Annotated in this window: 61 protein-coding genes and 1 tRNA gene (2 of these 62 cut by a window edge); 32 read left to right on the forward strand and 30 right to left on the reverse strand. The window is 63.8% G+C overall.

Going from position 1 to position 54,189, the window contains the following annotated elements; all coding sequences use genetic code 11:
* The 15 genes from trbE to K426_RS12760 form a co-directional block, all read right to left on the reverse strand.
* Positions 1-1,487: the 5' portion of a conjugal transfer protein TrbE gene (trbE, locus tag K426_RS12695; protein ID WP_066561377.1), read on the reverse strand. 1,006 nt of this gene lie to the left of the window's left edge; 1,487 of the gene's 2,493 nt are visible here — the first part of the coding sequence; it begins with the start codon at positions 1,485-1,487; the stop codon falls past the left edge of the window.
* Positions 1,484-1,765 carry a VirB3 family type IV secretion system protein gene (locus K426_RS12700; RefSeq protein WP_066557564.1) on the reverse strand — a complete coding sequence of 94 codons (282 nt, stop codon included), beginning with the start codon at positions 1,763-1,765 and terminating at the stop codon, positions 1,484-1,486. The genes trbE and K426_RS12700 overlap by 4 nt, the downstream gene beginning before the upstream one ends.
* A complete protein-coding gene (locus tag K426_RS12705; RefSeq protein WP_066557567.1) occupies positions 1,762-2,097 on the reverse strand; it encodes a TrbC/VirB2 family protein in 336 nt (111 codons plus the stop codon). Before K426_RS12705 ends, K426_RS12700 begins: the two co-directional genes overlap by 4 nt.
* Entirely contained in the window at positions 2,094-3,080 is a 987-nt protein-coding gene (trbB, locus tag K426_RS12710) for a P-type conjugative transfer ATPase TrbB (RefSeq protein ID WP_066554473.1), read from the reverse strand. The genes K426_RS12705 and trbB overlap by 4 nt, the downstream gene beginning before the upstream one ends.
* Positions 3,081-3,252: 172 nt before the next feature.
* Entirely contained in the window at positions 3,253-3,681 is a 429-nt protein-coding gene (locus K426_RS12715; RefSeq protein WP_066554474.1) for a CopG family transcriptional regulator, read from the reverse strand.
* 9 nt (positions 3,682-3,690) lie between these two features.
* Positions 3,691-5,664 carry a conjugal transfer protein TraG gene (locus K426_RS12720; RefSeq protein WP_066557573.1) on the reverse strand — a complete coding sequence of 658 codons (1,974 nt, stop codon included), beginning with the start codon at positions 5,662-5,664 and terminating at the stop codon, positions 3,691-3,693.
* A 15-nt stretch (positions 5,665-5,679) separates the two neighbouring features.
* Positions 5,680-7,440 carry a relaxase/mobilization nuclease domain-containing protein gene (locus tag K426_RS12725; protein ID WP_066554481.1) on the reverse strand — a complete coding sequence of 587 codons (1,761 nt, stop codon included), beginning with the start codon at positions 7,438-7,440 and terminating at the stop codon, positions 5,680-5,682.
* A 238-nt stretch (positions 7,441-7,678) separates the two neighbouring features.
* Positions 7,679-8,590 (reverse strand): lytic transglycosylase domain-containing protein, encoded by a 912-nt coding sequence (locus tag K426_RS30325; protein ID WP_082748592.1) that lies wholly within the window; start codon positions 8,588-8,590, stop codon positions 7,679-7,681.
* Between the two features lie 4 nt (positions 8,591-8,594).
* A complete protein-coding gene (locus tag K426_RS12735; RefSeq protein ID WP_066557584.1) occupies positions 8,595-8,930 on the reverse strand; it encodes a DUF736 domain-containing protein in 336 nt (111 codons plus the stop codon).
* A gap of 36 nt (positions 8,931-8,966) precedes the next feature.
* Positions 8,967-9,512, reverse strand: a complete 546-nt coding sequence (locus K426_RS12740; protein WP_066557586.1) for a S26 family signal peptidase — start codon at positions 9,510-9,512, stop codon at positions 8,967-8,969.
* Positions 9,509-10,015, reverse strand: coding sequence for a DUF2840 domain-containing protein (locus K426_RS12745; RefSeq protein ID WP_066557588.1), 507 nt, complete (start codon positions 10,013-10,015; stop codon positions 9,509-9,511). The genes K426_RS12740 and K426_RS12745 overlap by 4 nt, the downstream gene beginning before the upstream one ends.
* On the reverse strand, positions 10,012-10,278 hold the full coding sequence (locus tag K426_RS12750; RefSeq protein ID WP_015459426.1) for a helix-turn-helix transcriptional regulator: 267 nt from the start codon (positions 10,276-10,278) through the stop codon (positions 10,012-10,014). Before K426_RS12750 ends, K426_RS12745 begins: the two co-directional genes overlap by 4 nt.
* A gap of 127 nt (positions 10,279-10,405) precedes the next feature.
* Positions 10,406-11,074, reverse strand: coding sequence for a DUF2285 domain-containing protein (locus K426_RS32540; protein ID WP_237229787.1), 669 nt, complete (start codon positions 11,072-11,074; stop codon positions 10,406-10,408).
* Positions 10,968-11,189 (reverse strand): transcriptional regulator domain-containing protein, encoded by a 222-nt coding sequence (locus K426_RS32545; RefSeq protein WP_082748593.1) that lies wholly within the window; start codon positions 11,187-11,189, stop codon positions 10,968-10,970. Before K426_RS32545 ends, K426_RS32540 begins: the two co-directional genes overlap by 107 nt.
* A 146-nt stretch (positions 11,190-11,335) precedes the next feature.
* The gene (locus K426_RS12760; protein WP_066557591.1) at positions 11,336-11,608 is read right to left on the reverse strand and encodes a DNA -binding domain-containing protein; all 273 of its coding nucleotides are present in this window, start codon (positions 11,606-11,608) and stop codon (positions 11,336-11,338) included.
* Between the two features lie 174 nt (positions 11,609-11,782).
* On the opposite strand from K426_RS12760, the gene K426_RS12765 reads away from it, so the two are divergent.
* Positions 11,783-12,007: a helix-turn-helix domain-containing protein gene (locus K426_RS12765; RefSeq protein WP_335339733.1), complete on the forward strand. Its 225-nt coding sequence runs from the start codon at positions 11,783-11,785 to the stop codon at positions 12,005-12,007.
* A gap of 146 nt (positions 12,008-12,153) precedes the next feature.
* Here K426_RS12765 and K426_RS12770 read toward each other — a convergent pair whose 3' ends face one another.
* Positions 12,154-12,996, reverse strand: a complete 843-nt coding sequence (locus K426_RS12770) for a DUF932 domain-containing protein (RefSeq protein ID WP_066557599.1) — start codon at positions 12,994-12,996, stop codon at positions 12,154-12,156.
* Between the two features lie 264 nt (positions 12,997-13,260).
* Here K426_RS12770 and K426_RS12775 point away from each other — a divergent pair, with 264 nt between their 5' ends.
* Positions 13,261-13,590: a hypothetical protein gene (locus tag K426_RS12775; protein ID WP_066557600.1), complete on the forward strand. Its 330-nt coding sequence runs from the start codon at positions 13,261-13,263 to the stop codon at positions 13,588-13,590.
* Between the two features lie 58 nt (positions 13,591-13,648).
* Here K426_RS12775 and K426_RS12780 read toward each other — a convergent pair whose 3' ends face one another.
* Positions 13,649-13,948, reverse strand: coding sequence for a DUF736 domain-containing protein (locus tag K426_RS12780; RefSeq protein ID WP_066557602.1), 300 nt, complete (start codon positions 13,946-13,948; stop codon positions 13,649-13,651).
* 382 nt (positions 13,949-14,330) lie between these two features.
* Between K426_RS12780 and K426_RS12785 the strand changes: the two genes are divergently transcribed.
* Positions 14,331-15,131 carry a TIGR02391 family protein gene (locus K426_RS12785; RefSeq protein WP_237229788.1) on the forward strand — a complete coding sequence of 267 codons (801 nt, stop codon included), beginning with the start codon at positions 14,331-14,333 and terminating at the stop codon, positions 15,129-15,131.
* A gap of 5 nt (positions 15,132-15,136) precedes the next feature.
* On the opposite strand, the gene K426_RS12790 is transcribed toward K426_RS12785, so the two are convergent.
* The 3 genes from K426_RS12790 to K426_RS33090 all read right to left on the reverse strand — a co-directional run bounded on the left by K426_RS12790 (position 15,137) and on the right by K426_RS33090 (position 20,128).
* Entirely contained in the window at positions 15,137-16,873 is a 1,737-nt protein-coding gene (locus tag K426_RS12790) for a retron Ec67 family RNA-directed DNA polymerase/endonuclease (RefSeq protein ID WP_066557606.1), read from the reverse strand.
* 332 nt (positions 16,874-17,205) lie between these two features.
* Entirely contained in the window at positions 17,206-19,275 is a 2,070-nt protein-coding gene (locus tag K426_RS12795; RefSeq protein WP_066557609.1) for a ParB/RepB/Spo0J family partition protein, read from the reverse strand.
* A 385-nt stretch (positions 19,276-19,660) separates the two neighbouring features.
* Entirely contained in the window at positions 19,661-20,128 is a 468-nt protein-coding gene (locus tag K426_RS33090) for a hypothetical protein (RefSeq protein WP_443018190.1), read from the reverse strand.
* A 55-nt stretch (positions 20,129-20,183) separates the two neighbouring features.
* Here K426_RS33090 and K426_RS12800 point away from each other — a divergent pair, with 55 nt between their 5' ends.
* The 14 genes from K426_RS12800 (at position 20,184) to K426_RS33095 (ending at position 28,246) form a co-directional block, all read left to right on the forward strand.
* Positions 20,184-20,432: a FitA-like ribbon-helix-helix domain-containing protein gene (locus K426_RS12800; protein WP_145907324.1), complete on the forward strand. Its 249-nt coding sequence runs from the start codon at positions 20,184-20,186 to the stop codon at positions 20,430-20,432.
* Positions 20,429-20,851: a type II toxin-antitoxin system VapC family toxin gene (locus tag K426_RS12805; RefSeq protein WP_066557614.1), complete on the forward strand. Its 423-nt coding sequence runs from the start codon at positions 20,429-20,431 to the stop codon at positions 20,849-20,851. Before K426_RS12800 ends, K426_RS12805 begins: the two co-directional genes overlap by 4 nt.
* Before the next feature lie 145 nt (positions 20,852-20,996).
* On the forward strand, positions 20,997-21,188 hold the full coding sequence (locus K426_RS31320) for a hypothetical protein (protein ID WP_145907326.1): 192 nt from the start codon (positions 20,997-20,999) through the stop codon (positions 21,186-21,188).
* A gap of 15 nt (positions 21,189-21,203) precedes the next feature.
* On the forward strand, positions 21,204-22,829 hold the full coding sequence (locus K426_RS12810; protein ID WP_066557617.1) for a recombinase family protein: 1,626 nt from the start codon (positions 21,204-21,206) through the stop codon (positions 22,827-22,829).
* Positions 22,830-22,981: 152 nt separating this feature from the next.
* Positions 22,982-24,226: a tyrosine-type recombinase/integrase gene (locus K426_RS12815; protein ID WP_066557622.1), complete on the forward strand. Its 1,245-nt coding sequence runs from the start codon at positions 22,982-22,984 to the stop codon at positions 24,224-24,226.
* Positions 24,223-24,564, forward strand: a complete 342-nt coding sequence (locus K426_RS12820; RefSeq protein WP_066557625.1) for a hypothetical protein — start codon at positions 24,223-24,225, stop codon at positions 24,562-24,564. The genes K426_RS12815 and K426_RS12820 overlap by 4 nt, the downstream gene beginning before the upstream one ends.
* Complete coding sequence (locus tag K426_RS12825) at positions 24,554-24,880, forward strand: hypothetical protein (protein WP_066557627.1); 327 nt, start codon at positions 24,554-24,556, stop codon at positions 24,878-24,880. The genes K426_RS12820 and K426_RS12825 overlap by 11 nt, the downstream gene beginning before the upstream one ends.
* Positions 24,877-25,638 (forward strand): hypothetical protein, encoded by a 762-nt coding sequence (locus tag K426_RS12830; RefSeq protein WP_066557629.1) that lies wholly within the window; start codon positions 24,877-24,879, stop codon positions 25,636-25,638. The genes K426_RS12825 and K426_RS12830 overlap by 4 nt, the downstream gene beginning before the upstream one ends.
* Before the next feature lie 119 nt (positions 25,639-25,757).
* Positions 25,758-25,943, forward strand: a complete 186-nt coding sequence (locus K426_RS12835) for a helix-turn-helix domain-containing protein (protein ID WP_066557631.1) — start codon at positions 25,758-25,760, stop codon at positions 25,941-25,943.
* Positions 25,944-26,130: 187 nt separating this feature from the next.
* Positions 26,131-26,334 carry a hypothetical protein gene (locus K426_RS12845; protein ID WP_066557636.1) on the forward strand — a complete coding sequence of 68 codons (204 nt, stop codon included), beginning with the start codon at positions 26,131-26,133 and terminating at the stop codon, positions 26,332-26,334.
* Positions 26,331-26,621 (forward strand): hypothetical protein, encoded by a 291-nt coding sequence (locus K426_RS12850; protein WP_066557639.1) that lies wholly within the window; start codon positions 26,331-26,333, stop codon positions 26,619-26,621. Before K426_RS12845 ends, K426_RS12850 begins: the two co-directional genes overlap by 4 nt.
* Positions 26,622-26,944: 323 nt before the next feature.
* A complete protein-coding gene (locus K426_RS12855; RefSeq protein ID WP_066557641.1) occupies positions 26,945-27,445 on the forward strand; it encodes a hypothetical protein in 501 nt (166 codons plus the stop codon).
* 2 nt (positions 27,446-27,447) lie between these two features.
* On the forward strand, positions 27,448-28,143 hold the full coding sequence (locus tag K426_RS31825) for a hypothetical protein (RefSeq protein WP_158511746.1): 696 nt from the start codon (positions 27,448-27,450) through the stop codon (positions 28,141-28,143).
* Entirely contained in the window at positions 28,088-28,246 is a 159-nt protein-coding gene (locus tag K426_RS33095; protein WP_443018191.1) for a hypothetical protein, read from the forward strand. The genes K426_RS31825 and K426_RS33095 overlap by 56 nt, the downstream gene beginning before the upstream one ends.
* 316 nt (positions 28,247-28,562) lie before the next feature.
* Here K426_RS33095 and K426_RS12865 read toward each other — a convergent pair.
* A tRNA-Ser gene (locus tag K426_RS12865) sits at positions 28,563-28,652 on the reverse strand.
* A 148-nt stretch (positions 28,653-28,800) separates the two neighbouring features.
* Here K426_RS12865 and K426_RS12870 point away from each other — a divergent pair.
* From K426_RS12870 to mazG, 11 genes are all read left to right on the forward strand, one after another.
* Positions 28,801-29,838: a lytic murein transglycosylase gene (locus K426_RS12870; RefSeq protein WP_066557642.1), complete on the forward strand. Its 1,038-nt coding sequence runs from the start codon at positions 28,801-28,803 to the stop codon at positions 29,836-29,838.
* Positions 29,839-29,918: 80 nt separating this feature from the next.
* Positions 29,919-31,082 carry a D-alanyl-D-alanine carboxypeptidase family protein gene (locus K426_RS12875; RefSeq protein ID WP_066557644.1) on the forward strand — a complete coding sequence of 388 codons (1,164 nt, stop codon included), beginning with the start codon at positions 29,919-29,921 and terminating at the stop codon, positions 31,080-31,082.
* A complete protein-coding gene (tmk, locus tag K426_RS12880) occupies positions 31,079-31,720 on the forward strand; it encodes a dTMP kinase (protein WP_066557650.1) in 642 nt (213 codons plus the stop codon). Before K426_RS12875 ends, tmk begins: the two co-directional genes overlap by 4 nt.
* Complete coding sequence (locus K426_RS12885; protein ID WP_066557652.1) at positions 31,717-32,679, forward strand: AAA family ATPase; 963 nt, start codon at positions 31,717-31,719, stop codon at positions 32,677-32,679. The genes tmk and K426_RS12885 overlap by 4 nt, the downstream gene beginning before the upstream one ends.
* A 43-nt stretch (positions 32,680-32,722) precedes the next feature.
* The gene (gene metG / locus K426_RS12890) at positions 32,723-34,285 is read left to right on the forward strand and encodes a methionine--tRNA ligase (RefSeq protein ID WP_066557658.1); all 1,563 of its coding nucleotides are present in this window, start codon (positions 32,723-32,725) and stop codon (positions 34,283-34,285) included.
* Between the two features lie 4 nt (positions 34,286-34,289).
* Positions 34,290-35,078 carry a TatD family hydrolase gene (locus K426_RS12895; RefSeq protein WP_066557659.1) on the forward strand — a complete coding sequence of 263 codons (789 nt, stop codon included), beginning with the start codon at positions 34,290-34,292 and terminating at the stop codon, positions 35,076-35,078.
* On the forward strand, positions 35,075-35,854 hold the full coding sequence (locus tag K426_RS12900) for an MBL fold metallo-hydrolase (RefSeq protein ID WP_066557661.1): 780 nt from the start codon (positions 35,075-35,077) through the stop codon (positions 35,852-35,854). The genes K426_RS12895 and K426_RS12900 overlap by 4 nt, the downstream gene beginning before the upstream one ends.
* A 16-nt stretch (positions 35,855-35,870) precedes the next feature.
* Positions 35,871-36,506 carry a retropepsin-like aspartic protease family protein gene (locus tag K426_RS12905; RefSeq protein WP_066557663.1) on the forward strand — a complete coding sequence of 212 codons (636 nt, stop codon included), beginning with the start codon at positions 35,871-35,873 and terminating at the stop codon, positions 36,504-36,506.
* Positions 36,503-37,798 (forward strand): MFS transporter, encoded by a 1,296-nt coding sequence (locus K426_RS12910; RefSeq protein WP_066557664.1) that lies wholly within the window; start codon positions 36,503-36,505, stop codon positions 37,796-37,798. Before K426_RS12905 ends, K426_RS12910 begins: the two co-directional genes overlap by 4 nt.
* Positions 37,799-37,964: 166 nt before the next feature.
* Positions 37,965-39,380 carry an ISNCY family transposase gene (locus K426_RS12915; RefSeq protein WP_066561740.1) on the forward strand — a complete coding sequence of 472 codons (1,416 nt, stop codon included), beginning with the start codon at positions 37,965-37,967 and terminating at the stop codon, positions 39,378-39,380.
* Between the two features lie 263 nt (positions 39,381-39,643).
* Entirely contained in the window at positions 39,644-40,432 is a 789-nt protein-coding gene (gene mazG / locus K426_RS12920; RefSeq protein WP_066557669.1) for a nucleoside triphosphate pyrophosphohydrolase, read from the forward strand.
* 12 nt (positions 40,433-40,444) lie between these two features.
* Here mazG and hflX read toward each other — a convergent pair whose 3' ends face one another.
* The 7 genes from hflX to dusB all read right to left on the reverse strand — a co-directional run bounded on the left by hflX (position 40,445) and on the right by dusB (position 49,747).
* Complete coding sequence (hflX, locus tag K426_RS12925; protein ID WP_066557671.1) at positions 40,445-41,776, reverse strand: GTPase HflX; 1,332 nt, start codon at positions 41,774-41,776, stop codon at positions 40,445-40,447.
* 65 nt (positions 41,777-41,841) lie between these two features.
* Positions 41,842-42,336: an RNA chaperone Hfq gene (gene hfq, locus K426_RS12930; protein WP_254911549.1), complete on the reverse strand. Its 495-nt coding sequence runs from the start codon at positions 42,334-42,336 to the stop codon at positions 41,842-41,844.
* Between the two features lie 132 nt (positions 42,337-42,468).
* Positions 42,469-43,842, reverse strand: coding sequence for a nitrogen assimilation response regulator NtrX (gene ntrX / locus K426_RS12935; RefSeq protein ID WP_066557676.1), 1,374 nt, complete (start codon positions 43,840-43,842; stop codon positions 42,469-42,471).
* Positions 43,832-46,084: a sensor histidine kinase gene (locus tag K426_RS12940; protein WP_066557678.1), complete on the reverse strand. Its 2,253-nt coding sequence runs from the start codon at positions 46,082-46,084 to the stop codon at positions 43,832-43,834. The genes ntrX and K426_RS12940 overlap by 11 nt, the downstream gene beginning before the upstream one ends.
* Before the next feature lie 99 nt (positions 46,085-46,183).
* Positions 46,184-47,629, reverse strand: coding sequence for a nitrogen regulation protein NR(I) (ntrC, locus tag K426_RS12945; protein WP_066561743.1), 1,446 nt, complete (start codon positions 47,627-47,629; stop codon positions 46,184-46,186).
* Entirely contained in the window at positions 47,629-48,669 is a 1,041-nt protein-coding gene (locus K426_RS12950) for a two-component system sensor histidine kinase NtrB (RefSeq protein WP_237230060.1), read from the reverse strand. The genes ntrC and K426_RS12950 overlap by 1 nt, the downstream gene beginning before the upstream one ends.
* 58 nt (positions 48,670-48,727) lie before the next feature.
* Complete coding sequence (gene dusB, locus K426_RS12955) at positions 48,728-49,747, reverse strand: tRNA dihydrouridine synthase DusB (RefSeq protein WP_066557682.1); 1,020 nt, start codon at positions 49,745-49,747, stop codon at positions 48,728-48,730.
* Positions 49,748-49,853: 106 nt separating this feature from the next.
* Between dusB and K426_RS12960 the strand changes: the two genes are divergently transcribed.
* Positions 49,854-51,020 carry a bifunctional 2-C-methyl-D-erythritol 4-phosphate cytidylyltransferase/2-C-methyl-D-erythritol 2,4-cyclodiphosphate synthase gene (locus K426_RS12960; protein ID WP_066557685.1) on the forward strand — a complete coding sequence of 389 codons (1,167 nt, stop codon included), beginning with the start codon at positions 49,854-49,856 and terminating at the stop codon, positions 51,018-51,020.
* Positions 51,021-51,025: 5 nt separating this feature from the next.
* Positions 51,026-51,544, forward strand: a complete 519-nt coding sequence (locus tag K426_RS12965) for a CinA family protein (protein WP_066557688.1) — start codon at positions 51,026-51,028, stop codon at positions 51,542-51,544.
* Here the strand turns inward: K426_RS12965 and K426_RS12970 are convergent.
* Both K426_RS12970 and lipA read right to left on the reverse strand, forming a co-directional pair.
* Positions 51,490-51,966 (reverse strand): type II toxin-antitoxin system RatA family toxin, encoded by a 477-nt coding sequence (locus K426_RS12970; protein WP_066557692.1) that lies wholly within the window; start codon positions 51,964-51,966, stop codon positions 51,490-51,492. The genes K426_RS12965 and K426_RS12970 overlap by 55 nt on opposite strands.
* A 4-nt stretch (positions 51,967-51,970) precedes the next feature.
* On the reverse strand, positions 51,971-52,963 hold the full coding sequence (gene lipA / locus K426_RS12975; RefSeq protein WP_066557695.1) for a lipoyl synthase: 993 nt from the start codon (positions 52,961-52,963) through the stop codon (positions 51,971-51,973).
* A 20-nt stretch (positions 52,964-52,983) separates the two neighbouring features.
* Between lipA and K426_RS12980 the strand changes: the two genes are divergently transcribed.
* A complete protein-coding gene (locus K426_RS12980) occupies positions 52,984-53,634 on the forward strand; it encodes a carbonic anhydrase (protein WP_066557697.1) in 651 nt (216 codons plus the stop codon).
* Positions 53,634-54,189, forward strand: partial view of an NYN domain-containing protein gene (locus K426_RS12985; RefSeq protein ID WP_066557699.1) — the 5' portion only. The gene runs 179 nt beyond the window's last position; only the first 556 of its 735 coding nucleotides appear in the window; it begins with the start codon at positions 53,634-53,636; the stop codon falls past the right edge of the window. The genes K426_RS12980 and K426_RS12985 overlap by 1 nt, the downstream gene beginning before the upstream one ends.

Below are 54,189 nucleotides of genomic sequence, written 5' to 3' on the forward strand. Positions count from 1 at the left end.
AGATCCTGCCAGTCGCCGCCCATCCCGATCGCGGTGGCGCGGATGCTGCCGCCGAAGTCGAAGGCGAAGACTTGGGCCCATTCGTAGCGGCGGAACTGCATTGCCATGAGGGCGAGCAGCACCGACTTGCCGGCGCCGGTCGGGCCGACGATCAGCGTGTGGCCGACATCGCCGACGTGAAGGGAAAACCGGAACGGGGTCGATCCTTCGGTCTTGCCGTAGAGCAAGGGGGGAGCACCGAAATGATCGTCCCGTTCCGGCCCCGCCCATACTGCTGACAGGGGGATCAGGTGGGCGAGATTGATGGTGGAAATCGGGGGTTGGCGGACATTGGCGTAGGTGTGGCCGGGGAGACTCCCCAACCATGCCTCGATCGCGTTCATTCCCTCGGGGATGACGGTGAAGTCGCGACCCTGGATGACCTTCTCGACCAGCCGCAGCTTCTCGGTGGCGATGGCGGGATCGCGGTCCCACACCGTCACCGTCGCGGTGACATAGGCCATGCCGGCATAGTCGGCGCCCAGCTCTTGCAGGGCGGTGTCGGCGTCGGCCGCCTTGTTCGATGCGTCGCTGTCCATCAGGACCGACACCTCGTTGGTCATCACCTCTTTCAAGATCGCCATGACGCTCTTGCGCTTGGCGAACCACTGGCGGCGGATGCGGCTCAGCAGCTTGGTCGCGTCGGTCTTGTCGAGCATGATCGCGCGGGTGGACCAGCGATACTCGAAGGCGAGCCGATTCAGCTCGTCCAGCAAGCCGGGGAACGTGACGTTGGGAAAGCCGACGATGGTGAGCGTGCGGAGATGATGATCGCCGAGCTTAGGTTCGAGCCCGCCGGTCAGCGGCTCGTCGGCGAGCAGCGCGTCGAGGTGCATCGGCGTTTCCGGCACGCGCACGCGCTGGCGGCGGGTCGAAACCGTGCTGTGCAAGTAGGTCAGCGTCTCGGCGTCATCGAGCCAGCGGACCTCGGGCACGAAGCCTTCGACCAGGTTGAGCACCCGGTCGCTGCGGTCGGTGAAACCCTTGAGCAGCTCCCAAGGATCGACGCCGGATGTGGAGCGGCCCTCGTAGAGCCAGCCTTCGGCGCGCGCGGCTACCTCGGCCGGCGGCATCCACAGCAGGGTAAGGAAATAGCGGCTCTCGAAGTGCGTGCCTTCCTCACGGAATTGCTCGCGGCGCTCGAACTCGACCAGCTCCGACACGGGATCTGGAAACGCAGCTTCGGGATAGTCCAGCGCGGGCGAGCGCTGCGCCTCGACGAAGATCGCCCAGCCGGAGCCGAGCCGACGCAGCGAGTTGTTCAATCGCGATGTCGTGGCGACCAGTTCGGCGGGCGTGGCGCTGTCGAGATCGGGGCCGCGGAACCGAGCGGTGCGTTGGAACGAGCCGTCCTTGTTCAGCACCACGCCTTCGCCGACCAGTGCGGCCCAGGGCAGGAAGTCGGGAAGGTTTGCAGCTTTGCTGCGATATTCACGCAAGCTCATCATGGCCGCATCCATGTCGGGTAGCGGAGGTGGCGCCGGGCCACGTCCACGAATTGCGGGTCACGGCGGGCGGCCCAGACGGACAGCCCGTGGCCGATCGCCCAGATCACAAGGCCGGCGATCCACAGGCGCAGGCCGAGGCCGATCGCGCCCGCCAGCGTCCCGTTGACGATGGCGAGCGAGCGCGGGGCGCCGCCGAGCAAAATCTGCTCGGTCAGCGCCCGATGGACCGGCGCGAAATAGCCCGCGATCGGTTCGCCATGATCGGCCGCGCTGGTCATGCGATCAGCGCTCCGCCGCCGAAGCTGAAGAAGCTCAGGAAGAAGGAGCTGGCGGCGAACGCGATCGACAGGCCGAACACGATCTGGATCAGCCTGCGCGAGCCGCCCGACGTGTCGCCGAACGCCAGCGTCAGGCCGGTCACGATAATGATGATGACGGCGACGATCTTCGCCACCGGACCCTCGATGCTTTCGAGGATGGATTGCAGCGGGGCTTCCCACGGCATCGACGAACCGCCCGCGCGGGCCGGGACGGCGAAGGTCAGCGCGATCACGCTGGCGGTGGCGGTGAGCATGGCGCGGCGTGCGCCATGCCGAAGGGCATGGATCATGGCAGGTCTCCGGGCTTGGGGGTGGTGAAAGGTGCGAGGCGGTAGTCGCCGGTCGCGGGGTCGAGCCCATCGACGCGGGCCAGTTCGGTCAGCCGGCGTCCGTGCGCATCGCGGACCAGCACGGCGATCAGGTCGATCGTCTCAGCAATCAGCGCGCGCGGAACCGTCACGACGGCTTCTTGGATGAGCTGCTCCATGCGGCGCAGCGCGCCGAGCGCTGTCCCCGCGTGGATCGTGCCGACCCCGCCGGGATGGCCGGTGCCCCAGGCTTTGATGAGGTCGAGTGCTTCGGCGCCGCGCACCTCGCCGATCGGGATGCGGTCGGGCCGAAGGCGCAGCGACGAGCGGACCAGCTCGGACAGCGACACCACGCCGTCCTTGGTGCGCATGGCGACGAGGTTCGGCGCGGCGCATTGCAGCTCGCGCGTGTCTTCGATCAGGACGATGCGGTCGTTGGTCTTGGCGACCTCGGCCAGCAGCGCGTTGACCAGCGTGGTCTTGCCCGCGCCGGTGCCGCCCGCGACAAGGATATTGGCGCGGGTCTCGACGCCGTGGCGCAGCGCCTCGGCCTCCTCCGCCGACATGATGCCGGCACGCGCATAGTCGTCGAGCGTGAACACCGCGACTGCGGGCTTGCGGATCGCGAAGGCCGGCGCGGCGACGACGGGTGGCAATAGACCCTCGAATCGCTCGCCGCCCTCGGGCAGCTCGGCCGAAACGCGCGGGGACTTAGCGTGAACCTCAACGCCGACGTGATGCGCGACCAAGCGGACGATGCGCTCGCCGTCCGCCGCGCTGAGCAGCTCGCCGGTGTCGCTGATGCCTTCGCCGAGCCGATCGAGCCACAACCGGCCGTCCGGGTTCAGCATCACTTCGATGACGGCGGGGTCGTCGAGCCATCCCGCGATCGACGGCCCGAGCGCGGTGCGCAGCATCCGCGCGCCGCGTGATTTCGCCTCGGATCGGATCGGGTGGACGGTCAACTACTGGCCCCTGCAAAGGACCGGGCGAACCGCCGCCCGGCTGTCGGGGCACATCAAGAGACGCAGGAATACTCGGGCCGCAACAGCCACTTGTCGGCGTAGTAGAGGGGGCGGCAGATACGGTGCCGAGGGCGGAAGCGGCTTTCCGCTACATCATGATCGGCCGTGCAATTCAGTCCGACTCGGACGATATCGAGCGCGGCCAGACATCTTCGGGAATCTCGTCCATTAAGGTCTTGCCGCTGGCGAAGCGCCGGCCGAGCGTTTCGATGAAGCCCTCGTAGCGCTTGCGGCCTTTGACCTGCGCCGCCGCCTGATCTTCGTCGGGCAGCGGCGGCGTCACCGCCAGCCAGAACCGGACGAACAGGGACAGCGCCTCGGTGGAAAGGCCGGTGTTGCGCTCCAGCCGCTGCACCTGTCGCGACAGCCGATCGAGCCGGCGCGCGAAAGCCGCCTCCATCCGGTCGGCGCCGTCCGGGGACAGGTAAGACGCAACCGCCGCCTCCACGATCGCGGATCGCGAGATGCGTCGGCGGATCGCCAGCTCATCGACCTGCTTGGCGAGTGCGGGCGGAAAATAGACGTTGAGCCGGGTTCGCATGTCGGCCTCCTACAAGTCGATCCCGTCGCCAGGATCGAGCGACGCCTGCCGCGCCATCCCCTGCATCCGGCGGCGCACAGCCGCCTGCCGCGCCGCGTCGTCCTGCTCGTCCTCCACGATCGCAAACTCTTGGCTCGGTGTGGCCGGCGTCTCCGGCGCAATCGCGACGTGCTCGGGCAGCTCGGGCTCGCGGCGCAGACCGCCATTGGCGGCGTCTTCCGCATCGCGGACGATGCGCGCGACCTGCTTCGGGTCAGCGGCCGCCTGCCGCCCGGTCCAGTCGTCCGCTCGCGCCTTGACCGCCTCCGGGTTCGGCGCCTGGGTGATGCGTTCGGACAGCCGGCGGTCCTGAAAGTAGCGCGCCTTCTTCGCGCGGATCGGGTGGACGCCCGCCACCATGACGATCTCGTCGTCGGGCGGTAGCTGCATCACCTCGCCGGGCGTGAGGAGCTGGCGGGCGGTCTCCGACCGCGACACCATCAAATGCCCGAGCCACGGCGACAGGCGATGCCCGGCGTAGTTCTTCATCGCCCGCATCTCGGTTGCCGTGCCGAGCGCGTCCGACACGCGCTTGGCAGTCCGCTCGTCGTTGGTGGCGAAGCTCACGCGGACATGGCAATTGTCGAGGATCGCGTTATTCGGGCCGTAAGCCTTCTCGATCTGATTGAGGGACTGCGCGATCAGGAACGCCTTGAGCCCGTAGCCCGCCATGAACGCCAGGGCGGACTCGAAGAAGTCCAGCCGGCCGAGCGCGGGAAACTCGTCGAGCATCAACAGCACGCGATGACGGTTGCCTTTGGGCGTCAGCTCCTCGGTCAGCCGGCGTCCGATCTGGTTGAGGATCAGGCGGATCAGCGGCTTGGTGCGCGCTATGTCGCTGGGCGGCACGACTAGGTAGAGCGTGGCCGGTCGCTCGCCCTCGACCAGATCCGATATGCGCCACTGGCACGCCCGCGTGACCTGCGCGACGACGGGATCGCGATAGAGCCCGAGGAACGACATGGCGGTGCTGAGCACGCCCGATCGTTCGTTGTCCGACTTGTTCAGCAACTCGCGCGCCGCGCTGGCGACGACCGGATGGACGCCGGCTTCGCCGAGGTGTGGCGTCGCCATCATCGCCGCCAGCGTCTGTTCGATTGTGCGGGAGGGGTCCGACAGGAAGCCCGCGACGCCGGCCAAGGTCTTGTCGGGCTCGGCATAGAGAACATGAAGGATCGCGCCGACCAGCAGCGAGTGCGAGGTTTTCTCCCAGTGGTTTCGGCGCTCCAGGCTGCCTTCGGGATCGACCAGCACGTCGGCGACGTTCTGCACGTCGCGCACCTCCCACTGGCCGCGCCGCACCTCTAGTAGCGGATTGTAGGCCGCCGATTCCGCATTGGTCGGGTCGAAGAGAAGCACGCGGCCGTGCCGTGCGCGGAAGCCGGCGGTCAGCGTCCAGTTCTCGCCCTTTATGTCGTGAACGATCGCCGAGGCCGGCCAGGTCAGCAGCGAGGGCACGACCAAGCCGACGCCTTTGCCCGAACGGGTCGGCGCAAAGCACAGCACATGCTCGGGGCCGTCGTGGCGCAGATAGTCGCGCGCGAGCCTGCCGAGCACGACGCCGTTCGGCCCCAGCAACCCGGCAGCATGAACCTCGCGATCGGTCGCCCAGCGCGCCGAGCCGTAGGTCTCGGCGTTTCTCAGTTCACGCGCGCGCCACACCGACATCCCGATCGCCACGGCGATCGACGCGAACCCGCCCGATGCGGCGATGAACGCGCCGGTCTTGAAGATGTCCGGGGCATAGGCGTCGAAGCTGAACCACCACCAGAAGAAAGCCGGCGGCGGATAGACGCGCAACCCGAACGCCTCGAACCAAGGCGGCCCAAGCTCGGGCTGGTAGGCGAGCGCGGCGGCGGTCCACTGCGTCGCGCCCCACACCCCGGCGAGCACGATCAGAAACACGATGATGATCTGGCCCCAGAGGATTTTGGTCGCGGACATGAAAGGTCTCCTGAGTCAGATGCCGAGGCCGCGCTTGCGGCCGAGCGTCCAGTCGATGCCGCCGCCGGCGCGGACGACGCCGGACACCTGACGGCCGAGTTGCTGTTCGAGGGTGCTGGCCCACGGCACGAGCCTGAAGCCGAGGCCGTCGTCGATCATGGCGAAGCGGCCGGAGGCGAGCGCGAGACGCTGGCGCACGATGCCGGCGATCTTCTCGCCGGACGCGGCGGGGCGATAAGCAAGGCCGGTCTCGCCCGCGATCTTCGCGCCAACCGCGTCCAACTCGCGCTTTCGCAGCGTGTCGAGCATCCCGCGCTCGAACACCGTCCGCTCGCCGAACCGGCGCGCGAGCCCTTCCTTGACGAGATGGTCGGTTCGCGCGTCCATCGCGCGTCGCACCTCCGCGCCAAACCCGCCATCCGCGACACTCGCGCCGCGCTCGATCAGCCGGTGGTCGAGCCAGGTCGCGCCGGGCGCCTTTACCTGCGCGGCGAGGTCGAGGTCCGACCGCGTGGCGAGCATCAGCGTCAGCTTCTCCTCGCCCGGCCGCCCGATCGCACGCAGCTCGACGATGCCGCCGAGCTTCGGTGTGTGCTCCAGCGCCTCGACGCCGGGCAGCCGGACATGGTGGGTGCGGCCATCGGTGCCGTCGATCACGGCATAGGCCGTGCCGATCAGTTCGTCGTGCAAGCCCTTGTCGATCAGCCTGCCCGCGATCGGCTTCTCGGGCGCGCTGGTGACGACGGCATAGCTATCGAGCGGCCGGTCCTGACCATGCTCGCGGAGCGCCGCGCCGATCGTGCGGATAATGTCGCCGCGCGTGCCCAGCTCGCGCAGCTTGGCCGCCGCGCCTTCGGCAACCGCCCACTCGCCCGGCTCGCCCTGCGCGGCGAGCCCCATCGACTCCAGATGCTGCAACCGCCCGACCATCAAGCGGCGGAGGCGCGGATCGTCCGGGCCGGGGCGCTCGGGCCGCAGGTCGATCACGCCCAGCTCGTCGGCCGAGCGTTTGATCTCGGTATCGAGCCGGGTCCAGCGCTCGGCCGCCACGTCGCGTTCGAGCGTGCGCTGAACCTCATGCTCGGGCTTCGGGCCAAGTTCGGCCTGCGCTAGTTCCTCGGCGTTGGAGCGCAGGTTGTGGCTGATGTAGTCGCGCGCCATGACGAGATCGGCGCCGGTGTCGGTCACGCCGCGCACGAGCAGATGGACATGCGGGTTGTCGGTGTTCCAGTGATCGACCGCGACCCAATCGAGCCGCGTCCCCAGGTCCGCCTCCATCTGGCGCACGAGGTCGCGGGTATATTCGCGCAGGTCCGTCAGCTCGGCCGCATCCTCGGGCGAGACGATGATGCGAAAATGATGCCGGTCGTCATTGCAGCGATCGGCGAAGCCGCGATCGTCGGCGTCGTCGCCGGCCGCATCGAACATGCGCGTCGGCGAGCCGTCGCGGGTGACGCCCTCTCGCTTCAAGTAGGCGACATGCGCGGACAGCGGCGCCATGCGGTATCCGCCCCGGCCGCGGTGATTAACGGGCAGCGCCTTCACCAGCACCCGCCGGCCCGATCCGAACAGTCGGCTGCGCGCGAATGCGGTGCGGCCCCGGCCGAAGTTGGACTGGCCGCGGCGGGACGGCCCGCTCCAGGCGCGGCGAGGGTTGCCGCCGCTCATGGCGGCGGCGCGCAGCACCTCGGCGACTAGGCCGCGGGCGTTGCGGCCCTGCGCCTTGCTGCGCTTGGCCTTACCCGGCCGGACGCGGAAGTCGCTGTCCTCGCTCATGGCCGGGCCGCTTTCGGCCGAAAATGGCCTGTGGTGCCATTCGAGGCGTTGTTTTTGCTGGCTTTTCTCTTCCGCGCGGCACGCGCGCCGACCGATGCCCCCGCGTGAAGCCTCGGAAAAGCCTCGGCTTTTCGGCGAAACGGGGCGGGCCTTGTATCTTGCCCTCGTCTGTCCCTACCGTTTTCCTCCTCCCCAGCCACTTTGCTGCTTCGGATGGATGAAGGGAGCGACAGGCCGATCATTGCGGTCGGCCCGCGCGGGCGCGGGACACGAACAGCGTCTCGCGAGCCACATTCGGCGACGGATCTGTCGTGCGACCGCCGTCAGATTCTACGCTGCCCGAGGGCGTTTCCGGCGCGGTTTCGCCGTTGCCGGACTGCACGCCAACTGCATCTGATGCGGCGCTTCCCGTGCGGACAAACAACGCGGCGCGACGCCAGGCGAACGGATCAGGCGGCACGCTTACCGCCACATCCACAGCGCCCGATCCTCCAGTGATCGGCGCGAGCTGGGCGAGATAGCCGACCGTCTCAGCGGGCAGCGGACGGCCGCGCGACAGGAAGTCGTCGTAGCGGCCTGGTCCCGCATTATAAGCCGCCAACATCGCGCTGGCGTTGCCGTAGCGGTCGTGCATCTCGCGCAGGTAGGCCGCGCCCGCCATGATGTTGTCGCGCACATCGAACGGATCGGGGCCGAGGCCATAGCGGGTGCGCAGCGCGCCCCAAGTCGCGGGCATGATCTGCATCAAGCCGATCGCCCCGGCGCGCGAGACTGCGCGTGAATTGCCGCCGCTCTCGACGCGCATCACCGCCCATATCCACGCCTCGGGGATGCCGAACCGCCGCGCGGCCTCGGCGACATGGACGGCGTAAGGATGGACGACCGCCGACCGCGCGGCCGGCATATCCTGCGCCATCGCCGGGGCAGACGCGACGCCGCCGGACAGCAGGACGACGGCAAGGGCTACCGCCGATCCGACTCCGCTCCGCCGCCAGCCTGCCAGTGTGCTCGCTGCGGTAAAGGGTGCGCGCGGAGCGCCGGCCTTCGGCCGCCCTTGACCGTCGCTGCGCGCCCCGGCTGGCCTGCGCCCGAGCGGGACGAAGGGATGAGACGGCTCTCCCGCGAACAAAGGGATGATGATCGGCCGCACGGGATCAGTCCTGCTCGCGCGACTTTGGCTGGCGGTTCCAGCGCAGCGACCAAGCCGACTTGTCGGCGGTGTTCTGGAACAGCGCGGCGCGGATTGGCTGCGCGAAGGCGGGATCGTCGATGCGCAGCGAGACGTAGTCCCCGGCGCGTTCGCCGGACTCGTTCCAGCCGGCGCCGATCTCCGGGCCTTCGCCGCCGTCGCCCCGGTGGACGCGCCAGTCGGGTGCCTTGTCGGCGTCGATCTGCTCGGCCGGAACGATCGAGATACGGATGTCGAGCGTCGCCGTCTCGATGATGCCTTCGTAGCCGTTGGCGGTGCGGAAGAAGCTGCCGATCTGCATGGGAATCTCCTTTGGGTTGGCAGGCGAGGAAGCGGATCAGCGCCAGACAAGCGGCGCGTCGGGCGTGTCGCGGGTGAGGATCGGGATGGCATGGCCGAGCACGGTCGAGGCCAGCAGCGGACCGAAATAGCGACCGTCCATGCTGTCGGCGTGGTCGGGGTTGAGCATCAGCAGCTCGCCGGCGCGCAGCGTGCGGCAGCCTTGCCAGACCGGCAGTGGGCGGCCCCGGCCGTCACGCTGCCGGGCGACGACGACGGGCCGCCCATCCACGCTCACCACCGCGTTGATGCGGCACACGATCTGCCCCGGCCGCGCCGCGACATGCTTCAACAGCGGCACGCGCTCGCCGAGATAGCCGCGCTCCGCCAGCCACCGCGCCAGCGCCGGTGGCGGCGTCACGGCGACCAGTGTGTCAAGCGGCGGATCGCGCACCGGCTCGATACGATAAAGCCCGATCGGCGCGCTCGCGCTGGCGTTCCAGACGACGCGCGGCAGCGGATCGAACACCGCGACGCCGGCGAACGATGTGGCGAACAGCGAGGCGGCGGCGGCCGTCGCAACGGCCCATCCACGGCGCGTCATCCCTCAATCTCCCGGCGCTTGAGCCAGGCGCGATGACGCTCCAGCGTGTAGGGGCGCGGGGCCTGTCCGGCGGCGATGCGGTTGTGGACATGCCGCCAATGGTCGGGTGCGGCATCGCAGGGATCGACGCCGGCCGCCTCGGTCGCGTCGATCGCGGCGAGAACTTGCTGGACCTTGGGCCAGCCTTCGATCTTGAGCAGGATGTCGCCGCCCGGCCGCACGAACGGCAGCGTCGTGAACGGTTCGCCTGCGCCGACCGCGCGCAGGATGTCGATGCGCGAGCTGACCGTGCCGTAGTCGTTCGCCGCCCAGCGGACGAACGCGAAGATCGCACCGGGACGGAAGCGGACGATGCGGCGGCGGCGATCCACGATCTCGTCCACCGCGACCCGGCCGAACCTGATCCAGTGCTCGATCCGCTTCTCGATCCATGTCAGTTCGACGCGCGTCATGCCGTCGTCGGAGGGCTGGCGGTGGCGCATGGGTGACGGCGGGACGCTCATCGCCGGCTCCGGGCGATGGCCGAATCCGCGCGCGGCATGAGATCGTCCTGTCCCGGATCGGAGGTCGAATGCTTGATGCCGATGTCAGCCCAGGCACGCAGGTCATCGACCGAATAGACGACGCGGCCGCCGATCCGGCGGTAAGCCGGGCCGGTGCCAAAATAGCGGTGCTTCTCAAGGGTGCGTCCCGAGAGGCCGAGGAAGCGTGCTGCTTCCGGCGTGCGCAGGAAGCGGGGCGGCAGGTTGGTGGGCGTATCGGACAAGTGACGGCTCCTGCGGGCGGTGGCGGCAGGAGGCGAAAATGGCAAAGCAAGGCGGGCCGGGTGGAGTACGAAGATCTGCGGTTGCACGGATGCGACCACCCAAGCGGGTATTGAAGCCGAAGCTTGGTCAGCGGATGCGGAGCAGCTTTCGGTAGTCGCCCTTCATGAGCGCCGTAGCGTCGCGAACCAGGCGCACTACGAAGGAGCGCGCGGCCGAGATTTTCCACTCGGTCGCGGGAAGTCGAGCCGCATCCTCGCGCCCCAGCTCGGCCGCGATCTGGCGATAGGTCGCGCCTGCATGGCGCAGGTCCAGCGCGCGGAGCATCAGGTCAAGGCGCGCCAACCGATAGGCGGTAAGTGGCCAGCCACGAGGCAGCGGCCCCGCCGCCCGGCCGAGAAGGCGGCGGTGGAAGCGCAGTAGGCTGGCGATGCGGGTGATGAAATCCTTGTCCAGCGGAATGACTGCGGCAAGTGGCCGACCGGGCGTCGCCTCGCGTAGCCACAGTCGATGTTCGCCTGCCGCATCGGCGACGATGACGTGGCGTCCGTCGATGCCAGCCAGGTCGGCGAGCAGCGCGCCGAGCGCGCGCGGATCGACCGGAGCGGCGCTCTCATACTCACCCGGCGCTGCGTCCAGAATGACCGTGACGGCGGTCAGCTCTGGGCGCCAGACGACCGGCTCTGAAAGGTCATCCGGCGCTGTGGCGAAAGGATAACCCCCAGCGCCGCGCGAACGCCGCCTCTGCGGTGTTCTTCGCGACGGCGCCGTCCGCGATGCGTAGCTGCATCTGCTCATGTTCGGCGCGGTATGTGCGGTTCCGTCGAAGAAACTCGGCGGCTAAATCGGCGCGCCCGAGCACGTCGGACAGATTGCCGGCGCGCCGTTGGCGCCGGTTCGGCGGCGTCGGCATAGCATCCTCCCAACCGCGCCACGCGCGGATTTCGGAGGGGCGAAGGTCGTTGGTGCAACCAACAGGCGAAAGCGCGAAGAATGCACTTAGACATGCCGCTGACGCGGCTGCGCTGACAAAGAATTACCGCCAAATTGGATGAAGTATTAAGTCTGCCGCGGTCGCTCGCAGCCGAGTAGATGCGCATAGCCGATCTCTGTCATCCATCGTGCGCGCGCAAGATGACTTTCGTGCATTGTCTTCGCTCGACCGGGTTCGATGGTGACGTCGATGCCGAAAATTGTGGCGGCGACCTCGCGCCAGTCGGCACCCTCGGCATCGGCATCAAGCAAACGAATATAGTCCTGAAAATGACTTTCGTCGTAGGCTGTGAGTTGCGCCGACTCTGGTACGCGGTCCTCAAATTGGCACATGGTCATGACGCCCCCGCCGTGTCCCAGTTAACCAACCTAGACCAAATACACCGCTCGGCTACGAGCGAATCCTGCATCGTTCATTGCACCTTTCGCAGCGAGGCTGAGCGCCGATCAGGCGATACACCTTATATGGGATAAACCGCATAGGGTGTATCGTCCAGTTTGCCGCGCATGGACATGCGGCGTCTCGTGGGATTGAACTTTGCGAAGCTGAGAAAGGAAAGGGGCTTTACCCAAGAGCGCTTTGCCGAGACGTCAGGCTTTACTCAACAATATGTCAGCGATCTGGAACGTGGGCGACGCAATCCAACCGTCGTCACCTTGTTCCACTTGGCCTCCGCGCTTGGTGTCACGCCCAGCGATCTTGTCGCCGAACTCGATCCGTCCGAGACTGAAAGTTGAACCCGAGCCGGGCGTGAGCCCGACGAGCGCGATTGCGACCGCGCGGACCTTGGGACGCGCGGTCGCTGCCGATCCGGTGCAGCGGATCGGCGCGAAAACGGCAAAGCCGCAGGGCCGGAAACTCCGGCCCTGCGGTAGTTATGGGGTCAGGCCGCTTTGAGGCGCTGCATCCCTTCGGCCAGCGTCCATAGCGCGCGGTTGAGCGTGACATTCTGGTCGATGCCATTGATCGCGCGCATCTGGGCACGGCGAATGCGGCCCTCTGCATTGCGCTTGCGGCCCTGCAATCCGCCCCGAACGACATTCTCCTGAATGACGTTGAACGTGGTCCACAGGCTGCGGTCCACATCCTCACGGCGGCGCGGCTCGATGATCTGCTCGGGCCGAACCGGGCTTTCGTCGTCGCCATAGCGCGCAACAAGGCTAACCTCGCCAAGCAAGCGCTGCTCATCCGGCGAAAGCTGCATCGCCTTCATCGACTCGCTGGCGTCGATCAGCCGGGGGAAGTCCTCGGCGACGGTAAACACGCCCTCGATGATGTCATGCTCGATATTCCCTTTGTGCGGCACGCGGACCTCCTCGAACCGCTCACCCGCGATCATGCTGTTGGTGCAGACGAAGCGCAGCATCCCGGCAAACATCTGATAGGCGCTGGTCCCATCATGGCTGTTCACGATGATGACTTCGGCGGCCTCCGGCTTGCCGATACCGTCGTCCCGGCGCAGGCGTAGCATATGCTTGGCGTGGCCGTGGCGGCTGCCGTCGCGCGGAACCGACTGGACCGCGAAGAACGGCGACCAACCTTCCCGGCGCAACCCCTCCACGATGTCGATGGTCGGGACATAGACGTAGCGATCCGAACGGCTGTCGTGCGCCTCGCGGGCGAAGATGGACGGGACGTGGCGATACAGAGCCTCGTTGTCGAGCGGCTCCCGGCCGCTGATCTGATGGGCGTTGCGACCGAAACGGGTGGCAAGCTGGTAGTGCATTTTGGCCTCCTTTGGGCTTGGGTTTCCGCGCAGCGGAGCGCCGCGCTGAAACCCTGCCCGTCGGCGAGACCGGGGGTGCAAACGGAAGGCGGCTTCGCGGGGAACCGGCTGCACGGAACGCGCGCAGCGCGAGGAGGAAGCTGGGCGGAAGCCGCTTGGAGTGCGCCAGGGGCAGAGCCCCAAGCACGCGCCGTCCTGCGGTGCCGGCAAACAGCTCTTGCCATTTGTTCCTGTTTTGATCCAAACCGGCTGCAAGGAGTCGGTATGAGCATTACGATCACGGGACAGCCGGGCCAGCGCATCGCGGTCGCCGGCGACATCACCAAAACGCTGCGCGTCCCCTATGACGAGGTTGAGGAGCGTTTCCTGCTGGCAGCGAGCGACGGTTCGTTGATCGAAGGCCGCCTAGAAGCCGAGGAAGATCGCTTCGACTTCCGGGTCGTGGTGGACGGCGCCGGGATTTCGCGGATCGGCCCCGGCGAGCTGACGTTGGATTGGGCGGTCGAATGGGTGACGATCGCACCCTACGATGCTGGCGCACTGACTGAGCGCGGCCCGATGCCGCTTCCCCTATTCGATTCGCTGTCCGGCTAGTTCTGCTGTCCCATCGCGAAGGCGCCCCCGCTCGGTGGAGCGGGGGCGCCTTCGCCGGTCAGCGGGACCAAATCAGCGCATATTCGCCGGTGGTGTCGGTTTCGGACAGCGTGGCGTAGATCGGCGCCGGGAAGCTCGGATCGTCCAGCTTGACCGAGATGTAATCGCGGCCTTCGCGGCTGGTTTTCTTCCAGGCGGCGCCGATATCCATGTCGCCGGACTGGATGCGGAAGTCGGGGGACTTGTCGCCTTCCTTCTCGACCGGGCGAAGGGTCGCTTTGGCGTTGAGGGTGAGCGTCTTGATAACGCCGGTGAACTCGCCCTTGCTGTTGGCGGTGAAGGTGCCGATCGTAGCCATGTCGCAATCTCCTACTTGCTCGGGCCACACCATCGCGGCCTCGATGGCTCGGCGTCGGCCGGGGCGCGATCGACCCCGCACCGCTTGCGGCTGCAACGCAGTGGAGGTTGGGCGGCGGCGGCTTTTTTGCTTCGCGATGCAAAGCCGTAGGCGGCGGAAAAAAGCTGGACGACGCCTTTGCGGGAGGGCGATCGGCTTCGGCCAGACAAGCCATTGGGGAGGCCGCTGGATGTCCGGCTCGGAAGTCAGGGAGTTTTGTATGACCGGCGACTATGTCGGCAACTCTGCCAACAGTCTTGCGCGATGTTCATCCTACGTTCCAAGGTGATTTAGCGATTCGACCGAAGGAGACCACGGAGGTTCGCAAAGGGAGGAGGAATTGGTGGCGCAACTGTTTTCGCAGGATCAGCTCGAAGCCATCGCTGGCGCGCTCGGCGACACTGAAACGGGACTCAAGGGGACTGAGATCGCGATGCTGATAGCGACATGTCAGATGACCGATCCGGGCGAGATTACCAAGCGGCACCGCATCTACAACGCCTTCGTCGCCAGCCAGAACGCCCGGCAGGACCGCACCCGCATCCTCGGCTTCATCCGCCATGCGATGAGGCCCGCCCGCTATAGCCGGGAGCCACACCGTTACGAGCCTATGCGCGCCAGTCTCAACCAGGCCCTAGCATTTGCCGGCCTCGTGGTTAGCGAAGCGGGAAAGATCGAAACCGTCGAGCAAGCGACCACCCCGCCGGAAGCGCAGCGCCGCGCGAAGGAATTGCGCACCGATCTGGAGACGCGCGGCGTTCACCCGGACGTGCTGCGCTTCTGCCGCGCTGAGCTGCTGGCCGATGACTATTTCCATGCGGTCCAGGAGGCGGTGAAAAGTGTCGCCGACAAGATGCGGGTCAGGACGGGTCTGTCAGATGACGGGGGAACGCTGGTGGACCGCGTGCTGGGCGGCGATCCGCCGATGCTGGCGATCAATCCGCGCGGAACGGTGAGCGAGCGTAGCGAGCAAAGCGGCTTTTCCAATCTCGTCAAAGGCGTCTTCGGCATGTTCCGCAACACGACTGCCCACGAAGCGCGCATCCACTGGCCGATGGCCAAGACTGACGCCGAGGATCTTCTGACGCTCGTGTCACTTATCCATCGTCGGCTCGACGCGACCTATATGCCGCCGCGTTCCTGATTGTGTCAGGGCGGCGGCGGATTGGCGGCGTAATCGTCTAGGACCGCAACGATGCGGTCGAGCAGGCCCGCGAATTTTGAGAAGTCGATCGTGTCTTTTTGCGGCTGCACGACCTTCTCGGCGAACCTAGCTTTCCCGTATTTTCCGGGTTCGTCGTGCTTCTTGTTGGGGTCGAACACTTTGCCGTCGATAACGGTCTTCAAAAGTGCAGGACCGAACGAGTCCTCAATGCAGCTCGTGCCTTTCGCGCCGATCTCCGGCGTTTTAATGAGATAGAGATTGGCGGCGAGACGGTAGAACGGGTCTGTAGAGGTTCTCGAAATATTGGGAGCGCCGAGATTTTTGGCGACGCTGAAGATATCCTTGGCACCATCGTCATTGTCGATCAGCCCGATGACGGGGTTGGGCAAAGGCCGGTGCCGGTAATGCTTGAGCGCGTCGGGATATTTCCGAATGAAGTGCAGGAGATCGCCCGCGCCATTGCCGATCTGTAGGACGTCATGGACCGTGCTCGAAAAATTCATGAACTTGAGCGCGGATTTGAACTTCCCTTTATCCATTGCGCCAAGCTGCGGATGGTAGGCGGTAAGCTTCTCTATCGCAGCGCGCAGATAGATAGAGTCGGTCTTGCCCTCGGGAATGATAAGCGGTTTAGGCGCAACGACGAAATTTCGGTAAAATAGAAAGCGGATGTATAGCTTCCGCGTTGCCGTCGCCTCTTTCTTCTTGTCGATAGAGGACCGCGCATCGACCTGATCGCGCACTTGATAGACGTAGCCCAGCATCCCTTGCAGCGGCGCAAGAGAGGTGGCGGGTTCCTGCATATCGGGATCGCCCGGCTTTCCGCCCGCCAGCGCGGCCGGGACAATGCGGTAATAAGTTCCACTGCCGAACAGTGACCAGCACATCGCGCGCACCGTGCGGTAGTATTCGGGTCGGATGTTTGGTTTCTCGTTGACGAGCAGCCCGGTCGCGACCTGCCGTGACCCACGATACTGCATCCGCGTCTTGGCCGGGTTCACATCAAAGCCAGCCTTGTCGATCTCCTTCAACAAGGCGGCGCCCAGCGCCCAATTATGCTCCGATCCCGGTATTGGGGCAGCGACATCGGCTGGGAACGCCTTGGCATTCGTGGAGAAAGTGATGTCGTCGGCATAGCGCGAATAGGTGCATTTCTGCGCCTTGGCGAAGCGAACGAGCCGAATGTCCAGGAGATGCCCGACGACATTGGAAATGACCGGCGAACAGGGGCTGCCTTGGGGAAGAACGTGATCGTGACAGGCGATCTGCGCGATGAGGGTCGCCACCTTGGGATCGAGACCGAAGCGCTTGTCCTTGATGAACATACCGCGCACGCGACCGAAATTGATCGACGGGAAGAAATCCTTGAGATCGAGATTCAACACGTAACGCCGCCGCTTGTGGACCGCGGCGTTCGTCACGATGGATAGATGCTTGGCAAAACCATGCGAGAGCTGTCGGCGTGGCGCACCCGCCTTGTCGATGTCGGCCAGCGCCAGATAGAGGACATTGGCGAGCCGCCGTTGCAGGAGCTTCAGTTTAGGCGTGGGGGCGAGAATCTGCCTCGGCGTCCCGTCGCGTTTGGGAATAGTGAACGTGGTGTATTTCTGAGCGCTGGGAAGGTGATAAAGTAGATAGGCGAGCGCTGCGGGCTTGTAGCCCAAGATCGCCGCTAGATCATCGAGCGACTTCGCCGCTTGCAGTTTCGCCAGACTTGACACCCCACCCCCCTAATAGGTGGCTTACAGGCACTCCTATGTGTTCGATCGGATCGTCCGCTCAGCCGTAAAGCTGCAATAAGGGTAGATGGAAGCATCACTGCCTAACATCGGTGTCTTATATCGCGATGCGCGATAACAACTCTGCCTGTAAGCCTGCGGCGGTTCTTGTCCAAACTACCCGAAACTTCAAGGGTTGATCCGCGAGCCGGGCGGTGCCCGGCGAGCGGCGAGATCAAGCAAAGCGGCCGCGCCCGGAAAGGGCGCGGCCGCGATTTTTTGGCCGACGATGAAAGGGAAGCCGGGACCGTTGGCGCGGCCCCGGCCTAATGCCGCTATTCGGCGGCAACGGCGTAGGAGACTTCGCCGTCCTCCGCTTCGGTATCGGGAGCCTCCGCTTCGGACGGCTGCCCCACGGCCCCGGCATCCTCGGCCTCGGCGGGCGCGGGCTGCTCCGGCTTCGGCGTCCGCAGCACGGCGGGAAGCCAGCCGGTTCCGGCCAGAAGCTGCTCGGCGGCTTGCGCCATGTCCGGCTTCTTCATGTCCGCGATACGGCGCGCGGCGTCCTCCGACACGCCTTCGGTCACGGCCTCGACGATATGCGCCTTGGTGACGCGGCCAAGGTAGCTGTCCATAGTGGGCGTCCAGTCCTTCGCCACGTCCAACGCCAGCGCAGTCGCCAGTCTGTCCGCCGTTTGCAGCGTCCGGGGCTTGCGATCCCACGGCAGGCGCAGCGCATTGACGGTGCGGGACGCGCAATGCGCCAGCAGCGCCACCCGCTTCTCGTCGTCCAGCCCGACGATGAAGCCCCACAGGTCCGCCACGTCACGCGGCATCCGCTCGGCCCAAGCCTCGCGCGCCTCGTTCGCCTTTGCGGCCAGCGGGGTGTCCTCGATCCCATCCGCATGACTGCCAAGCGGCGTCACGGTCGGACGAACCTCAAGGCAACCGGCCTCTGCGTAGCTGTAGAACAGTTGTGCCGTGAGCGTGTGGGTCAAGGCGATCAGCGCCAGATCGGCCCGCTCGCCAAGCGCCACGCGCAAGGCAAGGGTCCGGTGGGCGGACAGGTCGCGGGTAAGGCTGTCAGAAATCGGCTTGCCCAGTTCCTCGTCCTCTTCCTCGATCTCCTGCATGTCCTCGTCGTCGCCCTCGGCCTGCTCGTCCTCGACCGTCTCCCGGTCGATGGCTTCCGCTTCGTCCTCGGGCTGCGGATCGGCCAGCACCTCGTCCTCGGGGCGGACGAAACCGCGCTCAATCCTGACCGTGCCGTCATGGTGAAGCACCACGAACGCCCCGCCATGTGCGACCACGTTGGGATCGTAAGCATGGCGCTTGGCGGAAATGGCGTCGATCTCGTCGGACACCTCCTCCAGCTTCGTCGCCACGCCCTCGGGCATCTCGTCATAGGACGAATAGCCTTCGGCAAGCCCGTCATGCTCGGTGGACAGCGTCTCCAGCCGCGCCTCGTCTTCGTCGGTCAGGGCGATGGTTTGCGGATAGAAGCGGCGCATCCCGTGGGCGTGGGGATAGTCGATATGCGCCTCGGCCCATTTCCAGCCCTCGGCCTGCACCTGCTCGGCAACCTCCCGCAGCTTCTCGGCGGCGAGCAAATCGAGCAAGCCGGCATCCTCGAAGAACCCGCCCCGGTCCTCGCTGAACAGGTCACGGATGATGTTGCCGCCCGCCTCGATATAGGCGTCGGCCCCGACGAACACCGCGCGGCGATCATCGGCGGGCACGTTGGCGGCGGTCATATCGCGCCGGATAATCCACGGCTCGCGATTGTGATGCAGCCCCTCGAACACCTGCTCCTGACGGGCATGGTCCTCGGTGATCGCGAAGGCCATCAACTGGTCCAGCGTAAGACCGTCCTCCCGATAGACCTGCAACAGCTTCGGGCTGACCGCACCCAAGCGAAGCCGCTGCTTCACCACGCCAGCCGACACGCCGAACCGCGCGCCGATCTCCTGCGCACCCCAACCCTTGTCGTTGGAAAGCTCCGCAAACCGCTCGAACTGGTCGGCGGGGTGCATCGGCGTGCGGGTCACGTTCTCGTCCAGACTGATCTCGGCGGGGTCGTTCGCCGTGTCCAGCCAGCAGCGGACAGGCTCGGACTTCTTGATCTGCTTACGCTTGGCGCGCAGCAGCATCGCCAGCCTGCGGCCTTCGCCAGCGGTGACGAGGTAATAGCCGGTCGGCGTCCCGTCCTCCTTGGCCTCTGGCTCGATAACAAGGTTCTGGATCAGCCCCTTGTGCTGGATCGACGCGGCCAGCGCTTCGATAGCGGCTTCCCCATGCGGCACCTTGCGGGCATTGCGCGGGGACTTCTTGAGCTTGGCGAGTGGCACGAAAATCTCAATGCCCGACACAGGCTCGGCGGCTGCGGTTTCGGTAACAGCGTTCATCACACTTCTCCTTCAAAACCACACACACCCCGGAATGGGGTGGGCGGCGAAAGCGACCGGCAGGCCCGCCGGCGGAGCCGGGCAGCATCCGCAGGACCGGAACGCAGAGGAGGTAAGCGCGCCTCGCGCGCGTTGCGGCCCGGCGCGGCGGGCCTAAAGGGAAGCGACGCCCACCCCATCTCGGGGAGTGCAACGACCAACAATACGATCGGGCCGGCGTAGCCCTGGCCCGATCTCCGCAGCATTGGAAAAGCTGAAATCCGCAGCGGCGGATTTATCAATCGGCGCGAATGCGCCTGCGGGGAGTTGCGGGGTGTCCCCGCAGAGGGGGTAGCGGGAGACACTCGGCTCCCGCTCAGGGGGAGACTTCCCCCTCCTCAAGATCTCAGCCTAAGATTTCAGGCCCGAACATCAGCATCCCATCGAAAGGGCGAACATCTCGCAGATTCCGTCCATCATCAGGCGTGAAGCTCACATGCGGTCTGTATGCGCGGAAATCCCACGCACCCCCAGATTGCCGATGAACAAGGTGGCGAGCTACTAGAACGGGCGACGGAAAACATAGCGTAATCAGTCCTCCCATGCGTTCAACCCGCCGGGATAAACCGGGTTCGATCTGGAGAGCGTCCGGGTCTAGCGTCAACATGCTATGCGAAGAGAATATAACCGTCACATGCCAAAAAGACGGGCGTAGATCGCGAAACCCTTCTTCGCGCGCCCAGGCTGCCAGCGCAGGCGCATTGTCCAGCGCCCGGATAACCGCTCTGCCCGGCGATCCTGATGATGCAGTCAGCAGTGTTCCCATCAGCGTCAAACTCACAGGCTGGAGATAGTAGCCTCGCCATCGCGGCATTGCAATTTTTCATGTCAATCGACTAATATGCAGTCATTGACTTATGGAGGTTATCATGGCGGTAATGACGATCCGAAACATCGACGACGCGATCAAAAATCGCCTTCGTCTGCGCGCGGCAATGCACGGCCGGTCGATGGAAGACGAAGCGCGCGACATTCTCCGATCGGCGCTTTCGACAGAAATCCCGCGCCCTCGCAATTTAGGCCAGGCCATCAACGAACGCTTCGGCGAGCTGGGCGGAGTCGATCTGCCTGACATTCGGCGTGAGCCGATTCGGCAGCCGGTGGACTTCGGCGAATGATCGTTCTCGACACCAACGTCATCTCTGAGCTGATGCGGCGCGAGCCTGACCCGAGGGTCATGGCGTGGATTGCTGAGCAGCCAATGGCGGGCGTGTTCACGACGACGCTGACGCAGGCGGAAATCTTCTACGGGCTGGCGCTACTTCCCGAGGGACGCCGGCGCGACGATCTGCTCGCCGCAGCACGGCCGATGTTCGACGTCGATCTGGCAGGGCGCGTCCTGCCGTTCGACACTGAGGCGGCGCTTGCCTTTCCTGAGATCGCTGCCGGGCGGAAACAGAGCGGCAAACCGATCAGCCAGATCGACGCGCAGATCGCCGCCATCGTCCGGTCGCGCGGAGCGCGGCTGGCGACTCGCAACGTCGCCGACTTCGCGGACTGCGGCATCACGGTGGTCAACCCGTGGGGCGAGCCATGAACTGCATCGCCGTCCGCCCCTATCTGCGCTATGCTGCGTCGAAGCCTTTGCGAGAGAGGAAGGCGAGCGGCACGCTGTTCGCATGGCCACGTCTCGCAAGCCTCGTCGTCGGACGCCGCGCCGTCCTGCATACTGCCCGGACGACTTGCTCGATTATGTCCGATTGCCGGTCGGCTCGGCTCGGCCGTACGTGGGTCGGCCGCCAAAAGACGATCTTTCTGCATGGACCGTCACTGACGACTGGCCCGAGCGCGTTCCGGTCACGAGCGTCGAAGTGGACGTGTTCGAGGCATGGTTCGGCGATGTCTTCGACGAGTTGTTCGGGCCGTGCCAATGACGTGAGGAAACTGCCATGACCGTGCCGCTACGCGCCGCCCTCTATCTGCGCGTCTCGACGGCGCGGCAGGCCGAGCACGACGTCTCCATTCCCGATCAGCGCAAACAGGGCGAAGCCTATTGTCTCTCGCGCGGACTGGAACTGGTCGATACGTTCGTGGAGGCAGGCGCATCCGCCACCAACGACCGCCGGCCCGAGTTCCAGCGCATGATTGAGGCCGGAACGAGCAAGCCCGCGACATTCGACGTGGTTGTCGTCCACAGCTTCTCGCGATTCTTCCGCGACCATTTCGAGCTGGAGTTCTACGTCCGCAAGCTCGCCAAGAACGGCGTGAAGCTGCTCTCCATCACGCAGGAGATGGGCGACGATCCGATGCACGTCATGATGCGCCAGATCATGGCGCTGTTTGACGAGTATCAGTCGAAGGAGAACGCCAAGCACGTCCTGCGCGCGCTCAAGGAGAATGCGCGTCAGGGCTTCTGGAATGGCTCGCTGCCGCCGATCGGCTACCGCGTCGTCGCTGCCGAACAGCGCGGCGCGAAGACCAAGAAGAAGCTGGAGATCGACCCGCTTCACGCCGACACGGTGCGGCTGGCGTTCAAGCTGGCGCTGGAAGGCGACGGCACGTCCGGCCCGATGGGTGTCAAAACGATCACCAAGCATCTCAACGAGAGCCGCATCTTCACCCGCGACGGCGGGCGCTGGGGCATCGGCACGGTGCATCGGATGCTGACGCGCGCTACCTATGCGGGGCGGCACGAGTTTAACAAGCGCGGCAAAAGCAAAGAATTGAAGCCTGCCGCCGAGGTTATCGCTGTCGAGGTTCCAGCGATCATCGACCAGGCGATGTTCGATGCGGTGCAGGCGCATCTGAAGGCGCGCAGCCCGAAGGTCGCGCATCCGCAAGTCGTCGGAGGCCCGACGCTGCTAACGGGGCTGATCCACTGCGGCAAGTGTGGCGGGGCGATGACGATCCGCACCGGCAAGAGCGGTCGCTATCGCTATTACACCTGCTCGATGAAGGCGCGACAGGGAGCGACCGCGTGCGAGGGCATGACCGTGGCAATGGAGCGGCTGGACGATCTCGTCGCCAATCATCTGGCGGAACGGCTGCTTGATCCCGATCGACTTGAGGACGTGCTGTCGGAAGTTCTGGACCGCCGACAGGACCGATCCGACCGGCGCCGCGAGCATATCGCCGAGCTTAACAAGCGCGCTGCGGAGACGGAGCTGCGCTTGAAGCGGCTTTATGACGCAATCGAAAGTGGAGTCGCCGATCTCGATGATCCGGCGCTCAAGGATCGCATCGACGGATTGAAGGCGACCCGCGATCAGGCGCGAGCGGACGCCGAGCGCGCCTCAGCGTTGCTAGTAAGCTCGGCGCAGCAAGCGATCACACCGACGATGTTGCGCGACTTCGCCTCGACCGCGCGGCAACGTATCCGACTGGAGGGCGGTGGCTACCGGCGCGATCATCTGCGTGCGCTCGCGCAGCGGGTGGAAGTCGATCGCGAGGAAGTCCGCATCATGGGCTCGAAGAGCAACCTATTGCGGGTGCTCGCCGCTAACGGCGTAGCCTCGGCGGCGGGCGGAGTGCCCACCGTTGTTCCGAAGTGGCGGACAGGGTGTCCCCGAAACTAGCGTCCCGATGCATCCGTCAGCATTAAAATAAGCGCGAAAAATAGGCGATAATCGGCTCTATCCCACTCCGTTCCTGTCCCGTTCTATCCGGTTGCGTTCCCATAAAACCGGCGTATTATTGGGGAACGGATTTGGGAACGGAGACGCCAGCCATGCCGCGCAAGCTCAGCAACGCCCTTACGCCTTTGGCGGTCAAGAATGCGAAACCCGGACGCCATGCGGACGGGGGCGGGCTGCACTTGCTGGTGAAGGAAACCGGCGCGCGGTCATGGGTCTATCGCTTCATGCTCAAGGGCAAGTCGCGCGACATTGGCTTGGGCGCGGCTGGACAAGGCGGCATTTCCCTTGCCGATGCCCGCACGGCGCGCGATGCCCTGCGGCTCAAGGTGAAAGCCGGAATTGATCCTCTGGAGGAACGCCAGCGAGAGGCCACAGAGGCGCTTGCAGCGGCTCAGGCGGCAGCGATAGCCGGAATGACGTTCAAGGCCGTGGCAGAGGCTTATATCGGCGCGAATGAGACAAGCTGGCGCAATGACAAGCACCGGCAGCAATGGCGCAACACGCTGGCCAGCTACGTCTATCCCGTCATGGGAGAATTGCCTGTTGCCGAAATTGGCACGGCGCATGTGCTGAAAATCCTTGAGCCGATCTGGCAGGACAAGCCGGAAACTGCCAGCCGCATCCGGGGGCGGATTGAAACCGTGCTCGATGCCGCCAAGGCGCGCGGATACCGGGAGGGCGAAAACCCTGCCCGCTGGCGCGGCCATATCGCGCAAATCCTGCCGCCCCGTTCGCGGCTTACGCGCGGCCATCACAAGGCTATGCCATATGAGGCAATCCCGGCGTTCATGGGGCAACTGCGGGAGCGGGAGGCAATGGCGGCGCTGGCGCTGGAGTTTGTCATTCTCACGGCCACGCGCACAAGCGAAGTGCTAGGGGCAACGTGGGACGAAGTCGATTTGGACAAGGCAATCTGGACCGTGCCAGCGTCCCGCATGAAGGCGGGCAAGGAACATCGCATTCCCCTGTCCTCGCGCGCTGTCGAGATTCTGGAGGCCGTGAAACCGCTGGGCAAGGCCAGCCTGTTTCCAGCCGACAAGGGCGGCAAGCTGTCCACTATGGCAATGTCGATGCTACTTCGCCGCATGAAGCTGGAATGCACCGTTCACGGCTTCCGTTCCGGCTTCCGCGATTGGGCTGCCGAATGCACCGGCTATGCCCATGAAGTCTGCGAAATGGCGCTGGCCCATGTGATCGGCAACAAGTCCGAAGCGGCTTACCGGCGCGGCGATCTATTCGACAAACGGCGGCGGCTTATGGCCGATTGGGCAACCTATTGCGCCAGCGACGGCGCGGCTGGTGCCAAGGTTTCGCCAATCCGGGGGGCAGCGGCATGAGCTACTATGACACATGGGAGCGGCGCGCACATGAGGCCGCTAGGCCGCACATGGCGAGAGTCGCCAAGGCGCGGCGATCACTGGCCCGGCTTGATAAGGTGGCGCTGGAGGCCGTGGCAGAGGCAGCTATCGCCATGCTGGACGAAATGACGGACCCGGACGCAGATTGCTGCCTTGCCGGGGATGATGGCTGCGGCGCATTTTGGGCAGGCGAGCATTTCGGGATGCAATGGGGCAGCCAATGGGAGGGCGAAGCCGATATTGCCCATGCGCCTGAATACGGGGCCGACCAACGCGAGATAATGGGCCGTTTCGGAGTCGCGTTCCGTGTGGACTGACAGCGCCAACGAAGCCGCTGCCGTGTTGCCGTTCGCGCTCAAGGATCGCTGGATTGTCACGGTGGAAAGCGAGCGGCATTTCGTAAAGGTGCGCCATCGCACCCGCTGGTATGCCGTTGCGCGGCGCATAGGGCACGAGGAACGCCGCCATTGGTGCGCCAGCCGCGCGGACGCTCTGGGGATCGCAGAATACATGCGGGAGGCACATAGGGCGATGGCCGAATACGAGCATTTCAAGACGCTCTATGACGCTGCGCCGGAGTGGAAGCGCGCGGAGGTGGACGCCTATTTGGATAGTCTACGGGGGCATGAATGAGCTTTGCCGATGATGCCGAATTTGCCGCATTCATCGGCAGGGATCACATGCTACCGGCAGTCACGCCAGAAGCCGTTGCCAGCGCCTTGGCAGGCTTCGCCCTTCCGCTGTCGCCGGGGAGGGATATGGACTGGCTGGCGATGGCCGTTAGGCGCTCGCTCGCCATTTCCTTGCCGAACATTACCGATGGCCCGGAACGGACTTCAAATGCCGATATTCGCGGGGAACTGGAGCGGCTGGCAGCATTGACCGGGCAAACATGGCTGGAGCTATTCCAGTGCGATCATGCTGCCGACTCCCGGCTATGGGATCACGCTTGGCACCATTGGGACGGCGAAGGCGGGACCGATATTGGCGACGGCATGGTTATGGGCGAACCTTCCGATTATCGCCGTTTCAAGGCTGCCGTTGCCGAACTGGATTGGCTGGCCAGTTTCATGCGGGAAGCTGCGAAGGCAACCGAAAGCCAGCGAGGGCCGTGGCGGCAATCGGAGGAAAAGCGGCTCAGAGTGCAGCGCGGGCAATACCTGGCCCCGATCTATGAAGCCGCATTTGGCCAGCCCGTATCTGCAAACAACTTTCCAACAGATGCCCGGATTAAGGCACAAACGCCCTTCATGGACTTCTATGGCCGCATGGTGACGCTGGCGTTCGGCGCGCGTGAAACCGCCAATCTGACAGAGGTTGTGAAAGCGGCTTGCCAACTGCACCGGCAGCACCCGGCGGAATTTGCAGACGGCATAATTCCCGGCCTTTAGTTGTGGGGGCGTAACTCTCCCCGATTGGGGCGGGAAAGAACCCCCATTTTGGCCAGCCGGTTAGCGGCATGTCCCTGCTTGGCCGCACTTGTCGCGGCGGACAGCAAGGGACAATTCCCATGACAAAAGCATACGGCACCTTGCCCGAAGCCGTGCAGTTTTCGGGCATGTCGCGCACCTCGATCTATGAGGCCTTGAAGCGCGGCGATCTCAAGGCTCGCAAGGCCGGGCGGCGCACGTTGATCTCGTTTGCCGATCTCGAAGCCTATCTGGCGAACCTCCCGACCTATCAGGCGGGGGCATGAGCAATGGCGGCATATATGCAAAACCCCGGCGGGCAGGCCGGGGCTTCGCGCAATCAACTTGGCGGCTGGTTGCATTCCTCCTCTACCGCATCGGACTGGCGGGCGCAAATGCTTGCGGCCCGTTTCTGCCTGTCGCCTTGGATGGCGCGGGATATGGCGCGGCTCTGCTTTGGGGAGGGCCGTTGCAATGACTGAGCGACCCTTTCCCGATCACCGGGCAGCGGCGCTTGCCCTGCTAAACGGCACCAGCCGCCTGAGCCGGAAGGCCGGGCAATTCCTTGGCCAGCTTGCCGTCGATTCCACGCCCATGAGCGAAGCGCAGGCCGATTGGCTTGCGAAGCTGCTGGACCGTGCGGGCTTGCCGCCGATGGCAGAGGGAGGCGCGGAATGAGCACCTATCCCGATGCACCGGGGCACCGGAACGTGGAAACCTCGATTGCCGCTGCCAACGACATAGCGCCCAAGCTGGGGCGGCTCCAGCGCATGGCAGAGGGCGCAATCCGCGATGCTGGCGCGCACGGCCTTACCGCCGATGAACTGGCGGCACGGCTCGATATGGACCGTTGGTCTATCCAGCCGCGCACCAGCGAATTGAGGCGCAAGGGGCTTATCCGTGACAGCGGGCAGCGCAGACCGAATAGCACCGGCAAGCTGGCCATTGTCTGGATTGCCGCATGATCTCTGCCGCCATGCCCAAGCCGCACAATAGCGCCCGGCATGGCGGCGCTTTGAAACTCCACCGGGAAAGCGGTTTCGGTGGAGTTTCAATTGCACCGCTCCAGCCGCAATCGCCCGCAAATCCGCCGATTACTGGAAATGGCACGGCGCTTGCGATTAATAACCTTACCTCTGGTGTGGCAGCCCTTTCCGCTGGAGGCACTGGCAGGGGCGGCGCGCGTAACCGTGCTGACCGGCAAAGCCATGCCCTGACAGCCGCTCAAATTGGCAATCTAAGGGCCGCTGAGCGCCATGCCGAAAAAATCGGGCTGCCAGTCACGCGCATGATCTCGATTCACTGGCAGGCGGCTGGAGTGCCATTGGCGGGCATGGCGAAGGCGACCTATCGCTTTACCGATCTGTTGAAAAAGGCACTGGCCCGGCATGGCAGCGGCACGGCATGGCTCTGGACGCATGAGAATGTGCCCGGCAACGGCCATGACAAAGGCGGGCACTGTCACTTGCTCGCCCATGTGCCTTCCGATTTGGTGCCCGTTGTTACGGCGCTGCAACGGGGCTGGCTTCGCCGGATCACCGGGCAGCCTTACCGGGCGCGCGTGATCCACAGCAAACCGATAGGCGGGCGGCTGGGGCTGGAGGCGGGTAATCCCGATCTCCACGCAGTCAATCTGGAGGCGGCGCTTGCCTATGTCCTGAAAGGCGCAAGCCCTGAGGCAGCGTCACAATTCGGCCTGGAGCGGCTGGAGCCGGGCGGGCGCGTGATCGGCAAGCGTTGCGGAACCTCTCAAAACATCGGCGCAAAGGCGCGCAAGGCAAAGGACTGACAATGGCGAAAAAGGCGAAGGCCAATCCCGGCGATGGACTGGTGGCACCGGGCGAAACCGGCAAGCTCGAAGTCGAAAAGCGGGCGGACGAAAAAATCGGGCGAACGCTGGCGCGGATCACGATGGACCCGCAAACCCGCAACGCCAATCTGGCAATGTCGTTCGGCTCGCAAATGTTTGGCGACCAACTCAAGCCAGATATTGCCGAAAGCAGCGCCGTGCTGGCGGAGGAAATTCAGCGGGCCATGAAAGGCGACCTATCACTGGCCAGCCGCATTTTCACCTCGCAAGCGATCTCGCTGGACGCGCTCTTTACCGACATGGCCCGGCGCTCAGGCAACAACATGGGGCACTATCCCGACGCGGCGGATAGATACATGCGGCTGGCGCTCAAGGCCCAAGCTGCCTGCCGCTCCACGCTGGAGGCGCTGGCAAGGCTGCACCAGCCGCGCGAACAAACCGTCAAGCATGTGCATGTGAACGAAGGCGGGCAGGCCGTGGTTGCCGATCATTTCCACCAGCATGCGGGGGACCGGGAAAATGGAAAATCAGTCAAACAATCCAATGCAACCGGCACGGCTGGCAAAATCACCGCGCTGCCTAGCCCGGACCCGCTCGGGAACGGCTTGCCAATCCCCGGCAGTGAAGGGGAAGCGGCGTTGCAGGATGCACGGCGGCACGAATCCCGGCGCACCTAGAGGCAACCATAACGCCCGCAAGCATGGCGGCTATTCTGCAAAGGCTAAGGCAGCGGCCCGATACGTGAAGGAAATTGCGCGGCTGGTGCGCGAAACGCCATGACTTGAGTTTGGCTGGCGCGCATCCCCCGCTTTTCGGCCCTTTCGGTCAATCGCCCGTCACCAGTCATTTTCGACGGGGAAGCTGCCATTGCTGGGAATGCGCAGTTCCCTGCCATTTCCAGCCGCGATTTGTCGCGTAGGGTGTGTATCGAACTGCACCCGCACCAGCCGGAAAAGTTGCCCGATCTGGCCTGCGCAATCTGCAATCGCGTTCCGGCGGCATAGTGAGGCTAAGCGCCTAGCGCCCGATCTATCGGGGAGCGTTTATGGTAACATTGCCCCTCGGTTAAAAAACTATCAATTAAATCAATGGCAATTGGCGGACAGGGTGGGATTCGAACCCACGGTGAGCGTAAACCCACGGCGGTTTTCAAGACCGCTGCCTTAAACCACTCGGCCACCTGTCCGTTGCCACGCTTCCTAGCGAACCCGGCGGCCATGCCAAGAGCAAAATCGCAGGAAGGCGCTTTCGGCGCTGGAATGGCGTCATGCGCCAATAAGGGGATTCACGCCACGGCATCCCTGTGCAACAAAAGGGGATAAGGAGATTCTTCAATGCGTTCGTCGATCATGTCGCTGTTGCTGGGACTGGCTGCCGTCATGGCGGGCAGCCTGACGGCCGACAGCGTCATGGCGCAGGAGGATGTCGCCTTTCGCGCATATCTCGAATCCCTTCGTCCCAGGGCTCGCGCTCTGGGCATACGGGACGCGACCCTGGACAGCGTGTTTCCGGGCCTGACGCCCAATCCGCGCGTGGTTCAACTCGATCAAACCCAGCCCGGCGGCAGCATTTATGCGCCGATCCCCAATTTCGAGCCCTATCGCCAGCAACATGTCGATGCGGCGCGCATCAGCCGGGGTCGCACCGCCTATCTCGCCAATCGCGCCCGGCTGGCCAGGATCGAGGCGGAAACCGGCGTGCCGGAGGAGGTCATGGTCGCCATTTACGGCCATGAAACCAATTACGGTTCCTACACCGGCGATTTCGACCTGATCCGTTCCCTCGCGACCCTCTCTTATGAAGGGCGCCGGCGGACGCTGTTCGAGCCGGAATTGCTCGCGACGCTCAAGATGCTGGACAATGGCGTCCCGCGCAGCCGACTGGTGGGCAGTTGGGCAGGGGCGACGGGCTATCCCCAATTCCTACCCAGCGTCTATCTGCGGCTGGGCAAGGATGGCGATGGCGACGGTCGGGTCGACATCTGGAATAGCGAAGCCGACGCGCTCGCATCCATCGCCAATTATTTCGTCCATGCCGGATGGCGGCGGGGTCAGCCCTGGGGCGTCGCCGTGTCCGTGCCCGTCAACCTCGATCGCGCAAGCATCGCCGCGCGCACCAATCCGGCCCGTTGCGAGCGCGTGTTCAACCGGCACAGCCGCTGGCTCAACATGGCCGAATGGCGGCGCATGGGGGTTGTGCCGACTGGCGGAAGCTGGCCCGGCGACGGAGTGATGGCGACGCTGCTGGAACCCGATGGTCCGGGCAAGACCGCTTATCTGCTCACCAGCAATTACCGGGCGATCCTCGATTATAATTGCTCGAACTTCTACGCCCTGTCGGTCGGCCTGCTGGCCGATGCGGTGAAGCAATAGAGCGCTTTGAGATCGGCCCTCTCATGGCTAATGAAAGCGCAAGGCACTCGAAGAATCCACCAGTCCGAAGGCAGTCCCGCATGAAGAAGTCCATCGCCGCCCTCCTTTTCGTCGGGTTGCTGTCCCAGCCGCTGACCGCCGCCGCACCGCCCTATACCGGCGAAGCGCCGATCGCCTATCTGAAGGACCTTTCCTCGGGCGCCGTCCTCTATGACAAGGGCGGCGAGACGCGAATGCCGCCCGCTTCCATGGCGAAGATGATGACGGTCCACGTCGCCTTCCGTCTGATCCAGAAGGGCGACCTGAAGCTCGACCAGAAATTCACGGTCCGCCCGGAAACCTGGCAGCAATGGCACGGCCCCCAGGCCGGTTCGACCATGTTCCTTTCCCCCGGCGAGCAGGTGTCGGTGGAAAATCTGCTGCATGGCATCGTCACCCTCTCGGGCAATGACGCCTGCGTCGTGCTGGCGGAGGGCATTGCCGGAACCGAGCAGGCCTTCGTCGCGCTGATGAATCAGGAGGCGAAGCGCCTAGGCCTCAAGAACAGCAATTTCGGCACCAGCAACGGCTGGCCGGACGAAGGCGTGACCTATGTGACCGCCGCCGACCTCGCGAGCCTGGCCGAAGCGACGATCGAGGAAACGCCCGGGCTCTACAAGAAATTCTACGCCACGCGCGCCTTCACCTGGGGCAAGACGATGGGCGGCGCGGATATCGAGCAGGGCAACCGCAATCCCATTCTTGGCAAGGTGGCGGGCGCCGACGGGCTCAAGACCGGCCATACCGAGGAAGCGGGCTATGGCTTCACCGGATCGGCCGAACAGGAAGGCCGCCGTCTGGTAATGGTCGTCGCCGGCCTTACCAGCGCCAATCAGCGCATTGCCGAATCCGTGCGCTTCATGGATTGGGGCTTCCGCGCATGGAAGGCGCAACCGCTGTTCAAGAAAGGACAGACGGTGGAAACCGCCGAAGTCCAGCTCGGCAGCGCCACCAAGGTCGCGCTTGTCGCGCCGCAGGACATGGCCGTGACCCTGCCCCGTGCGGCGTCGTCCAACATCTCGGTCAAGGTTGCCTATACCGGCCCGATCAAGGCGCCCATCGCCAAGGGGCAGAAGATTGCCCAGTTGATCATCTCCACGCCCGATACCCCGCCGCAGATCCTGCCGCTGGTAGCGGGCGAGGAAGTCTCCGAAGCGGGCATATTCGGCCGTCTGTGGAACGGGCTGAAGTCGTTCTTCGGGTGACGGCCACTCGAACGACAAGGGGCCGCTTCATCTCTCTGGAAGGCGGGGAGGGGGCCGGCAAGTCGACCCAGCTCCGGGCGCTTGCCGCGGCACTGCGCGCCCGCGGGCTGGAAGTGGTCGAAACCCGCGAACCGGGCGGCAGCGAAGGTGCGGAAGCCATTCGCGCATTGCTGCTGACCGGCGGTGCCGATCGCTGGAGTCCCCGCGCCGAAGCGCTGCTGTTCGCCGCTGCCCGTGCGGACCATGTCGAAAAGTCGATCCGGCCTGCGCTGGATCGCGGCGCATGGGTGTTGTCCGACCGCTTTCTCGACAGCAGCCGCGCCTATCAGGGCATGGGCGAACTGACCGATGCGGACATATTGACGCTCCACCGGATCGGCAGCGAGGGCTTCCTGCCCGATCGCACCCTCTTCCTCACCTTACCCGAGGCGGAAGCGACGGCGCGGGCCCGCTCCCGGGATGGAGATGCCTCCGACCGGATCGGCGGGCGCGATCGCAGTTTTCATCAGTCCGTTGCCAGGGCTTTCACGCGCTTTGCCGAGCAGGAGCCGACGCGCTTCCTCACGGTAGATGCGTCGGGCGACAGCGAGGCGGTGACGGAGCGCTTGCTGCATGCGCTGCAGGATTTGCTGCCATGACGTCACTGCTCGGCCATGACGAACAGGCGCGCACATTGCTGAGCGCGGCGCGGAGCGGGCGTCTGCACCATGGCTGGATTCTGGCTGGCCCGCGCGGCATCGGCAAGGCGAGCTTCGCTCGCGCCATGGCGCTGCGCCTGTTGGCGGAGGCAGCCGGGCCACCGGTTTCGGCCGAAGGGCTGGACGTGCCGCAGGATCATCCGATCCGCCGCCTGTTCGAAGCCGATTCCCATCCCGACTATGCCGAGCTTTACTGCCTGGAAAAGGAGAGCGGCACGGCGCGCAACATCACGGTCGATCAGGTCCGTGGCCTCCAGCGCCTGATCCAGTCGGCTCCGTCCATGTCCTCGCGCCGCATCGTGGTGATCGACAGCGCGGACGATCTGGAGCGCGGCGCCGCCAACGCCCTGCTCAAAAATCTCGAAGAGCCGCCGGCCGACATGCTGTTCCTGCTGGTCAGTCACGCGCCTGGCCGCCTGCTTCCGACCATCCGTTCCCGCTGCCGCACGCTGCGCTTCGATACGCTTGGCGAGGACGCCATGCGCACCATATTGCGCGCTGCGGATGAAGCGCTGTCCGCAAAGGAATTGAACGCCCTGATCCACGCGGGAGAGGGTTCGCCCGGCAAGGCATTGCGTTATGCTGGCCTGAATATCGCGGACATCGAACAGTCGCTCCTGGCGATTGCCGCAGATGGCGATCCGGGCAACCGCCAGCGCCTGCTCCTCGCCAAGACGCTTGCGTCGAAAGCGGCGCGGCCCCGCTACGAAGCCTTTCTGGAACGCGCGCCTGCCTTCATCGCGGATGCGGCTCGCCAGCGGCAGGGGAGCGACCTCGGCAAGGCGCTCGACCATTGGGAAGCCGCCCGCCAGCTTGCCAGCGGCGCCATCATCCTGTCGCTGGAACCAAGCGCGGTGGTGTTCGAACTGGCCGGGCATGTCGCGGCGCTCGCGCACTGAAAAGCGGCTTTGCGCAAGGGCTAACTATCGCTAGGGAAGGCCCATGTCGAAGCCCTACACCATCACCACCGCCATCAGCTATCCCAATGGCCGCCCGCATATCGGCCATGCCTATGAGGTGATCGCCACCGACGCGATTGCCCGTTTCCAGCGGATGATGGGCCGCGATGTCTTCTTCCAGACCGGCACGGACGAACATGGGCTGAAAATGGCCCAGACAGCCCGCAACCGGAATATGGAGCCGCGCGAGTTGGCGGACGAAATGGCAAGCTATTTCAAGGCTATGAACGATGGTCTGAATATCAGCTATGATCGTTTCATCCGCACCAGCGAGCCGGATCATCACAGCGCCAGCCAGGCCATCTGGCAGGCGATGGAGGCCAATGGCGATCTCTATCTCGGCCGCTATGAGGGTTGGTATTCGGTCCGTGACGAAGCCTTTTACGACGAGAAGGAACTGACCGAAGGGGAGGGTGGGCAGAAACTCTCGCCCCAGGGCACGCCGGTGGAATGGACGGTCGAGGAAAGCTGGTTCTTCCGCCTGTCCGCCTATCAGCAGAAACTGCTGGACCTATACGCCAGCCAACCGGATTTCATCCAGCCGGACAGCCGACGCAATGAGATCATGCGCTTCGTTGAGGGCGGCCTTTCCGACCTCAGCGTCTCGCGCACCAGCTTCGACTGGGGCGTGAAGGTACCCGGCAGCGACGGACATGTGATGTATGTGTGGGTCGATGCGCTCACCAATTATCTGACCGGCTGCGGCTATCCGGACGACGCCGAACGCATGGCCCGCTATTGGTCGGAAGGTGGCGATATCACGCACATCATCGGCAAAGATATCGTGCGTTTTCATACGGTTTATTGGCCAGCTTTTCTCATGAGTGCGAAGCTGCCTTTGCCGAAACAGGTGTTTGGCCACGGCTTTCTCCTCAATCGAGGTGAGAAAATGTCCAAGTCGCTGGGCAATGTGGCCGATCCGATGGAACTGGCCGAGCGTTTCGGTGTGGACCAGCTCCGCTATTTCCTGCTGTCCGAAGTCACTTTCGGCAATGACGGCAGCTACAGCGCGGAGGCAATCGTCGCCCGCTCCAACAGCGACCTTGCCAACAGCTTCGGCAATCTGGCCCAGCGGACCTTGAGCTTCATCGCCAAGAATCTTGAAGGCCGCCTGCCCGAACCGGCCGCTCAGGATGTCGACAGCGACCTCCTCAAGACCATCGCTGAGGCCGCGCAGACCTTCCAGGCCGCCATGGCCGATCTCGCGCCGTCTGTTGCCATCGAAGCATGGATGCGGGCGGTCTTCGCCTGCAACGCCTATATCGACGCGCAGGCGCCTTGGACGCTCCGCAAGACCGACCCCGCCCGGATGGAGGCAGTGCTCGCCACTCTGTACGAAGCCATCGCCCATCTCGCCATCACGATCCAGCCGGTCATCCCGGCCAGCGCCTCGGCCCTGCTCGACCAGATGGGCGTGGCAGGGGAAAGGCGGAATTATGCCGCCATCGGCAGCGACTGGTACGCGCAGCTTCGCACCGTGGGTTTCATCCTCGGCGCGCCCAAGCCACTTTTCCCGCGCCTCGAATTGCCCGCCGAAGAGGCGTGAAACCATGCTGATCGACAGTCACTGCCATTTGAATTACAAAGGGTTGATCGAGGATCAGCAGAACGTGCTCGAACGGGCGCGCGGCGCCGGTGTTGGCCTGATGCTCAACATTGCCACGCGTGAAAGCGAATGGGACGATGTGTTGGGCACGGCACTGCGCGAACCCGATGTCTGGGCGACCGTCGGCATCCATCCGCATGAGGCAGACGAACATCCGCATGTCGACACGGCCAAGCTGGTCGAACGCGCAGCCCACCCGCGTATCGTGGGCATAGGCGAAACCGGCCTGGACTATTATTACGACCATAGCGATCGCGAACGGCAACAGCGCAGCTTCCGCTCCCATATCGCGGCGTCCCGCGAAATGGGACTGCCGTTGATCGTCCACACGCGCGATGCGGAGGATGACACGCTCGCCATCATGCGCGATGAAATGGGGAAGGGGGCTTATGGCGGCCTCATCCACTGCTTCACCGCCAGCGGCGCCTTTGCCGATGCTGCGATGGAACTGGGTTTCTATATCAGCATTTCCGGCATCGTGACCTTCAAGAACGCCAGGGATTTGCAGGAAACGGCCGCGCGACTGCCGATCGACAGGCTGCTTATCGAAACCGACTCTCCGTTCCTCGCGCCAGTCCCCCATCGCGGCAAGTCCTGCGAACCCGCCTTTGTAGCCGACACCGCCCGCTTTCTCGCCAATCTGCGGGGAGAGAGCGTCGAACAACTGGCCGAAGCGACGTCAGCGAATTTCCGCAAGCTTTTCAGCAAGGTCGGAGCCACATCCGCAGCATGAGCCTCAAGCTCACCATCCTGGGCAGCGGCACCTCCTCGGGCGTTCCCCGGATCGGCAATGACTGGGGCGCCTGCGATCCCGATGAACCGAAAAACCGACGCACCCGCGCCTCGATCCTGATCGAAAGTCCAACCACGCGGCTTCTGATCGACACCTCGCCCGATATGCGCGCGCAATTGCTGGCGGCGGAGGTGGTTCATATCGATGCCATCCTGTGGACGCATGACCATGCCGACCACAGCCACGGCCTGGACGATGTCCGCCAGCTCTATCATCATCGCGGTACTCCCGTGCCCGGCTATGCCCGGCCGCAGACGCTCAGATTGCTCCGGGAACGCTTCGGCTATGCTTTCGAGGGACGCCACGGCTATCATCCCACGATCGAAGCCCATGCGCTGCCCGACGGCCTGCGCATCGGGGATATCAGCATCGCCTGCACCGATCAGCCCCATGGCGAAATCTTCTCCACCGGGTTTCGCTTTACATATGATGGCCATTCTATTGGCTATGCCACTGACTTTCATGACATGACGGTCGATATGCTGGCCCTTTACGACAGGCTGGACATCTGGGTGGTCGATGCCTTGCGGGAAAAGCCGCATCCGACCCATGCGCATCTGGCGCTTACAATGGATGCCGTGCAGGCCGTGCGGCCCCGACGTGCCATATTGATCCATATGGACCAGAGCATGGACTATGCCACCTTGCGCCGGACACTCCCGGAAGGGGTGGAACCGGGCTATGACGGTCTGGTAGCCGAACTGGGCGGGACGTAGAAGGCGGGGTGGAAGCATGGATGGCGATCAGGCAATGTCCAGTCTCTGGTATGTGCTGGCGCTTGTCCTGGTCGGATCGGCCCTCTTGGCCCGACGCGCGCCGTCGGGCGGTCTCATGCGCATGGCGATACTTTGGATCGTCATCTTTGCCGCGCTGCTCGGCCTGTTCAAGACCGGTGAGAAATTCGGCCTGTTTTCCGGCCGCATGAGCGGGGAAGGGGGCGAGTCCTCATCATTGTCGAGCAGTGACGCGCCCGCACCATTGCCCCCTGCGCGAGCGGAGGGGCAGGCGTTGCGCATTCCCATCGCGGCGGATGGACATTATTGGGTGGAAGGCATGGTCAACGGCACGCCGACCCGTTTCCTGATCGATAGCGGCGCAAGCGTCACGGCCTTGTCCGTAACCTCGGCTCGGGCATCCGGGCTCAATTTTGACCTCAATGCTCCCGGCGTCAGCATGATGACCGCGAACGGCAAGATCGACGCAAAACGCTCCACCATAGCGACCCTGGCCATCGGTCCGATCCGTGCCAGCGATATCGACATCGTCATTTCTCCTGCCTTCGGGGATGTCAATGTGATCGGCATGAACATGCTTTCGCGCCTGAAAAGCTGGGCAGTGCAGGACGGTGAAATGGTGCTGACCCCATGACGTCACCGCTTGCGGCGCCCAATCAGCGGGAGCGCCTGAAGGCCATTATCGGCGGCTCCACCGGCAATCTGGTCGAATGGTATGACTGGTACGCCTATTCGGCCTTCACCCTCTATTTCGCACAGCATTTCTTCCCCAACGAAGATCGCACGGCCCAACTGCTGAGCGCAGCGGGAATCTTTGCGGTCGGCTTTCTGATGCGACCGATCGGCGCGTGGTTGATGGGAATCTATGCCGATCGTCATGGCCGCAAAAGCGGTCTGACCCTCTCGGTCGCGTTGATGTGCGCGGGCTCGCTGCTGATCGCGGTGACGCCATCCTATGCGACTATCGGTGTGGGCGCGCCTTTGCTGCTGGTCCTTGCCCGGCTGATGCAGGGGCTGTCCATCGGCGGAGAATATGGCGCCAGCGCAACCTATCTGTCCGAAATGGCCGGACGCAGCCGGCGCGGTTTTTATTCCAGTTTCCAATATGTCACGCTGATCGCGGGACAACTTGTCGCCATCTGCGTCCTGCTGCTGCTCCAGGCCATGCTAAGCGAAGCCGAACTGGACGCCTGGGGATGGCGCATTCCGTTCCTGATCGGCGGAGCGCTGGCCATTGTCGTCTTCTGGCTGCGGCGCGGCCTTTCTGAAACCCAAAGCTTTGCCGTCGCTAAAGCTGAAGGCGCGCCCAAATCCGGCTTTGTCGAACTCATTACGCGGCATCCTCGCGAAACGCTGACGGTGATGATGCTGACGGCGGGGGGGACAATCGCTTTCTATGCCTATTCCATCTACATGCAGAAATTCCTGGTCAACACCAGCGGTCTCAGTCGAGAAATAGCGTCTCAGATCAATGGGATAACGCTTTTTCTTTTCATGCTGATTCAACCGCTTGCAGGCGCGCTCTCCGATCGCATCGGCCGTAAGCCTTTGATGATCGGCTTCGGCATATTGGGCGTGATCGGCACTTATCCGATCTTCGCGACGCTGGCCGTCACCAAGAACCCGTTTATTGCGGGCCTGCTCGTGATGGTCGGTTTGATCATCGTCACCGGCTACACCTCGATCAACGCGGTCGTGAAGGCGGAGCTTTTTCCGGCGCATATCCGGGCATTGGGGGTTGCGCTGCCTTATGCGCTGGCCAATACCTTGTTCGGCGGCACGGCGGAATTCGTCGCGCTGTGGTTCAAGCAGATCGGGATGGAGCAGGCATTCTATATCTATGTCACGGTGATGATCGGCATCTCGTTGGTCGTCTATATTCGAATGCGGGATACCCAGCGGCACAGCCAGATATTGGAGGATTGAACCTGGGCGGATTGTTATGGATTTAACATAATATATATTATCGAACTATGCGATTGTAAGCGCCGGATAGAAATGACACCCCTCTGCTGAATAGAAATGACACCCTTGGGCGTCCTTAGCAGAGCTCGGTGGCATGGTCCTCCTGGCAGTTCGGGAGGACGCGCTTATGACGGTGGTGGCGATGAGCCATGGCGAGCTTTTGCGGTTTGACACATTGATGCGCGTGGAGCGCGGCGCGCTTCGGGTTGAGGATGCGGCCACGCTGCTGGGCTTGAAGCGCCGGCAGATTTTCCGATTGTTGGAACGTCTGCGCGCCGAAGGCGCTTCAGGCCTGGTGTCGCGCAAGCGTGGTCGGCCGAGCAACCGGCGTCACAGCGATGCCTTTCGCGAGCGCGTCCTTACGATCGTCCGCACGCATTATGCGGATTTCGGACCGACCCTGGCCCGAGAATATCTGGCGGAACGTCACGACATTTCGGTGGGCTGTGAGACGCTGCGGCAGATGATGATCGAGGCGGGAATCTGGCAGGATCGCGCCGCGCGTCGTTCTCGCCCCTATCAACCGCGCCATCGCCGGGAGTGCCGTGGCGAGCTGGTCCAGATTGACGGTTCGAAGCATGACTGGTTCGAGGATCGCGGTCCGAAATGCACGCTGCTCGTCTACATTGACGACGCGACCAGCGAGCTGCTGCATCTCCAGATGGTCGAGAGCGAAAGCACCTTTTGCTACATGGTAGCGACGCGCGAATATATCGAGCGGCACGGCAAGCCGGTGGCCTTCTATTCCGACAAGCACTCGGTCTTCCGCAATGCCAAGGCGACGGCGAAGGGCGATGGCATGACGCATTTCGGCCGCGCGCTTGATGCGCTGAACATCGAGATCATCTGCGCCAACTCGCCACAGGCCAAAGGCCGGGTCGAACGAGCCAACGGCACATTGCAGGACCGGCTGGTCAAGGCGATGCGGCTGGAAGGTATCTCGTCGATCGAAGAAGCGAACGCCTTTCTGCCAAGCTATATGGTTCGGCACAATCGGCGCTTTGCTCGCCCAGCGGCAGACAGTCGTGATCTGCATCGCCCTCTGGCACCGCAGGACGATCTACGCGCGATCATGGTCTGGCGCGAAAAGCGGAAGATTTCAAAGGCACTGACGCTGCATTACAACAAGGTTCTGTTCATTCTGGAGCCTACTGCGATCAGCAAGGCTCTGGTAGGTAAGCGTGTCCACATCTGCGAATATCCTGACGGCAAGATCGAGATCCGTCATGAGGGGCAGGTCCTTCCCTATCGCCTGTTCGACAAGATGCCCCGGATCAATCAACCGGCCATTGTCGACAACAAGCATCTGGACGCGGCACTGATGCTGGCGAAGCAGATCCAGGCGATTGCGCCGCATCACCGGCAGCGCAACAACAATGCCCCTGCCCGCCGTGATCAGCCCGCCCATCTCTTTCCCGAGCCCGAAGCGCCGGTAAAGGTTGATCGCCGTCGCCTGGGCGGCCCAAAACTCAAGCGCGGTCCACGGCTCAGCCGGGCCGAGCTGCAAGCGCGCGGCACGCTGGAGTTTGTGAAGGCCCGCTGAGACTGTTCGACCGGTTCTGACCGAGCCCGCTGCTTGCGCAGCGGGTCCGCGTCCCTCCCCTCCATGTTACGCTCTCAGCAGGGTCTGCGCTGCGCTAGGCCGATGGCTCCGCGCAGCCCCTGCTGTCCTCAAGAGTGTCATTTCTATCGGGGACAGAAAGTGTCTTCTCTAACCGGCAGGAACAGCGATGCCTTTGCGTGAGGCTGGCCTTTGCTCCCCCGAAGCCCTATCTCTTTCTCCATCTCATCAATCCAAGGCTCCGCATGTCTTCTTCCAGCAAGGCCAGTCCAGCCGACATCATGCCGCTTGCCAATGTCATGGCTCGGCTCCGCGATCCCGAAACCGGGTGCCCTTGGGACATCGAACAGAATTTCGCGAGCATCGCACCCTATACGATCGAGGAAGCCTATGAGGTTGCCGACGCCATAGAGCGCGACGATATGGCGGCCTTGCGCGACGAGCTGGGCGATCTGCTGCTGCAGGTCGCCTTTCACAGCCGCATGGCCGAACAAAGCGGCCATTTCGCGCTGCAGGATGTGATCGACGGCATCACGGAAAAGATGATCCGCCGCCACCCGCATGTCTTCGGTGACGGCACCGCCCGCGAAGACGGCCATTCCCAATGGGAAGCGATCAAAGCAGCCGAACGTGCAGACAAGGAGCCTGATCCCAGCGCGCTTGCCGGAGTGGCTGTCGCCTTGCCCGCTCTGCTCCGCGCCGAGAAGCTCCAGAAACGCGCTGCTCGCACGGGTTTCGACTGGCCCGATATCGGCGGAGTCATCGAGAAGATCGAGGAAGAACTGGGCGAAGTGCAGGCGGCAACCTCTCAGATGGATCGGGAGGAGGAAGTGGGCGACCTCCTGTTTGCCGCGGTCAACCTCGCCCGCCATTTGAAGGTCGACCCCGAGGTCGCCCTACGCGCCGCCAACGCCAAGTTCGACAAGCGTTTCCGCGTCATGGAAAAGCTTGCGGGAGATGATTTTCCTGGTCTTACCCTCGATCAGAAAGAAGCTCTATGGCAGCAGGCGAAGCGGTTGTTGAAGCAGCCCTGATCCCGCCGCCGCTCAATTTCCCCGGCGTTTGACGAACCGCGCCAGTGCCGAGTCCGACAGTCTGACGTCGACCAGCATATCATCGCCCTGGGACTGGCTGCCGATGACTTCGCCATGCTCGTGCAACCAGGCCATCGCCGCGCCATCCGCCAGCGATACACGCAACTGATGAACCTGCGCGCCTGACGTCAGCCGTGCGCTGATCGTCCGTTGAAGACCATCGACGCCCTCCCCGGTCAAGGCCGACAGGATCACGACGTCATCGCGCCTCGCCGCCGCCTCACGCGCCAGCGCCACCGCATCATCATCCAGCAAGTCCAGCTTATTCCAGGCCTCGATGATCGGCGGCGGCTCATTGCCCTCGCCCGCTTCGAGCGCGCCCTCCCCGGCCACGCCCAGTTCGCTCAGCACGTCGATAACGTCATCGCGCTGCGCATCGCTGTCGGGATGGGCTATGTCGCGCACATGGACGATCAGATCGGCCGACAGCACTTCTTCCAGCGTTGCGCGGAATGCGGCGATCAATTGCGTCGGCAGATCCGAAACGAAGCCCACCGTGTCCGACAGAATGGCCTTGTCCAGTCCCGGCAAGGCAATCTGCCGCATGGTCGGATCGAGCGTCGCGAACAGCAGATCCTCTGCCATGACGTCAGCGCCGGTCATCCGGTTGAACAGCGTGGACTTACCCGCATTGGTATAGCCGACCAGCGCGATCACCGGCCAGGGCGCCCGTTGCCGCCTGGCTCGATGCAGCCCGCGCGTCTTCGTTACCTGATCCAGCTCGCGGCGGATTTTTGCCATCCGGTCGCGGATCATCCGGCGGTCGGCCTCGATCTGCGTTTCACCGGGACCGCCCAGGAAACCAAAGCCGCCCCGCTGCCGCTCAAGGTGAGTCCAGCTACGCACCAGCCGCCCCGCCTGATAGTCGAGATGCGCCAGTTCGACCTGAAGCCGCCCTTCGTTGGTCGCCGCTCGCTCACCGAAAATTTCCAGGATCAGGCCGGTCCGGTCGATGACCTTGGTTTCGGTCGCCTTTTCCAGATTGCTCTGCTGCACGGGACTCAGCGCATTGTCGACAATGACCAGCTCAGCCTCTTCGGACCTCGCCAGCGTCGCGATCTGATCCACCTGCCCGCTGCCGAACAAGGTTGCAGGCTTGCGGTCGCGCACGCGAAAGGCCTGCGCCGCCCGCACGTCGATGCCAATGGCGAGGGCAAGCCCCCTCGCCTCCTCCAGCCGCGCATCGCTGTCGCGACGCTCCGGACCATGGACATCGGCGCGCACGACAATGGCACGCGCGCCACGCGACACTTCGTCAGCGGAATCTCGGTTGAAAACGGCCATGGAGGCTTAACGCTTCCGGCCCCGGCCGGCTTCATCGGAAACCGAGCGACGCCAAGAAAAAGCGTTCAATCCTCGCCCTCACCTTCGCCAGTGAGGTCGATCGCGTGCAATGGCTGCACCGTCGAGATCGCATGTTTGTAGACGAGCTGGACCATGCCGTCCCGCTCCAGCAACATGCAGAACAGGTCGAAGGCCGCGATTTCGCCCTGCAACATGACGCCGTTCACCAGGAACATGGTGACGGGGCTGCCGGACTTGCGCACCGCGCTCAGGAAGATTTCCTGGAGCAGCTTCGACTTGCCATTGCCGTCGCTGGCCTTGCGCAATTCGGTCAGATCCATGGGTTGCGCCGGCATGACGGTCGAAATCGCATGCTTGTACACCAGTTGCGACTGGCCATCCCGCCGCAGCAGCACGGAGAAATTGTCGAACCAGGTGATGATGCCCTGCAACTTCACGCCCTTGACCAGGAACATGGTCACCGGGGTCTTGCTCTTGCGCAGGCTGTTCAGGAAGATGTCTTGAAGGTTGTTCACTTTGTCGGCCATGGTCTTCACCATTCCTTTATTGGCGGGACGTTACCCGCTCTCGCACCCCTGGGCAGAGTGTCTTGCCTGCTCCCGCCTGTCGGAAGCAGGGCAAACCTACCGCAATTGCGAAGAGCCGTCCATGCCCTGATTGGGTGAAAGCGATCAACCGTCCTTGCCGTCCGTAATACCCAACAATTTCAATTTCCTGTGGAGCGCGGACCGCTCCATACCGATGAAGGTGGCGGTGCGGGAGATGTTGCCGGAAAAGCGCCGGATCTGGATGCGCAGATATTCGCGTTCGAAGCTCTCCCGCGCCTCACGCAGCGGCGCGCCCATGATCGCGGACTGCCCCATGCCCTCCGAATTGCCGTTGCTGGTGAGTTCGGCGGGCAGCATGTCCAGCTCGATCCGTCCGATCCGCTCGCCGGGCGCCAGGATCATCGTGCGTTCGATGACGTTGCGGAGCTGGCGAACATTGCCCGGCCATTCATTGGCCTGCAGCGCGGCCATGGCGTCGCTGGCGATTTCAGGCGGCGGAACCCGGCGCTCCGCAGCGAAGCGCGCCAGATAATGTTCGACCAGCGGCGGAATATCGTCGCGCCGTTCGGCCAGCGGCGGGATCACGAGCGGCACGACGTTCAGCCGATAGAACAGGTCCTCGCGGAAGCGGCGTTCCTCGATCTCGCTCGCCAGATTGAGGGCGGTCGAGGAAATGACGCGCACATCCACCTTCACCTGCCGCTGCCCGCTGACGCGGGTAAAGCTCTGATCGGTCAGCACGCGCAGGATCTTCGCCTGGGTGGTGAGCGGCATGTCGGCAATTTCATCGAGATAGAGCGTGCCGCCATGCGCCTGCTCCAGATAGCCGGGACGCACCAGTCCGCTCGGATCCTCGACGCCGAACAGTTCCTCTTCCACCCGATCCGGGTCCATGCGCGCAGCGGCGACGATGATGAAGGGGGCATCGGCCCGCCCACTCCAGCTATGGAGCATGCGCGCCGCGACTTCCTTGCCCACACCGGCGGGGCCCGAGATCAGCACGCGGCTGCCGGTGCCCGCTACCTTCTTGATGGTTGCCCGCACAGAATTGATCGCCGCCGAAGTGCCGGTCAGCTCATCATCCTGCCCGAAACGAGCGCGCAACACCTGGTTCTCGCGCCGCAGCCTTTCGGTTTCCGTCGCCCGCGATACCAGATGCAGCAGCCGGTCCGCCTCGAACGGCTTTTCGATGAAGTCCGCGGCCCCCTTGCGAATGGCGGCGACGGCGGTGTCGATATTGCCATGGCCGGAGATCATCAGCACCGGAATGCTCGCATCACGGCGCTTGATCTCGTCCAGCAATTCCAGACCATCGAGCTTCGAACCCTGAAGCCACACGTCCAGCAGCACCAGCGAAGGCCGCCGTGCATCCAGCGCTTCGATCGCACTGTCACTGTTGGCGGCGGTGCGGGTGGCGAAACCCTCATCCTCCAGCACACCCGCCACCAGATCGCGAATGTCCTCTTCGTCATCGACTATCAGAATATCAAGCGCCATTGGCTGTCACTTTTCCTTTGGGCAAGGCGATCACCTGCCCCTCTTCCAGTTTTTCAAGCGCCACGACCGGGAAACGCAGCGTCACGCGCGCCCCACCGCCTTCGGCATCTTCGAAGCGGATTTCACCCATATGTTCCTCGACAATCTTCTTGACGATGGCGAGGCCCAGGCCAGTGCCCTTGCTCCGGGTGGTCATATAGGGTTCCAAAATGCGCTCCCGCTCAGGGGGCAAGCCGATGCCATTATCCTGCACCGCGATCAGCAGATTCCCCTCGTCATGCTCCACCGTCATGCGCACATGGCCGCGCCACTGGCCGTCATCGGCGGCCGGCTTTGGCTCGATCGCCTCCACCGCATTCTTGACGATGTTGGTGAGCGCCTGTCCCAATTGCCGCCGATCGCAGACCAATTCCACATCGGCGTCGACGGAACGATATTCGAAACGGATATCCGGATGCGCGACTTCGTGCAGGAACAGCGCGTGCCGGGCGATATCGTCCACCCGCTCCCGCCGGAACACCGGCTTGGGCATGCGCGCGAAGGAGGAGAATTCATCCACGATCCGCCGCAAATCGCCCACTTGCCGGACGATGGTGCCGGTCAGGCGGGTGAAGGTGGCCTTGTCGCTCGTGACTTCCTCGGCATAGCGGCGCTGCAGCCGCTCGGCGGCGAGCTGGATCGGGGTCAGCGGATTCTTGATTTCATGCGCGATCCGCCGCGCCACGTCGGACCAGGCTGCCCGCCGCTGGTCCGAAAGTTGCTGGGTGATATCGTCGAACGTCAGGATGTGGCGGGAGGCGTCCTCCGACACCTTGACGGCCAGCGTGCGCACATCGCCATGCGCGCGGATCTGCACGATCCCGGCATCTTCCTCTGATGCTATCAACCCCGCCAGTTCCTGCGACACATCGGTCAGCGGACGCCCCACCGGATCATCGCCTTCCCGCACCAATATGTCCGCCGCCGAACTGTTGAGCAGCAGGATGATCCCGTCTCTATCCACCGAGAGCACGCCAGCCGATACGCCCGACAGAATCGCCTCGATAAAGGCGCGGCGTTCATCGAGCTGGCTGTTCGCCGCCACCAGAGCGCCCGTCTGCGCCTCCAGCCGCTGGGTCATCCGGTTGAAGGCGGACGCCAGCGTGCCGATCTCGTCCCGGCTCTGCGGGCTGGTCACACGCGCCGACAGATCGCCGGCCGTGATCCGCCGCGCCGCCATCACCAGTTCGTTGACCGGCCGCACCATCCAGTCAGCGACCTTCAGCGCGATATAGACCGCCACGCCCACCAGCAGCAGCGATCCCACGAACAGCATGATGTTGAAGCGCAACTGCAAGGCACGGGATTGCGCAGCAAAAATGTCGTAATCCGACAACACCTTTTGCGCCCGCTCGACATTGCTGAACGCCGTCGAACCGGAATCGCGCGTGGCGTAGAGATAGATTTTCGCATTCGGATAGAGCAGCGTCACCGCCTCGATCTGGTTGGGCTTGGCGGCGACCACGACATCCTCTCCCGCCTCCAACCGCTTCACCACATCGGGGGTGAGCATTTCGGAAACCGGGCGGCTTTCCGGATCGACCGTTGCCGCCGTGCGCGCCACGCCATCCTTGCCGATCTCGATAATTGCGGACCGGTTCAACTTCCGCGTCACGACCTGGTAGATATAGCCCTCTGCAAAGCGAGGGCTGGAAACCTTCGACTGGCTCAGATAATCGCGCAGATCGCTAGCCATAGTGACGGTTTCGTCGCGCACGTCGCGCAAATTCTGTTCATAATAGCCGCGTGCCAGATCGCTCGCATTTTGCAGCATGCCGCGCGCGCTGTCGGAAAACCAGAACTGGACGCCATATTGGAACAGCAGCGACGCGAAGATCACCACCAACAGCATCGGCACGCTGGCAACGATGGAGAAGATCGCCACCAGCCGGACGTGCAACTGTCCGTCGCTGCCGATGGCGGACTGCGCCGCGCGCCGTTTCGCCACGCGTCGTCCGAGCAGCACTAGCAAAGCGATAGCGGGCACCAGATTGGCGACCAGCAGCAACGCCACGATCGGCGGCGTCAGCAGCGTATAGGACTGCCCCTGCCCCGCCAGCAGGAAATAGGTGATGCCCGCCATCCCGAGAAACAGGATGAGCGTCACCGCCTCCACCACCACGGCCAGACGACGGCGCAGGAAGGGGGGGAAATGCCTTTTCCATGCCCGGCCCCGCACGGGGAGAGTCACTGCGCCTTCCATAGTGGCTTGGTTACAACATTAATGTGCCCGATCAAACACAGTAATTGGCAGATGCATGGCTTCCGGTCGAAAAGAGTGGGCGGTTCGTCCTGCCGCCGCTCAATCGCCTATCCGAAGCTGCAAGGGGTCGAGGCCATAGTCGGTCAGCTTCTTGCGCAGCGTGTTCCGATTGATGCCCAGCAGCCCCGCGGCGCGGATCTGATTCCCGTCCACGCTCGCCAACGTCTCCTGGAACAATATCGGCTCGACCACCGCCAGCAGATCATCATGCAAATTGCGGTTGGGCTGGGTGAGGCCGATGCCCAATTGCCGCTTCGCCCATTCCCGCACCGCCTGGCCCAACAGGTCGGCGGGGGCCGCATAATCGGCGGGCACCGCGTCCAGCGGCAGGCTGTTGCGCAGCATGTCGGCGGTTATCACATTTTCGCGGCTCAGCACCGCCAGCCGCTGCATTAAATTTTGCAGTTCGCGGACATTGCCGGGCCAATGATAGGCCATCAGCAACTGGGCCGCATCCTCGGACAGCGATTTGCGCGGCAGCCCGTCCTGCGCCGCCCGGTCGAGAAAATGGCGGGCAAGCAGGATCACGTCCTCCCGCCTCTCGCGCAGCGCCGGCAGGGCGATGGGTACCACGTTCAGCCGGTAGTACAGATCCTGCCGAAAGCGGTTTTCCTCGATCAGCCTGGGCAGTTCCTTGTTGGTGGCCGCGATGATGCGGACATTGACCTTGACCGATTTCGAGCCGCCGACGGTCGTAACCTCGCCCGATTGCAGAACCCGGAGCAGCCGTGTCTGCGCCTCCATCGGCATATCGCCTATCTCGTCCAGGAACAAAGTGCCGCCCTGCGCCTGCTCGAACTTGCCGGCGGTCCGGGCATGGGCGCCGGTAAAGGCGCCCTTTTCGTAACCGAACAGCTCCGCCTCGATCAGCTCGCGCGGGATGGCGGCCATGTTGATCGGCACGAAGGGCTTGGTTCGCCGCTGACCCAGGCTGTGGATCGCCTCAGCCACCAGTTCCTTGCCGGTTCCGGATTCGCCCAGCACCAATATGCTGAGATCGTTGGACAACACGCGCGCGATCGTCCGATAGACTTCCTGCATTGCCGGAGAGCGTCCAACCAGCGGTAGGCCGTCATGCGGCAGGCCAGCGTCGGAAGCCTCCTCATCGCCGCCCTTCTCCGAGCCGAGCGCATCGGACACGGCCCGCGTCAGTTCATTGAGGTCGAAGGGCTTGGGCAGATATTCGAAGGCGCCCTTTTCCGTCGCGCGTATCGCCGTATTCAGCGTGTTCTGCGCCGACAGGATGATGATGTTGAGAGCCGGCCGGCGCTCCAATATCTCGGATATGCCGTCCAGACCGTCGCCATCCGGCAGCATGACGTCAGTGATCAGCACGTCCGGCGAGAAGCTGTCCAACAGCGCGCTGCGCTCCCGGATCGATGCCGCCGTCTTGACCCTGTACCCCTGCCGCCGCAGCGCTTCCCCAACAACCACGCAGATTGCCGGATCGTCATCCACCACCAAAATCGCGCCTGTCGCCGCCATCATCCCATTCCCATCGGCAGCAGGATGCGGAAGGTCGATTCCCCTGCCTCATGATCCCGCGAATATTGCACGAAGCCGCTCATGTCGCGCACCAGCTTATCCACCAGCGCAAGCCCCAACCCCGTTCCGTCCCGCCTTCCGGTGATGAAGGGATTGAACAGATGGTCCAATATATGTTCCGGCACGCCCGGCCCGTTGTCGACGACCAATATCTCGATCGGCAGGACCGCGCTCCCCTTCCCCTTGCCGACGACGACGGACACGCCATGACGGAACGCCGTCTCAACACGGATACGCGGCTTTTCCTTATGCTCCAGCGCTTCGGCGGCATTTTTGAGCAGGTTGATCATCACCTGCACCAGCGCATCGTCGTTGATATTAGCAAATGGCAGGGATGGATCATAACTTTTTGTAATACGGATATTTCTTGCAAAACCTGCGGCGGCAATATTCGCCGCCCGATCGATCAGCGGATAGATGTTCCCGCTCCGGCACTCTAGCGTCCGATCGGTGGTGAAATCCTGCATGCGGTCGATCAGCGCTGCGATCCGGTCCACTTCATTGCAGATGAGTTGCGTCAGCGCAGCATCGCGTCCTTCATTGCCCGACTCCAGCAATTGCGCCGCGCCCCTTATGCCCGACAGCGGGTTCTTGATCTCATGCGCCAGGATCGCGGCTGCGCCCATGGCTGAGCGGGCGCCTCCCGCCGTGCCCCGATGGCCGATCTTGCGCGCTTGGCTCTGCGTGTGAATCGACACCACGCGCCAGCCCTCATGATCGACGATGGGCGCGATCATCAGATCGACCTCCATCTCCGCCGTTCGCCCGGCATGGACGCGGATATCATAGGCCGCGATCGGCTTGTTGCTGTGCCAGATGTCGAAGCGCGCGCCCATTTCGGCCATGCGGATGGTCCGCGATATGTCGCTGCCGACGATGGCCGACCGCGCCATGTTGAGCAGCGTCTCCGCCCGAACATTGGCGTCGGCTATGCTGTTGTCCGGCCGCACCACCAGCGTCGCCACGGGGAGCGCCGTCATCAGTTCGGAAAGCGAAGGCCCATCCTGTTGCAGTCGAAGCGATGGGATGGTTGTCACCTTAGGCCGCCTTGCGCGTCTCGACCGACCCATCGTCCGTGATCAGCGGTTCGTAGAAACGCGCCAGCATGTCCAACACGACATCGCCGTCCGGCTCCTGATTCACCGCATTGCGGAACTCGGCCGAGCCGGGCAGTCCCTTGGTATACCAGCCGATATGCTTGCGAGCCATGTTGACACCGGTATGATTGTCATAATGCGCAAGCATGGCGCGATAATGCTCTGTAATAACGCGATATTGCTCTTCCAGCGAAGGATCGGCCAGTCGCTCCCCCGTGCGGAACCAGTGCATCACCTGCCCGATCAGCCAGGGCCGCCCATAGGCGCCGCGCCCGATCATCACGCCGTCCGCACCGCTTTGCTCCAGCGCCGTTTCCGCGTCGTCGATGGAGCAGATGTCGCCATTGACGATCACCGGCAATGACACCGCTTCCTTGACGCTCCGCACAAAGGCCCAATCCGCCGACCCCTTGTACATCTGACAGCGGGTCCGGCCATGAACGGTAATCAGCTTCGCGCCCAGATCCTGCGCGATGCGCGCCAGTTCGGGCGCGTTGAGGCTGGGATGGTCCCAGCCCATGCGCATCTTGACCGTGACGGGCACGTCGACGGCCTTGACTGTCGCCTCGATCAAAGACGCCGCCAGCGGCAGGTCGCGCATCAACGCGCTGCCCGCATCGCCGTTCACGACCTTCTTCACCGGACAGCCCATATTGATGTCGATGATCGCGGCGCCGCGATCGGCATTGAGCTTCGCCGCCTCCGCCATTTCCGTGGGCGAGCAACCGGCCAACTGCATCGAAACCGGCTCCTCCAGCGGATGCCAGGCGGCCTTTTGCAGCGACTGGCGCGTCTCGCGAATCATCGCCGCCGTCGCGATCATCTCCGTCACGTTCAGGCCCGAACCATAGCGCCGCACCAGCGTGCGGAACGGCATGTCCGTCACGCCCGTCATCGGCGCCAGCACGACCGGCATGTCAATCGTCACCGGACCAATGGAAATCGGGGAAAGCGTCTGCATTATATAATCACTGCCTAAAAAACAGGCAGCCCTTAGCCGAAATCGTCCCCAACGGCAAGCAAGGCAGCTCTGGCGATCCGCCGCGCGCTGCGATACAGGCCGCGCCATGACAAAAAAAACCGTCGCATTGCTGGTCGCAGCAGGACAGGGCAGCCGTGCGGGCGGCGACATTCCCAAGCAATTCCGGCTGATCGGCGGCAAGCCTGTCCTGACTCATGCCTTCGACGCCCTGGCAAGGCATCCTGCTGTCGACTCCATCATCCTGGTCGTCGGCGCGGGTCAGGAAGCCGATGCGCGGGCTGCACTCGGGGAGCGTCCGGTCGCAGCGATCATCCAGGGCGCCGACAGCCGTCGCGGATCGGTTCGTGCGGGACTGGAACATATTGCGTCCTCCGGCGGCGCGGCCCGCCTTCTTATCCATGACGCCGCCCGCCCTTTCCTCCCCCGCGCGGTGATCGACCGGCTCCTCGCCGCCCTGGCAGAGGCGCCCGGCGCGATCCCCACCCTGCCTGTCACCGACACGCTCGTCAGAAATGAAGCGGGTCGCGCCGGGGAAATCGTGGACCGCAACGGCCTGGCTCGCGTCCAGACCCCGCAAGCTTTCCATTTCGACGCGATATTGGCCGCCCATCGGACCTGGGACAGCGAGCGGGAAGCAACCGACGATGCTCAAATGGTGCGGGATGCAGGTCATGACGTCATTCTGGTGGCTGGCGATGAAAGGCTCGAAAAATTGACCTATGCCGATGATTTCCCCCGCGCCGAAGCCCGTTTGGCCGCCGCGCGCAGTATCCGCACCGGCATGGGCTATGATGTCCACCGGCTTGCCTCCGATCAGGAGCTTTGGCTCTGCGGCATCCGCATTCCCCATGATCGCGGCCTAGCAGGCCATAGCGATGCCGATGTGGCGATCCACGCGCTGGTCGACGCCCTGCTCGGCGCGCTGGCGGAGGGTGATATCGGCAGCCATTTTCCGCCCTCCGATCCGCAGTGGCGCGGCTTCGCCTCCTCCCGCTTCCTGGAATATGCGGCGGAGCGCGTCGCAAAACGGGACGGCATCATCGAACATGTCGACCTGACGCTGATCTGCGAAGCGCCCAAAATCGGTCCGCATCGGGAAGCAATGCGAGCTCGCATCGCGGAAATCCTGGGCTTGCCCCTCGACCGGGTCAGCGTGAAAGCAACGACCACGGAGCGACTGGGCTTTACCGGCCGTCGCGAAGGCATCGCCGCACAGGCTGTTGCCACCCTCTCCCTCCCCGCGCTATTCTGATCGCCATGCCCGATAGCATCCTTCCCGCTTCGCTGGTCGAATTGGCCGAGCGCGTCATCATCGCCAACCGCCGCGCCGGCCGCACCATCGCGGTGGCGGAAAGCTGCACCGGCGGTCTGGTCTCCGCCGCACTGACTGAAATTGCCGGCTCATCGGAAGTGTTTGAGGCCGGATTTATCACTTATTCCAATGATATGAAAAGCGAACTTCTCAAAGTTTCGCAGGATGTCATCGAAACCTTCGGCGCTGTTTCCATCGCCACCGCCTGGGCCATGGCGCAGGGCGCGCTCAACAAGAGCCACGCCAATGTCGCCGTCGCCATCACCGGCATCGCCGGTCCCGGCGGCGGATCGGAGCAAAAGCCCGTGGGGACGGTCGTCTTCGCCCGTGCGGAACGTGGCGCCAGCCCCGACAAGATCGTGGCCGACATGCATCATTTCGGGGATACGGGCCGTGGTGGCGTCCGCCTTCAGGCGGCGCTCTGCGCGCTCGAACTGCTGCTGCCCGACTCGCCCGCGCCGTAAAGTTCCGCCGCGCGGGTTTCGAAAGCGCCGATCATCTTGCGCAGCGCCTTGTCGAACACCTGACCTGCAATCATCTCGAACAGCTTGCTCTTGAATTCGAACTCCACCTCGAAGTCCACCAGCACCCCGCCCTTGCCGTCGTCGCGGAAGCTCCATTCATTGTGCAGATGCTTCAACGGCCCGTCGAGATAATCGACCCGCACATGGTCGGGCCGATGCTTGTGGACGCGGGAGGTGAAGCTCTCCTTGATCCCCTTGAAGCCCACGATCATGTCCGCGACCATGTCCGATTCATTGTCGGAGCGAACGCGGATCGCGCTGACCCAGGGCAGGAATTCAGGATAGGCCTCCACATTCGCCACCAGGTCGAACATTTGTTCGGGCGAATAGGGAAGCGGCCTTGTTTCGTTATGCTTGGGCATCGGCTTATTTGGCAGCCTTCGCCAGTTGCGCCTCACGGGCGGCGCGCATTTCGGCAAAATCCTTGCCCGCGTGATAGCTGGACCGAGTGAGCGGGCTCGACGCCACTTGAAGGAAGCCCTTGGCCCGGGCAATCGCGGCATAGGCATTGAACGCCGCCGGAGTAACGAACTCCATGACCTTAGCATGTTTCGGCGTGGGCTGGAGATATTGCCCCATGGTCAGGAAATCGATGTCCGCGGAGCGCATGTCATCCATCACCTGATGGACCTCCAGCCGCTCCTCGCCCAGGCCCAGCATGATGCCGGACTTGGTGAAGATCGACGGATCAAGCTTCTTCACCGTCTCCAGCAGCCGCAGCGACGCATAATAGCGCGCACCCGGACGGATGGTCGGGTAGAGCCGCGGCACCGTCTCCAGATTATGATTATAGACGTCCGGCCGCGCCGCTACGATCATTTCGACCGCCCGCTCATGCTTGTTGCGGAAGTCGGGCGTCAAAATCTCGATGGTCGTGTCCGGAGTCGTGCGGCGCAGCGCCTCGATCACCTTCACGAACTGCGTCGCACCGCCATCGGGCAGGTCGTCGCGGTCGACCGAGGTGATGACGATATGCTCCAGACCCATTTCAGCGCAGGCATCGGCCAGATTCTGCGGCTCATTGGGATCGACCTTGCGCGGCATGCCGGTCTTGACGTTGCAAAAGGCGCAGGCCCGCGTGCAGACATCGCCCAAAATCATCACGGTCGCGTGCTTCTTGGTCCAACATTCCCCGATATTCGGGCAAGCCGCTTCCTCGCACACCGTCGCCAGCCCCTTTTCCCGCATCAGCTTGCGAGTCTCATGATAGCCGGGGCTGGTCGGCGCCTTCACGCGAATCCAGTCGGGCTTGCGGACGCGTTCAGGACGATTGGTGGGCTGGCCGGGCGCGGGGATCGGGGCAATATCGTTCATGCGCCCCAGATAGCGATGGAAGCGCACTCTTGCCAGCCCCATCATTGTTCGGCACAGACCGGCGCATGACTGATTTCGCTGACATGCTCGCCGGCTATCGCCGCTTCCGAAACACCGGCTGGACGGAGCAGCGCGAGCGATGGGATGAACTGAGCGAAGGGCAAAGCCCTCGCGTCATGGTCATCGCCTGCTCCGACAGCCGAGTCGATCCGGCGCAGATCTTCGACACCAGCCCCGGCGAGATCTTCGTGGTCCGCAATGTAGCCGCGCTGGTGCCGCCCTTCGAAACCAATCCCGGCCGTCATGGCGTGTCCGCCGCGCTGGAATTCGCGGTCCAGGTGCTGAAGGTTGGCGAGATCGTCGTCATGGGTCATGGCAAATGCGGGGGTTGCAAGGCGGCCCTCAGCCACGCCCTGAAAGATGCGCCTCCGGGCGAAGGCGGCTTCATCCACAGCTGGATCGAACTGCTCGACGACGCGCGAGAGAAGGTCGTGGAACGCTTTGGCGACGATCGCAGCCGCGATGCCGAACGCGCCATGGAGCAGGAAGGGGTCAAGGTCAGCCTGGCCAATCTGCGCACCTTCCCCTGCGTCCGAACCAAGGAACGCGACGGCGAGATCAAGCTGGTCGGCGCCTTCTTCGCCATTGCCGACGGTCAGCTCCATCTGCTGGACGAGGCGAGCGGCGAATTCCACCCCGCGCCGCAGGAGGCCTGATGACCGCACCGATCCCCAGCGGCAATATTGCCCTGCTGATCGACGCCGACAATGTTTCCGCCGACCATTTCGATCCGGTGCTGACGGTTCTGGCGGAGCTGGGAACCGTCAACATCCGGCGCGCCTATGGCAATTGGAGCAAGCCCGCGCTCAAGGGCTGGGCGCGGCAGGCCGTGACCCAGGCGATCGAAACGCAGCAGCAGTTCGACCTCACCAGGGGCAAGAACGCCACCGACATGAAGATGACGATCGACGCCATGGACCTGATGGCGTCGGGGCGCGTCACCGGCTTTGGCCTGATGTCGAGCGACAGCGATTTCACGCCCCTCGTCACCCGCATCCGGCAGGAGGGGCTGCCCGTCTATGGCTTTGGAACGGACAAGACGCCGCAAGCCTTCCGTAGCGCTTGCACCCGCTTCATCGACGTCGGCGCGCTCACCAGCACGCGGGAATCCCCCGTCGAGCAGGAAGCTCCAAACGACAACCCTGATGCCGCTGACGGCACGGAGGTGGAACCCGATCTCGTCAACTTGCTGATCGACGCTTATAACGCCG

It is taken from the genome of Sphingobium sp. TKS (assembly GCF_001563265.1).
Lineage (GTDB): Bacteria > Pseudomonadota > Alphaproteobacteria > Sphingomonadales > Sphingomonadaceae > Sphingobium.

What these genes read in the sequence shown, in the direction of transcription:
- K426_RS12745 (WP_066557588.1), bottom strand. Translation starts at nt 10,015, where the DNA reads ATGAGCGTCCCGCCGTCACCCATGCGCCACCGCCAGCCCTCCGACGAC.
- K426_RS12740 (WP_066557586.1), bottom strand. Translation starts at nt 9,512, where the DNA reads ATGACGCGCCGTGGATGGGCCGTTGCGACGGCCGCCGCCGCCTCGCTG.
- ntrX (WP_066557676.1), bottom strand. Translation starts at nt 43,842, where the DNA reads ATGGCGCTTGATATTCTGATAGTCGATGACGAAGAGGACATTCGCGAT.
- K426_RS12810 (WP_066557617.1), top strand. Translation starts at nt 21,204, where the DNA reads ATGACCGTGCCGCTACGCGCCGCCCTCTATCTGCGCGTCTCGACGGCG.
- K426_RS12940 (WP_066557678.1), bottom strand. Translation starts at nt 46,084, where the DNA reads ATGGAAGGCGCAGTGACTCTCCCCGTGCGGGGCCGGGCATGGAAAAGG.
- ntrC (WP_066561743.1), bottom strand. Translation starts at nt 47,629, where the DNA reads ATGGCGGCGACAGGCGCGATTTTGGTGGTGGATGACGATCCGGCAATC.
- K426_RS12905 (WP_066557663.1), top strand. Translation starts at nt 35,871, where the DNA reads ATGGATGGCGATCAGGCAATGTCCAGTCTCTGGTATGTGCTGGCGCTT.
- hfq (WP_254911549.1), bottom strand. Translation starts at nt 42,336, where the DNA reads ATGGTGAAGACCATGGCCGACAAAGTGAACAACCTTCAAGACATCTTC.
- K426_RS12850 (WP_066557639.1), top strand. Translation starts at nt 26,331, where the DNA reads ATGAGCACCTATCCCGATGCACCGGGGCACCGGAACGTGGAAACCTCG.
- K426_RS12970 (WP_066557692.1), bottom strand. Translation starts at nt 51,966, where the DNA reads ATGCCCAAGCATAACGAAACAAGGCCGCTTCCCTATTCGCCCGAACAA.
- K426_RS12780 (WP_066557602.1), bottom strand. Translation starts at nt 13,948, where the DNA reads ATGGCTACGATCGGCACCTTCACCGCCAACAGCAAGGGCGAGTTCACC.
- K426_RS12855 (WP_066557641.1), top strand. Translation starts at nt 26,945, where the DNA reads ATGATCTCGATTCACTGGCAGGCGGCTGGAGTGCCATTGGCGGGCATG.
- K426_RS12835 (WP_066557631.1), top strand. Translation starts at nt 25,758, where the DNA reads ATGACAAAAGCATACGGCACCTTGCCCGAAGCCGTGCAGTTTTCGGGC.
- K426_RS32545 (WP_082748593.1), bottom strand. Translation starts at nt 11,189, where the DNA reads ATGCCGACGCCGCCGAACCGGCGCCAACGGCGCGCCGGCAATCTGTCC.
- K426_RS12875 (WP_066557644.1), top strand. Translation starts at nt 29,919, where the DNA reads ATGAAGAAGTCCATCGCCGCCCTCCTTTTCGTCGGGTTGCTGTCCCAG.
- K426_RS12845 (WP_066557636.1), top strand. Translation starts at nt 26,131, where the DNA reads ATGACTGAGCGACCCTTTCCCGATCACCGGGCAGCGGCGCTTGCCCTG.
- K426_RS12765 (WP_335339733.1), top strand. Translation starts at nt 11,783, where the DNA reads ATGCGGCGTCTCGTGGGATTGAACTTTGCGAAGCTGAGAAAGGAAAGG.
- K426_RS32540 (WP_237229787.1), bottom strand. Translation starts at nt 11,074, where the DNA reads ATGAGCAGATGCAGCTACGCATCGCGGACGGCGCCGTCGCGAAGAACA.
- K426_RS12895 (WP_066557659.1), top strand. Translation starts at nt 34,290, where the DNA reads ATGCTGATCGACAGTCACTGCCATTTGAATTACAAAGGGTTGATCGAG.
- K426_RS12725 (WP_066554481.1), bottom strand. Translation starts at nt 7,440, where the DNA reads ATGAGCGAGGACAGCGACTTCCGCGTCCGGCCGGGTAAGGCCAAGCGC.
- K426_RS12900 (WP_066557661.1), top strand. Translation starts at nt 35,075, where the DNA reads ATGAGCCTCAAGCTCACCATCCTGGGCAGCGGCACCTCCTCGGGCGTT.
- mazG (WP_066557669.1), top strand. Translation starts at nt 39,644, where the DNA reads ATGTCTTCTTCCAGCAAGGCCAGTCCAGCCGACATCATGCCGCTTGCC.
- K426_RS12870 (WP_066557642.1), top strand. Translation starts at nt 28,801, where the DNA reads ATGCGTTCGTCGATCATGTCGCTGTTGCTGGGACTGGCTGCCGTCATG.
- K426_RS12770 (WP_066557599.1), bottom strand. Translation starts at nt 12,996, where the DNA reads ATGCACTACCAGCTTGCCACCCGTTTCGGTCGCAACGCCCATCAGATC.
- lipA (WP_066557695.1), bottom strand. Translation starts at nt 52,963, where the DNA reads ATGATGGGGCTGGCAAGAGTGCGCTTCCATCGCTATCTGGGGCGCATG.
- K426_RS12800 (WP_145907324.1), top strand. Translation starts at nt 20,184, where the DNA reads ATGGCGGTAATGACGATCCGAAACATCGACGACGCGATCAAAAATCGC.
- K426_RS12960 (WP_066557685.1), top strand. Translation starts at nt 49,854, where the DNA reads ATGACAAAAAAAACCGTCGCATTGCTGGTCGCAGCAGGACAGGGCAGC.
- K426_RS12795 (WP_066557609.1), bottom strand. Translation starts at nt 19,275, where the DNA reads ATGAACGCTGTTACCGAAACCGCAGCCGCCGAGCCTGTGTCGGGCATT.
- K426_RS31825 (WP_158511746.1), top strand. Translation starts at nt 27,448, where the DNA reads ATGGCGAAAAAGGCGAAGGCCAATCCCGGCGATGGACTGGTGGCACCG.
- K426_RS12705 (WP_066557567.1), bottom strand. Translation starts at nt 2,097, where the DNA reads ATGATCCATGCCCTTCGGCATGGCGCACGCCGCGCCATGCTCACCGCC.
- K426_RS12965 (WP_066557688.1), top strand. Translation starts at nt 51,026, where the DNA reads ATGCCCGATAGCATCCTTCCCGCTTCGCTGGTCGAATTGGCCGAGCGC.
- metG (WP_066557658.1), top strand. Translation starts at nt 32,723, where the DNA reads ATGTCGAAGCCCTACACCATCACCACCGCCATCAGCTATCCCAATGGC.
- K426_RS12735 (WP_066557584.1), bottom strand. Translation starts at nt 8,930, where the DNA reads ATGCAGATCGGCAGCTTCTTCCGCACCGCCAACGGCTACGAAGGCATC.
- K426_RS12950 (WP_237230060.1), bottom strand. Translation starts at nt 48,669, where the DNA reads ATGACGGCGCTCCCCGTGGCGACGCTGGTGGTGCGGCCGGACAACAGC.
- K426_RS12910 (WP_066557664.1), top strand. Translation starts at nt 36,503, where the DNA reads ATGACGTCACCGCTTGCGGCGCCCAATCAGCGGGAGCGCCTGAAGGCC.
- K426_RS12715 (WP_066554474.1), bottom strand. Translation starts at nt 3,681, where the DNA reads ATGCGAACCCGGCTCAACGTCTATTTTCCGCCCGCACTCGCCAAGCAG.
- K426_RS12775 (WP_066557600.1), top strand. Translation starts at nt 13,261, where the DNA reads ATGAGCATTACGATCACGGGACAGCCGGGCCAGCGCATCGCGGTCGCC.
- K426_RS33090 (WP_443018190.1), bottom strand. Translation starts at nt 20,128, where the DNA reads ATGCCGCGATGGCGAGGCTACTATCTCCAGCCTGTGAGTTTGACGCTG.
- K426_RS12820 (WP_066557625.1), top strand. Translation starts at nt 24,223, where the DNA reads ATGAGCTACTATGACACATGGGAGCGGCGCGCACATGAGGCCGCTAGG.
- dusB (WP_066557682.1), bottom strand. Translation starts at nt 49,747, where the DNA reads ATGCAGACGCTTTCCCCGATTTCCATTGGTCCGGTGACGATTGACATG.
- K426_RS12885 (WP_066557652.1), top strand. Translation starts at nt 31,717, where the DNA reads ATGACGTCACTGCTCGGCCATGACGAACAGGCGCGCACATTGCTGAGC.
- K426_RS12815 (WP_066557622.1), top strand. Translation starts at nt 22,982, where the DNA reads ATGCCGCGCAAGCTCAGCAACGCCCTTACGCCTTTGGCGGTCAAGAAT.
- K426_RS12915 (WP_066561740.1), top strand. Translation starts at nt 37,965, where the DNA reads ATGACGGTGGTGGCGATGAGCCATGGCGAGCTTTTGCGGTTTGACACA.
- hflX (WP_066557671.1), bottom strand. Translation starts at nt 41,776, where the DNA reads ATGGCCGTTTTCAACCGAGATTCCGCTGACGAAGTGTCGCGTGGCGCG.
- K426_RS12830 (WP_066557629.1), top strand. Translation starts at nt 24,877, where the DNA reads ATGAGCTTTGCCGATGATGCCGAATTTGCCGCATTCATCGGCAGGGAT.
- K426_RS12720 (WP_066557573.1), bottom strand. Translation starts at nt 5,664, where the DNA reads ATGTCCGCGACCAAAATCCTCTGGGGCCAGATCATCATCGTGTTTCTG.
- K426_RS12700 (WP_066557564.1), bottom strand. Translation starts at nt 1,765, where the DNA reads ATGACCAGCGCGGCCGATCATGGCGAACCGATCGCGGGCTATTTCGCG.
- K426_RS12980 (WP_066557697.1), top strand. Translation starts at nt 52,984, where the DNA reads ATGACTGATTTCGCTGACATGCTCGCCGGCTATCGCCGCTTCCGAAAC.
- K426_RS12760 (WP_066557591.1), bottom strand. Translation starts at nt 11,608, where the DNA reads ATGACCATGTGCCAATTTGAGGACCGCGTACCAGAGTCGGCGCAACTC.
- K426_RS12805 (WP_066557614.1), top strand. Translation starts at nt 20,429, where the DNA reads ATGATCGTTCTCGACACCAACGTCATCTCTGAGCTGATGCGGCGCGAG.